This is a genomic window from Bradyrhizobium sp. WSM4874 (assembly GCF_055811835.1).
Map to the genome: position 1 here is coordinate 1 of NZ_JBVVPR010000025.1, position 55733 is coordinate 55733.

Below are 55733 nucleotides of genomic sequence, written 5' to 3' on the forward strand. Positions count from 1 at the left end.
ATCATCGCGACGGCCAGCAACTAAAGGCGGAATGCCGCTGGATAATCGGTGTCGTCCTGGCGAAAGCCAGGACCCATAACCACCGAACGTCGTTTGGCGCGAGGACGTAACCCCGAGTCGTCGTAGCGACTACTCCCTGGGGTAATGGGTCCTGGCTTTCGCCAGGACGACAATTGGGCCTTGCAGCGTCGCGCGCAGGCCTCGTTCGTTAGTAAAGTATTTACGAACACCCCCCTCGGCCCGCCTGGACGCACCGTCCCGCCGGTCGAGACGGCTGCGTTCGAGCCATTTTCAACGAGAATTGTATTGAAGCCTTAGGCTTAGCGGATTTTTAAGCCGGCGGGCGTAGGGTTCCTGAGTGAGTTCAGTGGTTGAGAGTTTGTGAGTACGCCATGACAGAACCCCATCGCCCGAGGGTAAAATACGTCATCGGGCCGGACGGTAGTCCGTTGACGATTGCGGATCTGCCTGCACCCGGCACCAAACGCTGGGTCATCCGCCGCAAGGCCGAGGTCGTCGCCGCAGTCCGTGGCGGTCTTCTCTCCCTCGAGGAGGCCTGCAGCCGTTACACCCTGACGGTTGACGAATTCCTCTCCTGGCAGTTTTCGATCGACCAGCATGGTCTGGCGGGACTTCGCACCACCCGTATCCAGCAATATCGCCAGTAGGCAATCCGGAAATCTGCGGCTTTTGACGAAAATCGGCCTCGCCTCGCGAGGCCGATTTTTTTCATGTTTCGTTTTGGCGCGACTTTCGTCGCAGCTCTTAACCTTCGTTAACCATATCGAAACCATCACCTAGGCAATAATTGCCCAGTCGGCCTTTCCTGTGAAAGCAGCCGAATCTGTCGGGGCGGTTGCTTGCAAGGTCTTGCGGACTTTCTGAAGGGTATCGGAGCCGCCCGGTTCGGGGCAATGATCGCGGTCACCGCCGCGCTCGTCGGCTTCTTTGCGTTCGTCATCATGCGCGTCACCACGCCGCAGATGACGACGCTGTTCACCGACCTCAGCGTCGAGGATTCCTCGGGCATCATCAAGGACCTGGAGCGCCAGGGCATCCAGTTCGAGCTACGTAACGAGGGCACCATCATCATGGTGCCCAAGGACAAGGTCACCCGCCTGCGGATGAAGCTCGCCGAGGGCGGCCTGCCCAAGGGCGGCGGCGTCGGCTACGAGGTGTTCGACAAGTCGGATGCGCTCGGCACCACCTCTTTCGTCCAGAACATCAACCATCTCCGCGCGCTGGAAGGCGAGCTCGCCCGCACCATCCGCGCCATCGACCGCATCCAGGCCGCCCGCGTCCATCTGGTGCTGCCCGAGCGTCCGCTGTTCTCGCGCGAGGCGCCGGAGCCGTCGGCCTCGATCGTGGTTCGGGTCCGCGGCGCGCTGGAGGCCCAGCAGATCCGCGCCATCCGCCACCTCGTCGCCTCGGCCGTGAACGGGCTGAAGCCGCAGCGGGTCTCGATCGTCGACGAGACCGGCCAGCTGCTCGCCGACGGCGCCCAGACCGATCCGGAGCAGGCGATGGGCGACGAGCGCCGCACCGCCTTCGAGAAGCGGATGCGCAAGCAGGTCGAGGACATCGTCTCCTCCGTGGTGGGGACGGGACGCGCCCGGGTCCAGCTCTCCGCCGATTTCGACTTCAACAAGATCACCCAGACCTCGGACAAGTACGACCCCGAAGGCCGCGTGCTGCGCTCGAGCCAGACCCGCGAAGAGCAGAGCATGACCGCCGACAACAACGGCCAGGTCACCGTCAACAACGAGTTGCCGGGCAACCAGCAGAACGGCGGCGTCGCGGCCAAGGACCAGAGCAAGAAGAGCGAAGAGACCAACAATTACGAGATCTCCCGCACCACCAAGACCGAGGTGACCGAGGCCGGCCGGGTCAACCGCATCTCGGTCGCAGTGCTGGTCGACGGCATCTACTCCAAGAACGAGAAGGGCGATCTGGCCTACCAGGACCGCACCAAGGAGCAGCTCGACCGCATCGCTACGCTGGTGCGCTCGGCGATCGGCTTCGACCAGAAGCGCGGCGACCAGGTCGAGGTCGTCAATCTGCGCTTTGCCGATGCTCCCTCCACCACCCCGATCGCGGAGCCGAGCGGCTTGCTCGGCATGCTCCAGTTCACCAAGGACGACGTCATGTACTTCGTCGAGCTCGGCGTGATGATGCTGCTCGGCCTGGTCGTGCTGTTCCTGGTGATCCGGCCGCTGGTCAAGCGCATCCTGGCATCCGACGAAGTCGCGGCCGCCATCTCCGGCGTCCTCACCGGTCCGGCCGCGAGCGACGAGGCCGCCCCGTCCGGCCAGTCGCTGCTGCCGAGCGGCGCCGCGAGCGCGATCGACGTCGCCACCGTCCAGGGCCAGGTCCATGCCCAATCCGTCCATCGTGTCGGCGAACTCGCCGAGCGCAATCCCAACGAGACCGTCGCCATCATCCGCCAATGGCTGACCGAACCCACGAAATAATCGAGAAGTGATCTGACATGGCCGCTGCCCTGCAAAACGCCAACTCCAACGACATCACCAGCGTGATCTCCACGCTCGGTCAGCGTGCCGGCAGCCGTGCAGGCGCGAAGACCGAAGCTGTGGCGGGGCCGAAGCGCGCCGCGATCCTGATGCTGGCGCTCGGCGAGCAATATGGCGGCAAGATCTGGTCGCTGCTCGACGACGACGAGGTGCGCCAGCTCTCGCTGGAAATGTCGACGCTCGGCACCGTCGAGGTCGACACCGTGGAGGACATGCTGCTCGAATTCGTCTCGCGGATGTCGGCCTCCGGCGCGCTGATGGGCAATTTCGACGCCACCGAGCGGCTGCTCCAGCAATATCTGGCCCCCGAACGCGTCAACGGCATCATGGACGAAATCCGCGGCCCCGCCGGCCGTAACATGTGGGAGAAGCTCTCCAACGTGCAGGAAGAGGTGCTCGCCAATTATCTCAAGAACGAATATCCGCAGACCATCGCGGTGGTGCTGTCGAAGCTGAAGCCGGAACACGCCGCGCGCGTGCTCGGCATCTTCCCGGAGGATCTGGCGCTCGACGTCGTCAACCGCATGCTGAAGATGGAGGCGGTGCAGAAGGAGGTGATCGAGAGCGTGGAGAAGACGCTGCGCACCGAATTCATGTCCAATTTGTCGCAGACCCGCCGACGCGACGCCCACGAGGTGATGGCGGAAATCTTCAACAATTTCGACCGCCAGACCGAAACCCGCTTCATCACCTCGCTGGAAGAGGACAACCGCGAATCGGCCGAGCGCATCAAGGCGCTGATGTTCACCTTCGACGACCTCGTGAAGCTCGATTCCGGCTCCGCTCAGACCCTGATGCGCAACGTCGACAAGGACAAGCTCGGCGTCGCGCTCAAGAGCGCCAACGAGGACGTCCGCAACTTCTTCTTCGGCAACATGTCCTCGCGTGCGGCAAAAATGCTCCAGGACGACATGGCGGCGATGGGTCCGGTCCGCCTGCGCGACGTCGACGAGGCCCAGGCGCTGCTGGTCAACCTCGCCAAGGATCTCGCGGCCAAGGGCGAGATCATGCTGACCAAGAACCGCGCCGACGACGAGCTGGTGTATTGATGGCCGCTCCGGCAAAATTCCTGTTCGACAACGACTTCGCCGCGCCCGACCGGACGCGGGAGAAGGCCGCAACCGCGGCCGAGATCGCCCAGAAGGTCGCGGAAGCCGAGGCGCGCGCCTATCAGGACGGCTTCGCCGCCGGCCAACGCGAGGCCAAGGCCGAGAGCGACCGCCGTGTCGCGCTCGCCATGGAAGAGATCAACATCGCCATCCGGGGCATCGCCTCAGGCATCGGCAACATCGAATCCAAGATGGAGACCGAAGCGGTCGACGTCGCGGTCGCAGTGGCGCGCAAGCTGTGCGCCGATCTGGTCGCCGCCGAGCCGCTCGGCGAGATCGTCGCGCTGGTCAAGGACTGCTTCTCACATCTGGTCGCGACGCCGCATCTCGTCGTCCGCATCAACGACGCGCTCTACGATTCCGCGCGCGAGAACATCGAGCGGCTGGCCAGGCAGAACGGCTTCGAAGGCCGGCTGGTGATCCTGGCCGAGCCCGAGATTGCCACCGGCGACTGCCGGATCGAATGGGCCGATGGCGGCGTCGTCCTGGAGCGCGCCGCCATCGCGGCCAAGATTGACGAAATGGTGGGACGCTATGTTGCGTCCCGCAGGGGGAGCTAAGCCATGAGCGACACCGACGGACAGGTCCCGCTGCCCGATCTCAACGGCCCGATGCCGCCTGCCGGCACCGACGTCGGCTACAACGAGGACGAATACGCGACGCGCGCCGCCGCCGACCTCGAGGCCGTGTTCGACGTGCCGGTGCAGGTTTCGGCCGTGCTCGGCCGCTCCAAGATGGACGTCAGCGAGCTGTTGAAGCTCGGACCCGGGACGGTGCTCGAGCTCGACCGGCGCGTCGGCGAGGCCATCGACATCTACGTCAACAACAAGCTGGTCGCCCGCGGCGAAGTCGTCCTGGTCGAGGACAAGCTCGGCGTGACCATGACCGAAATCATCAAGACTGAACGCGCCTAAAGCGACGACGCGCGGCAGCGCGACCAGACGGACAGGAGACTGACATGCGGCTTCTCATCGTTGGCACATTGAAGGGCCAGCTCACCACCGCCACCAAGATCGCGATGGCGAACGGCGCCACCGTGACCCACGCCGAGGATAACGAACAGGCGATGCGCGTGCTGCGCGGCGGCAAGGGCGCCGACCTGCTGCTGGTCGACGTCGCCCTCGACATCCGCGATCTCGTGATGCGGCTCGAGGCCGAGCACATCCACGCCCCGATCGTCGCCTGCGGCATCACCAACGACGCCCGCGCCGCGGTCGCCGCGATCCATGCCGGCGCCAAGGAATACATCCCGCTGCCGCCGGACCCGGAGCTGATCGCGGCGGTGCTGGCTGCCGTCGCCAACGATTCCCGCGAGCTGGTCTATCGCGACGAGGCGATGGCCAAGGTGATCAAGCTCGCCCAGCAGATCGCGGGCTCGGACGCCTCGGTGATGATCACCGGCGAATCCGGCACCGGCAAGGAAGTGCTGGCCCGCTACGTCCACACCCGCTCGGCGCGCGCCAAGCGCCCGTTCATCTCGATCAACTGCGCCGCGATCCCCGAGCATCTGCTGGAGTCCGAACTGTTCGGCCACGAGAAGGGCGCCTTCACCGGCGCGATCGCCCGCCGTATCGGCAAGTTCGAGGAGGCAACCGGCGGCACGCTGCTGCTCGACGAAATCTCGGAGATGGACGTCCGCCTGCAATCCAAACTGCTCCGCGCCATCCAGGAGCGCGTGATCGACCGTGTCGGCGGCACCAAGCCCGTCCCGGTGGACATCCGCATCATCGCGACCTCGAACCGCAACCTGGTCGAGGCGGTGCGCGAAGGCACGTTCCGCGAGGACCTCCTGTTCCGGCTCAACGTCGTGAATTTGAAGATCCCGCCGCTACGCGAGCGTCCCCTCGACATCCTCGAGCTCGCCCAGCACTTCGTGAAGAAATACGCCGAAGCCAACGGCGTGCCGATGCGCCCGATCTCGGCGGAAGCGCGCCGCGTGCTCTCCACCAACCGCTGGCAGGGCAACGTCCGCGAACTCGAAAACACCATGCACCGTTCGGTGCTGATGGCGCAGGGCGACGAGATCGGCGCCGACGCGATCCTCACGCCCGACGGCGAACGCCTCGACCTTGCCAAGACCGCGCCGGCCGTGGCGCATGCCACCATGGCTGCCGAGCAGGTGACGCGGGCGCTGGTCGGCCGCACTGTCGCGGATGTCGAGCGCGACCTGATCCTGGAGACGCTGAAGCACTGCCTCGGCAACCGGACCCATGCCGCCAACATCCTGGGCATCTCGATCCGCACGCTGCGCAACAAGCTCAACGAATATTCCGACGGAGGCATTCCGATCACCCCCGCCGGCACGCCGGGTGAATATCCGCGCATGCCGATGGTGGGGGCGTAGGCGCTCTACGCCGACCGAGAGAAACGAATGCCCGGGCTGGTCCCGGGCATTTTCTTTGAGAAGAACGCCACCGCGCGCCACACCCCTGTGTCGTCCCGGCGAAGGCCGGGACCCATAGCCACAGGGAGCAGTTTGGCGAAGATTCGTCGTTCGGTACTCCTATCGTCCGTACTCGATAGATTCCGCGGTATGGGTCCCGGCCTTCGCCGGGAAGACGGTGGAGAGATATCCCACCTTGAACCGCAACATAGCCGCACCGCATCCGGCGACTAGGTCAGGCCCCCACAAGGCCCTATAACTCCGCGTGAAACCACGCGAGGGTCAACATGTCTGAAGCTCAAATCACGGACTGGCTGGCGACACAGCGGCAGGCGATGATCGACCTGCTGCGCGATGTCGTGAACATCGATTCCGGATCCTATGACAAGGAAGGCGTCGATGCGGTCGGGGCGCGGTTCGAGCAGCATTTCGCCGAGCACGGCATTCCGTTCCGGCGCGAAAGCCACGGTACTTTCGGCGATGCGATCCACGCCGAGGTGGCAAAGCCCGGCAGCAACGAGAAGCCGGTGCTGTTGATGGGACATCGCGACACCGTGTTCGGCAAGGGCGAGGCCGGACGGCGTCCGTTTACGATCGAGGGCACGCGCGCCTATGGTCCCGGCGTTGCCGACATGAAGTCCGGCGTCGTCATGAACATATTCGTGGCAACCGCCTTTCACAAATTCGGCGGCAACCCGCACCCGATCAAGCTGCTGATCACCTCGGACGAAGAGATCGGCTCGCCGTCCTCGCGGCCGGTGATCGAGCGCGAAGGACGCACCGCGCGCGCCGTGTTCAATTCCGAGCCGGGCCGTCCGACCGGCAATATCGTAACGGGACGCAAGGGCGGCATCTTCATGCATTTCGCCATTACCGGCAAAGCCGCGCATTCCGGCGCCAATTTCGCCGCCGGCGTCAGCGCAATCGGCGAGCTCGCGCACAAGATCCTGCATATCCACGCGCTGACCGATCTCGACAAGGGCATCACGCTTAATGTCGGCCTCGTCTCGGGCGGGCAGTCCGTCAACACCACGGCGCCTTACGCGGAAGGGCAGATCGACCTGCGCTACGTCGATCCCGCAGATCGCGCGAGGGTGATGGCCGCGATCGAGACGATCATCGCGACACCTTACGTGCCTGGCACCAGCGCGACGCTGACCGTCAAGGGCGAGTTCGTGCCGGTGGTGCAGAGCGCCGATTCAAAGGCGCTGTTCGAGAACTATCAGGCCGCCGCAAGGCAGGCCGGTCTCACCACGCTTCAGGGCGAGTTCTCCGGCGGTTGCGCCGATTCCGGCTTCACCGCCGCGGTCGGGACGCCGACCATCTGCGGACTCGGCCCCGTCGGCGGACTCGCGCACACGCCGGAGGAATATCTCGAGCTCGACAGCATCGTGCCGCGCGCGCAGGCGCTGGCGCTGGCGATTTTGCGGGGTTAGTCGCACACACTCCGCCGTCATGCCCGGGCTTGTCCCGCCTGCGCGGCCGAAGCCGCTTCGGCGAGGCGAAGCCCGGGCATCCACGTCTCTCCGGGAATCGCGGCTGCGCGTGGATGGCCGGGTCAAGCCCGGCCATGACGAGGAGAGAGCCGTCACGAATAGCTCGGCGCATCCGGCCTGCGGAAGATCTGGATGGGGTCGCCCGGCACGATCGGATGGCCGCTGAACATGGCATAGGCGTGGAGCGCAAGATAGGCGATCGCGAGCGCGCCAACCGCGTAGAAGGCCCAGGTCGCGACGCGTTTCATCATTGCTCCATTGCTGTCCCGGCGGGAGGCTGAGGCAGCGCTTCTAGAGCGATGACGCGGAAAAGGCCAGCCTGCACGGCCTGGGGCCGGCGGCGATCAAATGCCGCGCCGGACGTGGGTGGGAACGCTGACGTCCGCAAGCCTGACCGCGTCTTCGTCCTGATCCACCGCCACGTACTGGCCGTGCCAATAGGCCAGCGCTGAGTTGCGGGTCGAATTCCTGACGTCGCGCACCCGCCCGATGACGATGCCGTGCGAATGGCGCTCGATGATCTCCTCGACTTCGCAATCGACGGCGGACAATGCGCCGACCAGCAGCGGAACACCCGAGACCGCGGTCACCCATCTGGCGCCCGCGAAACGATCGGCACCCTTGAGCCCGCCCTTGCCGGCAAAACGCTCGGCGATGTCGAGCTGATCGGCCGCGAGGATATTCACGCCGAAGGCACCGTAGCGCCGGATCAGCGGAAAGGACGAAGCATCGCGGTTGATGCTGACGATCAGCGTCGGCGGATCGACCGAGAACGAGCTGACGGAGGTGACCGTCATGCCGGTGATGTCCTTGCCCCGCCCGGCGGTGATGACGCTGACACCGCCGGTGAGGTGGCGCATGGCGCCGCGGAAATCGGCGGACGAGACGGGGATTTCAGTCATGAGATCGCGGGGCACTACATTCATGGCATACTCCCCGAAGCGGGGTTCCCTCTATTTAGGTACGATCGTCCGCCGACAAAAGGTGGCTCAGGATCGAGCCTTCGAGACCCGCGAGCTCGGCCGAGCCGCGTTCGCGGGGCCGGGCCGTGTTAACCACGACGTCATGGGCGATCCGCCCTTCCTCGATCACCAGCACCCGGTCGGCCAGCGCGATCGCCTCGGCGACATCGTGGGTCACCAGGATCGCGGTAAAGCCCTGGTCGCGCCAGACGCGCTCCAGCAACCGCTGCATCGAGATGCGAGTCAGTGCATCCAGCGCGCCGAGCGGCTCGTCGAAGGCGAGCACACGGGGGCGCGAGACCAGCGCGCGGGCAAGGGCTACGCGCTGCTTCTGGCCGCCCGACAGCACCGACGGCCACTGGTCGCGCTTGTCGGCGAGCCCGACTTCGGTCAGCGCCTTCTCCGCGCGCGAATGCGCGTCGGACGAGGCACGATCGCGGCCGAGGCCTACCTCGACATTGGAAAGCACCCGCGCCCAGGGCAACAGCCGAGGCTCCTGAAACATCACGCGGATATCCTCCGGCTTCACGTCGCCGAGCGAGATGCTGCCGGCATCGAACTTCTCCAGGCCGGCGATGAGGCGCAGCAGCGTGCTCTTGCCGCAGCCGCTTTTGCCGACGATGGCGACGAACTGGCCGGCGGGGATGTGCAGGTCGATGCCGCGCAGCACCTCGTTGTCGCCGTAGGATTTGCGCAGGCCACGAATACTGAGCGGCAGGCCGCTCGTTTGCACCGGGCGCTCCTCGCGCACCACGCGGGCGTGAGGCGCGAAATTGGCGCGGCTGGCGAGTTCGGTTTCCGGCAGGGAAGTACGAAGGGCTGTCTGCATGTGATTCCCAGTATGTCTGCTCAGCGTTTCTGGAACGCGGGGTGCCAGGAGAGCGTCAGGCGCTCCAGCACGCGGGAGGCGCTGTCGGCGAGCTTGCCGAGCAGCGCGTAGATCAGGATCGAGAGCACCACGACGTCGATCAGCATGAATTCGCGCGCCTGCATCGCCATGTACCCGAGGCCCGAAGACGCCGCGATGGTTTCGGCGACAATCAAGGTCAGCCACATGATGCCGAGGGCAAAACGGATGCCGACGAAGATCGAGGGTAGCGCGCCCGGGAAGATCACGCGGCGGAACAGCTCGCCATCGGTCATGCCGTAGATGCGGCCCATCTCGATCAGCTGCGGGTCGACGGTGCGGATGCCGTGCAGCGTGTTGAGGTAGATCGGGAAGAACACGCCGAGCGCCACCAGGAACAGCTTCGCGCTCTCGTCGATGCCGAACCACAGGATGACCAGCGGGATCAGCGCCAGATGCGGCACGTTGCGCACCATCTGCAGCGTTGTATCCGTGAGCTTGGCCGAGAGCTGCGACAGGCCGTTGGCGAGACCGAAGGCAAACCCGATGCTGCCGCCGATCAGGAAGCCGATGGAGGCGCGCCAGAACGAGACCCAAATGTTGCGCACGAGCTCGCCGGAGAGCAGCAGCTTCCAGCCCGCAAGCAAGACGTCGCTCGGCGCCGGCAACACCCGGGTCGGCACGAAGCCGGTGACGCTGGCGACCTGCCAGATCGCGATGATGGCGAGCGGCACGACCCACTGGATCAGGCCGTCGACGCGCGGCAGGCGCAAACTGCGCGGAAGTGAAACGCTGTCGATCAGGCTCATGATTGCGACACCTGCTGCTGCGGACGATAATCGCTGCCGACGGTCTCGCCGAAGGGGCCACCGTTGAAGTGAAGCCTGGTCACGTTGCTGGGCTGCTCCAGCGAGAGCAGCGGGAACACTAGCTCGGCGAAACGATATGCTTCCTCCAGATGCGGGTAGCCCGACATGATGAAGGTATCGATGCCGATGTCCTGATACTCCCTAATGCGGGCCGCGACCGTCTGGGCGTCGCCGACCAGCGCCGTTCCGGCGCCGCCACGCACGAGGCCAACGCCGGCCCACAGGTTCGGGGCGATCTCGAGCCTGTCGCGCTTGCCGCCATGGAGCTGCGCCATGCGCTGCTGGCCGACCGAATCCATTCGCGCGAAGTTCTTCTGCGCGGTCGCGATGGTCTCGTCGCTGACATGCTTGATCAGCTCATTGGCCGCACGCCAGGCCGCGTCGCTGGTCTCGCGGACAATCACGTGGAGCCGGATGCCGAACGATAGTTTTCGGCCGCGTGCGGCGGCCACTTCCCTCACCTTCGCGACCTTCTCCGCAACCAGCGCCGGCGGCTCGCCCCAGGTGAGATATTTGTCGACGGTGTCGACAGCGACGTCGATGCCGGCATCCGACGAGCCGCCGAAATAGAGCGGCGGACGCGGCGACTGCACCGGCGGAAACAGCAGCTTGCCGCCTTCGACATGGATGTGCTTGCCCTCGACGTTGACGGTCTTGCCGGCGAGCAGCTCGCTATAGACGCTGAGGAACTCTCGGGTGACCTCGTAGCGCTCGTCATGGGCCAGGAAGATGCCGTCGCCCTTGTTCTCGACGGGATCGCCGCCGGTGACGACGTTGACCAGAAGCCGGCCGTTGGTGATGCGGTGGAGCGTCGCGGTCATGCGCGCGGCCACGCTCGGCGATTGCAGGCCCGGCCTGACCGCCACGAGATAGCGCAGTCGCTCGGTGAACGGCGCGACCGAGGAGGCGACGATCCAGGAATCCTCGCAGGATCGCCCGGTCGGCAGCAGCACGCCGAAATAGCCGAGTTGATCGGCGGCCTGCGCGATCTGGCGCAGATAGTTGAAATTGACCTCGCGGCCGCCGATGCCGGTGCCGAGATAGCGGCCGTCGCCATGGGTCGGCAGAAACCAGAGGATGTTGGCGTTGCTCATGGATGTGCTCCGATAACTAGCCGTAAGTCGTTCCGACCGCGGCAGCGACGATGCCGATCGACATAACGATGGCTGCGATTACGCGTTGAACGATACGCCTCATGTTCAAACCCTTTGAGATGGGGAGATTGGTGGGCACGATCAGGCTGCCGGATTGCGCCAGACGATGTCGCGAATGACGATCGGTTTCGGGATCAGGCCGAGCTTGTGGAAGCGGTCGGCGACACCCTGCTGGGTCGTGACGATGTCGTCGGTGACCGGGCCGACCACGAAATTCGCGCGATTGGCAGCGACGGTCTGGATGTCCAGCGGGACGCCGGTGATCGCGGCTAGCGATTTGGCGACCTCGTCGCGGTGCTGTTCGGCCCATTGACCGGCCGCGGTCGTCACGTCGATGATCTGTTGCAGGATCGTGCCGTTGTTCTTCGCGAAATCGCGGTTGGCGATGAAGAAGGAGTTGGTCTTGGTGACTTCGCGCGCATTGATCAGGATGCGGCCGCTCTGCTTGGTCTCGCCGATCGCGAAATACGGATCCCAGATCGCCCAGGCCTCGATGCTGCCATTGGCAAAGGCAGGCCCGGCATCCGGCGGCGTCAGATAGACCGGCGTGATGTCCGCATAGGTGAGGCCCGCTTTCTCCAGCGTCTGCACGACGATGTTGTGGGCGCTGGAGCCCTTGGTGAAGCCGACGCGCTTGCCCTTCAAGTCGACGATGCCGCGGATCGGCGAATCCTTCGGCACCAAAATGCCCTGCCCGTTGGTGATGGGCTGGGCGGCCGCATAGACGATTGCCGCGCCCGCGGCCTGGGCGAACACCGGCGGGGAATCCCCGACCGCGCCGAAATCGACGCTGCCGACATTCATCGCCTCCATCATCGGAGGTCCCGACGAGAACTCGACCCATTTCACGTCGATGCCAAAGGGCGCGAAATGTTTTTCCAGGGCGGCCTGCTGACGCGTGATAACGAGCACGCCGGTCTTCTGGTAGCCAATACGAATTTCCTTCACCGCGCCTTGTGCTTTGGCGCTTGAAGCGAATCCGGCGGCTGCCGCAGTTCCAGCGGATAGTTTGAGAAAGTCCCGACGTTGCATCCGACACTCCCGATCGCGTGCGGCCGTCCTTCATTCGTGCTCGGGAATGATGGTGTGGCTTATCGGAGGTGTCGAGACGCGCGGAAAAATAGCGATGCAGGCACTGCGCGGGTGGCAGAGCGCATGATTAATCTTTCAATCCACGGAGCGAATGCAGGGGATATTTTTCCGCACGCGAATGTGAAAAACGCACGCAACCGGGCCGAGATAAAAAAATCGCGAAAACAACCCCATGCACAGTAGCCGGGCCGTGCGAAAACAATGACTTACGCATTATCCGAAATGCGTTTGACTCGTCGGGCAAAACAGGAGCAGGATGTCATCATGGCGGCGTTGCGGATGGACCGGTCCTTGCCGGACTAATGCAGCCACCTCACCGGCAGATTTTGCAGCCCCCGAAACGCCCAGCCGCCGATCCGCACCGGTTCGTCGTCGGCGATCTCGAGCCGGCTGGCACGGGCGAACAATGTCGGCAGCGCGACGTCGGCGATCATAGCGCGCGAGGCCCAGGCGCCCGCGCAGAAGTGCGGGCCAGCGCCGAACGCGACGCTCTTGGCCGTATCACGCCGCACGTCGAACTGGTCGGCGCGCTCAAAGTGCTTCTCGTCGCGATTGGCGGAGCCGAACATGAGGAATACGCGTTCATCGGTTTCGAATGCGACGTCGCGGATCGTCCACGGCTTCGCGATGCGTCGCGGCGACATGCCGATCGGCGAGATCCAGCGGGCATATTCCTCGAAGGCCTGGAGCCACGTCACCTCGCCCTTGCGCACGAGATCGAGCTGGTCGGGATGGGTCAGCAACGCCCACACCGTGCCGGCGATCGCCTTGCGCGGCTCGTTCTGGCCGCCGGAGATCGCGAGTTTTACATTGGCGCGCACGCTCTCCATCGCCATCCCCGACGCGAGGAGCACGCCGAGGATGCTCTGGTCGGGATGCTTGCGCATCACCGGCAGGATGTCGTCGATCGCGGCATCGATGCCTGACGTCGCCACATGACAGCGCGCCTCGACCGCGGGATCGCCGGCGTAGTTGGCGATGCCCTCGATCATGCCCTGTGACCAGGCGTCCATATCCGCAAAGCCGATATTGGTGAGGCCGGTGATCGACTTCAGGCATTCGCCGGAGAACGGCAACGCGAAGTCGCGCATGAAATCGATGCGCCCGGGCTCGATCGCGTCAATGATGCGGTCGGCATGGGCCTGGAACAGCGCGCTCCAGTGCGCCTTCACCGTCTTCGGCGACACCGTCGGAAACATCGCGCGACGCTCGACCTGGTGCGGCTCGCCGTCCTTGCGCATCATGTTGTGGCCCATCAGCCGGTTCATCAGGCCCGCGGGCTGGTGCGAGGAGAACACGTCGATCTGCTTCTCGGAGATCGAGATATCGTCGCGGCTCGTCAGCAGCGTCGAGCCGAGCTGCGGCACGAAGGCGATCGGCGCATCCTTGCGCATCTTGGCGAGCATCGGATAGGGGTCGGCCCAGAATGCGGCCGGGTCGATGTCGATGCGCGGCGCGGTGCTCAAGCTTCGCTCCATTGCTGTTCGCCACCAAGGTTAGCGGCTTCAGGAGGCGCCGTCTGTCCCCAGCGATTGGGACAGCTTCAGTTCAGGCCGCGCGGGCCGGCGAGCAGGCGCAGCACGATCGCGAACAGCTCGCTTTGTGACGAGATGCCGAGCCGCTCATAGGCGCGCTTGCGATAGGTCAGGGTCGAATGCAGGCTGATTCCGAGCGCCTGCGAGATCGCCTCGGAGCTGAAGCCGGAGAGGATGCGCCGGCAAACGTCCTGCTCGCGCGGGGTGAGGCTGGCCAGCGGCGCGCGCGTCGCGAAGAGCGCTGCGAGAGACTGCTCGGTCGTTGCCGCCGAGCTGTGCTGGAAATGGCGTGCCACGCTCGCACTGATGGCCGGTGCGATGGTCTGAAGCCGCGCACGCTGGGCGTCGCTGAAGCGGCCCTGGACAGCGATGCGATAGAAGTTGACGTAGAAGCAGGTGTCGTCGACCCAGATCGCGGTCGCGCATTTGTCGACGATGCCGGAATCCACAAAGAACATTTTTCTGTAGCGCGCGCCGTACATGCGCGGCGCGAAAGCGGGCAGCACGAGCGTCGCGCGGCCCTCGCCTTCGAACAGCGCATCGCGGTTGGGATCGGATTGGTGGAACTGCCCGGCATAGGCCGCGCCGAGATCGCCGCCGATCGGGATGTTGCCGGCATCGAGCAGGCAGTGTGCGGCGCCCGCGCGGCTCAGCGAAAACACCATGCAATGCCCGACCCCGGCCTCCCGGCGCAGTGTATCGATCAGGATATCAGGGAAATCCGGGCGGCCGATGGCGAGCACCGCGGGCGTGACATCGCCAGCTGCCGGATTTGCGGGCGTCCCGTGAGGGCACATCGTTTTCTCCCCATCGCCTTTTGACGAAATTTATCAGCAATGGCAGGGCAGCGGAAGGCGTGTGTCGCCGGATATCTGCCGCAACGTCGCCGAGCCAGGCCGACGAAGGGAGCGCCTTAAGCGGCACTTTTGCGCAAAATCTTGTCCATAGCTTTTCCCTTGGCCAGCTCATCGATCAGCTTATCCAGGTAGCGGATCTCTCGCATCGTCGGCTCTTTGACATCCTCGACCCGGACGCCGCAAACCACGCCTGTGATCAGGGTTCGCGAAGGATTGATCTTCGGGGCCTTCGCAAAGAACGTTTCAAAGTCCGTCCGCTGTTCCAGTTCGGCTTCCAGTTGCTTCTGATCGTAGCCTGTCAACCAGGAGATGACCTGATCGACCTCTGCTTTGGTGCGTCCTTTCTTCTCCGCCTTCGCAACGTAAAGCGGGTAAACGCTTGCGAAGCTGGTGGTATAGATCCGGTGTTTTGTCATGAGCATTCCGGGATTGCTTGTTGCAGGACGTGACACCCTACCCCGCAGCCGCCTTCGCTGGCGCGACGCTGACGGCGAGCTTGCCGTAGCGGTCGGTGAAGGCCTCCGTGTCGATTTCCTCGAGCTTGATCTCGCCGCTCATGACGCCTTGCTTCCACGCCGCCTGCGCCGGATCGTTCTGGAATTCCGGCATCACCTCGCGGCCGAACAGCTCCAGCGATTCGCAAATGTGCTCGTGACTGTTCTTGCCCGCCTGGTTGAGCAAAATCACCTGGTCGATATGCGAGCCCTGGAAGCGCTTCAGCTTCCTGCGGATCGTCTCTGGCGAGCCGATCAGGCCGCCGCGCAGCGCGGCCTCCTGCGCCTCCGGATTATCGCGTTTCCACTTGTTGTACTCGTCCCACATGTTGACGGTGTAGGGCGCCGGACGCTGGCGATTCTGCGAGGCGCCGTAGAAGCGCAACGCGAACTGGAAGAAGGTGGCACCATCTGCGCGGGCGCGGGCCTCCTCGTCCGTCTTCGCGCACATGAAGAACGACACCAGCGCCATGTTCGGGTTGATCTCGTAGTCGGCGAGCTTGGCGAGACGCTTGGTCATGGCGTTGTAATAGGCGTGCACCCAGGCATGCGCGGCATCCGCGCTGACGAACTGGAAGCCGAGCGCGCCAAAGCCGTGCCGTCCCGCGCGTTCGATGGTCTGTAGTTGCGAGCAGGCCATCCACAATGGCGGATGCGGCTTCTGCACCGGCTTCGGCACGACGTTGCGCAAGGGGATGTCGAAATATTTGCCGTGATGCTCGCTTCCTGCGTCCTTGAACATCGGGAAGATCGCAGCGACGGCCTCCTCGAACACCTCTTTCTTGGTCTCCATGTCGCGGCCGAACGGCGTGAGCTCGGTGATAGAGGCGCTCTCGCCCATGCCGAATTCGCAGCGGCCGTTGGAGAGCAGGTCGAGCACCGCGACGCGCTCGGCGACACGTGCAGGGTGGTTGGTGGTGAGCTGGAGGATGCCGTGGCCGAGCCGGATGTTCCTGGTGCGCTGGCTCGCGGCTGCGAGAAACGATTCCGGCGAAGGCGAGTGCGAGTACTCTTCGAGAAAATGATGCTCGACGACCCAGGCGTGATCGTAGCCGAGCTGGTCTGCCAGTTCCATCTGCGAGAGCGCGTTCTGGTAGAGGCTGAGCTCGTCGCCGGCCACCCAGGGACGTGGCAGTTGCAGCTCATAGAAGATGCCGAACTTCATGACGCCGTCTCTCCCAATTTTTTTGCCCGCTTATTTTGTTGCGCTCATCTTAATGCGCGAGGCAGCGCTGTCTACGAGAACACAATTCCGCCGTGCGGGAGATCGATTTCGCGCATGCGTCGCAACGCGCCGTCCGAGAAGCCGTGCTGCGACAATCCGGCGACCTGACGGATTGATCCAGATCAAGGCGTCGGTGGCCCTGCTGCATCTAAAATGCAGCAAGGCAACGGCCCGGATGCCGTCCCAATCCCCACATTTCAGACGAGACCGAATATGTCGGCCCCCGACGACGCGACTTCGCGCGTGCGCCGCAAGCGCATGGAGATTTTCGCATTCCTGTTCCTGACCGCGATCGTGATGCCCGTCCTCGCGGTCGGAACGGTCGGCTCATACGGGCTCGGCGTCTGGATCTACCAGATGTTTGCCGGCCCTCCCGGCCCGCCGCCCTCGCCGCATTGATCTCCTCGAAGCGAAAGACAGGCATCATGGCCGAATCCAAACTCAACCGCCGCGCATTGATCACCGGCCGGGTGCTCAGCACCGACCGCATCGTCGCGCCGCCCGGTTGCGAAATCGCCAGCATCATCGTGCAGGCCCGCCCCGAGCGTCTGGACCAGCTGGAAGCCGCGATCACCGCCCTTGCCGGCTGCGAGATTCACGGCCGCGACCCGCGCGGCAAGCTCATCGTCGTGACCGAGGCGCCTGATTCCGGCAGCCTCGGCACGCTGCTCAACACCATCCAGTCGCTGCCCGACGTCTATTCGGCGGCGTTGGTCTTTCACGCCATCGAAACGGCTTAAGGCCGGGAGAGTCGTCATGACATCGCCAAAGCTCGACCGCCGCCAGATGCTGAAGCTCGAGGCCGCTGCCATCGCGGCCGCCGCTGCGGGCATGCCGGCACCGGCGCTCGCCGCCAACCTCGTCGCCGAGCGCGACGTCGCCGAACTGAAATGGGACAAGGCCGCCTGCCGCTTCTGCGGCACCGGCTGCTCCGTGATGGTCGCGACCAAGAACAATCGCGTCGTCGCCACCCACGGCGACATCAAGGCCGAGGTCAATCGCGGCCTCAACTGCGTCAAGGGCTACTTCCTCTCCAAGATCATGTACGGCCACGACCGCCTGACGCAGCCGTTGCTGCGCAAGACGGCCGGCAAATACGACAAGAACGGCGAATTCACGCCCATCTCCTGGACCGAAGCCTTCGACGTCATGGAGGTGAAGTGGAAGGAGGCGATCAAGAAGCGCGGGCCGAACGGCGTCGCCATGTTCGGCTCCGGCCAGTGGACGGTCTGGGAGGGCTATGCGGCCGTGAAGCTGTTCAAGGCCGGTTTCCGCACCAACAACATCGATCCCAATGCGCGCCACTGCATGGCCTCCGCCGTCGCCGGCATGATGCGCACCTTCGGCATCGACGAGCCGGCCGGCTGCTATGACGACATCGAGGCCACCGATGCCTTCGTGCTGTGGGGCTCCAACATGGCGGAGATGCATCCGATCCTGTGGACGCGCCTCGCCGACCGCAGACTGTCCGCGCCGCATGTCCGCGTCGCCGTGCTCTCGACCTTCGAGCACCGCTCGTTCGACCTCGCCGACATCGGCATGATCTTCAAGCCGCAGACCGACCTCTACATCCTCAACGCCATCGCCAACCACATCATCAAGACCGGCCGGGTCAACAAGGACTTCGTTGCCGCGCATACCATCTTCAGGCGCGGCCAGACCGACATTGGTTATGGTCTGAGGCCCGAGCATCCGCTGCAGAAGAAAGCGACGGGCGCGGCGAAGGCCAACGATTCCACCGAGATGAGCTACGACGAGTACGTCAAGTTCGTCTCGGAGTACACGCTGGAGAAGGCGGCGGAGATGTCGGGCGTGCCGCTCAATCGCCTGGAGGCGCTGGCCGAGCTCTATGCCGACCCCAAAACCAAGGTGGTCTCGTTCTGGACCATGGGCTTCAACCAGCACACCCGCGGCGTCTGGTGCAACAACCTCGTCTACAACATTCATCTGTTGACCGGGAAGATCTCCTCGCCCGGCAACAGCCCGTTCTCGCTGACCGGCCAGCCCTCGGCCTGCGGCACCGCGCGCGAAGTCGGCACCTTCTCGCACCGTCTGCCGGCCGACATGGTCGTGACCAACAAGGAGCACCGCACCAAGGCCGAGCACATCTGGCAGGTGCCCGAGGGCACCATTCCCGACAAGCCCGGCGCCCACGCCGTGCTGCAAAGCCGCATGCTGAAGGACGGCCTGATCAACGCCTATTGGGTGCAGGTCAACAACAACCTGCAGGCCGGTCCCAACGCCAACGAGGAGAACTATCCGGGCTTCCGCAATCCCGACAATTTCATCGTGGTCTCGGACGCCTATCCCTCGGTCACCGCACTCGCCGCCGACCTCATCCTGCCGACCGCGATGTGGGTGGAGAAGGAAGGTGCCTACGGCAATGCCGAGCGGCGTACGCAGTTCTGGCATCAGCTTGTCGCCGCCCCGGGCGAGTCGAAGTCCGATCTCTGGCAGCTCATGGAATTCTCCAAGCGCTTCAAGATCGAGGAGGTCTGGCCCGAGGAGCTGATCGCCAAGAAGCCGGACGTGCGCGGCAAGACGCTGTTCGACGTGCTCTACAAGAACGGCCAGGTCGACAAGTTTCCGGTCTCCGACATCGAGCAGGGCTACCTCAACGATGAATCCAAGGCGTTCGGCTTCTACGTCCACAAGGGCCTGTTCGAGGAATACGCCACCTTCGGCCGCGGCCACGGCCACGACCTCGCGCCGTTCGACACCTATCACCGCGAACGCGGCCTGCGCTGGCCCGTCGTCAACGGCCAGGAAACAAAATGGCGTTTCCGCGAGGGTAGCGATCCCTACGTCAAGCAAGGCACCGACGTGCAGTTCTACGGCTATCCGGACGGCAAGGCGCGCATCTTCGCCCTTCCTTACGAGCCGCCGGCGGAATCCCCCGACAACGAATATCCCTACTGGCTCTCCACCGGCCGCGTGCTCGAGCACTGGCATTCCGGCACCATGACGCGCCGGGTGCCCGAGCTCTACAAGGCCTTCCCCGAGGCCGTGTGCTTCATGCATCCTGACGACGCGCAGGAGGCGAAGATCCGCCGCGGCGACGAGGTGAAGGTGGTCTCCCGCCGCGGCTTCATCCGTGTTCGCGTCGAGACGCGCGGCCGCGACCGGCCGCCGCGTGGCCTCGTATTCGTGCCGTGGTTCGACGAATCCAAGCTGATCAACAAGGTGACGCTGGACGCCACCGATCCGATCTCGCTGCAAACCGATTACAAGAAGTGCGCCGTGCGCATCGAGCGGGTGAACGTGTCATGATGAAACGATTTGGAGTAGCGCTGCTCGCAATCGCGATCGCGGCTGGCGCGAGCTCGCTGACCGCGCAGACGGTGACGTCAGGCCTGCGCGGCCCGACGCCGCTCAACGACGAAGGGCCGGCGCCGCCGATGCTGCCGAACCGCAACACCTCCGAAAGGGAAGTGCGCAACTATCCGGAGCAGCCGCCTGTCATCCCGCATGCGATCGATGGCTATCAGGTCGATCTCAACGGCAACAAGTGCCTATCCTGCCATGCGCGGGCGCGCATCGCGGAATCGCAGGCGCCGATGGTCTCGATCACCCACTTCATGGATCGCGACGGCCAGTTCCTGGCCTCGATCTCGCCGCGCCGCTTTTTCTGCACCGAATGCCACGTGCCGCAGAACACGGCGACGCCACCCGTCAGCAACGACTTCACCGACATCGACACGCTGCTGTCGCGCGCAAGCCCCGGTGGTCGCCGATGACGACGACCGCTGATGATCCCGACGAGGGAATGAAGGCCAAGGGCGGTTTCGTCGCGCGAAGCTTGGACTTTGCGCGCGAGCTCTGGCAGGTGCTGATCCGTCCGAGCTCGGTGTTCGGGCTCGGCGTGCTGGTGCTGGCGGGCTTCATGGCCGGCGTGATCTTCTGGGGCGGTTTCAACACCGCGCTGGAATTGACCAACACCGAAAAATTCTGCACCGGCTGCCACGAGATGAAGGACAACGTCTATGCCGAGCTGAAGTCGACCATCCACTTCGCCAACCGCTCCGGCGTGCGCGCGACCTGTCCGGATTGCCATGTGCCGCACAACTGGACCGACAAGATCGCCCGCAAGATGCAGGCCTCCAAGGAGGTCTGGGGCAAGATCTTCGGTACGATCGACACCCGCGAGAAATTCCAAGATCACCGGCTCGAGCTGGCGGCGCATGAATGGGCGCGCTTCAAGTCCAACGATTCGCTGGAATGCCGCAACTGCCACAGCGCCGATTCCATGGACATCACCAAGCAGTCGCCGCGGGCCTCGGTCGCCCACCAGCGCTTCCTGTTCACCAAGGAAAAGACCTGCATCGACTGCCACAAGGGCATCGCCCACCATCTGCCCGACATGCGCGGCGTTCCCGGCTGGCAGTAGGGGCGCTGGCAACCGGATTTGCGCCGCTTGAACCGGCGGTGCGAATGGTTAGTTTTGGGGCTGGCGAATCGCTCCGTTTCGCCCCCTCCTCAAGACAGACATGGCCACATTCACCCCGCATCAGGATGCCGCGCTCAAGGCCGTTGGCGACTGGCTCAAGGCCAAACCCGGCCGCAACGGCACGCCGCCGGTGTTCCGCCTGTTCGGCTATGCCGGCACCGGCAAGACCACGCTGGCGCGGCACATCGCCGACGGCGTCGACGGCGAGGTGAAGTTCGCCGCCTTCACCGGCAAGGCGGCGCTGGTCATGCGCAACAAGGGGTGCGACGAAGCCTCCACCATCCATTCGCTGATCTATCGCACCCGCGAATCCGGCGAGGAACAACCCAGCTTCGAGCTGTGGGACGACGCCCCGGCCTCCAAAGCCAAGCTGATCGTGATCGACGAATGTTCGATGGTCGATGCCGAATTGGGCCGCGACCTGATGTCGTTCGACTGCCCGCTGCTGGTGCTGGGCGATCCCGCCCAGCTGCCGCCGATCCAGGGCGGCGGCTTCTTCACCAACACCGAGCCGGACGCGATGCTGACCGAGGTGCACCGCCAGGCCCAGGACGACCCGATCGTGCGGATGTCGATGGACGTCCGCGAGGGCCGAGAGCTCGACATCGGCCGCTATGGCGAGAGCGAGGTGGTATCGCGCAAGGAGCTCGACCCCGATCGCGTCATGGCCGCCGACCAGGTGCTGGTCGGCCGCAACAACACGCGGCGCGCGTATAATATGCGCGTGCGTCAGCGCCAGAACATCGAAGACGTCTTCCCCGTCGCCGGCGACAAGCTGGTCTGCCTGCGCAACAACCGCAAGAAGGGCCTGTTCAACGGCGGGCTGTGGCGCGTGAAGTCGCGCAACACCTCGCGCTCGAAATCCCGCATTCTCAGCATGAGGCTGTCGCCGGACGAGGATCTCGGCCACAAGGTGACCAAGGTCTCGGTGCGCGCCGATTGCTTCGAGGGCGGCGTCGAGGCGATCGCCTGGGAGCAGCGCAAGCCCTATGACGAGTTCGACTACGGCTACGTGCTGACAGTGCACAAGTCGCAAGGCTCGCAATGGGACGACGTCGTGCTGTTCGACGAGAGCTTTGCGTTTCAGGAGAGTCGCGCCAGGTGGCTGTACACGGGAATTACGCGGGCGGCGAAGCGGCTGAGCATCGTGGTGTGAGGCTGCCGTAGCCCGGATGGAGCGCAGCGTAATCCGGGGTTAGCTCCGCGATCATGATTCCCGGATTGCGCTGCGCTCCATCCGGGCTACGGTCCCCTGCGATCCCTACTTCCCCGCGACGAAATAAAAATCCTCGCGGCCCGGCGGCGAGCCGTATGAAAACGGCTGCTGCACGTGCTTGGTCACAAGCCAGACGTCGTCGCGGACGATATCGAACAGTTTTCGGATCTCGACGCGCGGCACCTTGATTTCGCGGGCGAGCGCGGTGGCGAACGGGCTGTCGGCGCCGCCGTCGCCGTCCATCGCGGTCTCGCCGTGCTTGGCGGCGTAGACCACCATGAAGCCGGCGCCAGGCTCGATGTTGGAAAAGCCCTTGTCTACCAGCTTCAGCGACAGCGTGCGCTGCATGGTCGGCGCGAACGGATTGTCGCGGCAGGCATCCAGCATCACCAGACGCACTTTTCGCGCAGCGCCCACCGCCGCGATCACCTGCTCCAGCGCAACCGCCTGGGTCTCGGCGTCCCTGTCGGCGGCGAGCTTGGCATCGACGGGAACGAGATAATTCACGCCGCCGATCTCGAAACCGTGGCCGGCGTAATAGACCACCGCCCAATCCGCCTTCTCCGCCTCGGCCGCAAACGTTTGCAACGCTTCGAAGAACTTGTCGCGGGTCAGGTCGCTGACGGATATCACGGTCTGGAAGCCGACATCGCGCAGCACGGCTGCGATCATTTTCGAGTCACGTGGCGGATTGGGCAAGGCGTGGACGTTCTTGTAGGCACCGTTGCCGATCACAAGCGCCACGCGGCGTCCCGTGGATCCGGCCGACGGCTGCGGGGTCAGCGCGGCTAATCGTTCCTGTGCGATCGCGCGGGCACGCGCGACATCGAACTCGTCGAACTTCGTCAGCGAATAGGCCGCCGCGCGATAGTCGGCACGGGCCTGGGCAAGATCCTTCTTGCGCTCGTAGATCTGGCCGCGACCCGAATGTGCCCGGACATTGTTCGGGTTGATCTGGATCGCAATGTTGTAGTCCTTCAGCGCGGCGTCGAAATCGCCCTTCAACATGTTGACGTCGGCGCGATTGTTGATCGCGTACACGTTTTTCGGCTGCTTTTCGATCAAGCCGTTGCAATCGGCGAAGGCCTGGTCGAACTTGCCCATCATGCCGTAGGTGATGCAACGATTGCTGGTGATCTGCGGCGCGGCCGGTTCGATCTTCTCGGCCTCCGCGAAATCGGCGAGCGCGCCGTCAAAATCCTTCATCAGCGTGCGCACGCGGGCGCGGTTGGTGTAGCCGAGCAGAAACTTGGGCGCGTATTTGATCGACAGGTTGAAATCGTCGAGCGCGCTTTGCAGCGCCCCCCGGCGCACCTGGATGATGCCGCGGTTGTTGTAGGGGACACCGTAGGTCGGGCGCTTCTGGAGCGCGAGGTTGTAGTCCGCCATCGCACGGTCGTCCTGGCCCGTCCGCTCATAGGCGAGGCCGCGCAAATTGAGCGTGACAACGTTGTCGGGATCGAGGTCGACGGCCATGGACAAGGTCTCGATCGCGTGGACGTAGTCGCGCTTGTTGATCAGCGTATTGCCGCGCACGGAGAGCGCGATGGCCTTGTCCTTGCCGGTGAGCCGGTCGGCGTTGAGCAAATTGTCGCAGGCCTGCGCCCTCGCCTGCGCATCCGCCTGGCGGTCGCGGCAAAGGGCGAGGTCGTCGCCGGGTTTCGGATCGGCTGCCGCGATCGAACTCCAGCCGGCCAGGACGGCGAGAACAGCGACGAGAGTCAGGGATGCGACGCGCAGCATGTTGTCAGGTCAGCTCCAGCCACGATTCTTTTAAGTCGATCACCGATCGCGCCGGTTCATCTAGCGCGGAGTTCCGGTCCTCGCCAAGCCGGGCTGCTCCAGGCGGCGCGTTTCACACACTCGTGTCCGTCCGGCCGTAACAATCGCCCGGTCCGCCCGTATCTCGAATGTCCGAAAATGCCGGGCAGGCTGTTCGCCCGGCCCCAACCGCCCTAGACTGTCAGACCTTCGGAAAGAGGATCGCCATGCGCCGACCTGCCCTCCTGTCCCTGCTCGCCGCAACCACCGCCCTGACGCTGGCTTTTGCCGCGCCAACCCGGGCCGCAGAGGATGCGGTCGTGATCCCCGCTCCCGCCGTTGACGCGGCGCCCGCAAGCGGGATCCAGACCGCCGTGATCGCCGGCGGTTGCTTCTGGGGCGTCCAGGGCGTGTTCCAGCACACCGCAGGCGTCGTCAACGCCGTCTCCGGCTACGCCGGCGGCACCAAGGCGACGGCCGACTACCAGACCGTATCGAGCGGCCGGACCGGCCACGCGGAATCGGTCGAGATCAAATACGACCCGAAGAAGATCTCCTACGGCAAGATCCTGCAGATCTACTTCTCGGTGGCGCACGACCCGACCCAGCTCAACCGGCAGGGCCCCGACACCGGTACGCAATATCGCTCGGCGATCTTCACCACCTCCGACGAGCAGAAGAAGGTGGCCGAGGCCTATATCGCCCAGCTCAACGGCGCCAAGGTCTTCAGCAAGCCGATCGCGACCAAGGTCGGCGCGCTTGAGGCGTTCTATCCGGCGGAGGCCTATCACCAGGATTATCTGACGCTGCACCCGAACCAGCCCTATATCGCCTACAACGACCTCCCGAAGGTCGAGAACCTCAAAAAGCTGTTCGCGGATAACTATATCGAGAAGCCGACGCTGGTGAGCGCCAGCAAGGCCACCAACTGATCGCAAGATCACTGAACAAGATTGCCGAAAACAAGATCATCAAAAAAACGGGAGACCCATGCCCGACACCAAGACGAAAACCACGGACGACAAGGTCATCAAGAGCGAACAGCAATGGCGCAGCGAGTTGTCGCCGATGCAATACGCGGTGCTGCGCGAGAAGGCGACCGAGCGTCCCTTCTCCGGCGAATATGAGCACGACCACCGCGCCGGCATCTATACCTGCGCCGGCTGCGGCAATGTGCTGTTCGAGTCCGACGCCAAGTTCGATTCCGGCTGCGGCTGGCCGAGCTTCACCCAGCCGGCCGTCGAGGGCCATATCGACGAGGAGCGGGACGTCAGCCACGGCATGATCCGTACCGAGGTGCTGTGCGCCAAGTGCAGCGGCCATCTCGGCCATGTCTTCCCCGACGGCCCGGGGCCGACCGGCTTGCGCTACTGCATCAATTCCGCGGCGCTGAAGCTCGAACCCAAATAAACCTTGCGCGCCGCCGGGTTCCGTCATGGAACCCAGCGGCGCGATGTGCTTTTCTTCCCCCGGTGGTGCGGCGGCCATGGCGTTCCGGCGGCCGCCAGGGAGGATGCCATGACGCTTGGGACCATCCTGATCATCCTGGTGATCATTTATCTCGTCGGCGGCCTGTCGGGCCGCGTCGGTGGCTACGGCTACGGAATGGGTCATTCCGGCATGGGGATCGGCGGCCTTGTCTTGGTAGTGCTGCTCGTGCTCCTGCTCCTTGGCAAGCTATAAACCACTCAAGCCACTGATATTATTATAACTTTCTAGGTTGCGGAGCAGCCATGCGCGGATTCATCATCTCGCATCGCGGGGGTCGCAATTTTGTCAAAACGGGCTATATTAGAGGACGAAAATGACATGTGCGGCGCCCACTCAATCGTGGCCTCTGCCCGTCTAAACCCCACGCGCTTAAAGCCCCAGAGAGATCACGAGGTCTTTGACCATGCGTCCACTGCGTCCGTTCAACTTCAATACTTCCGCCGAACTCTTCCCCGCTGCGATCCGCAAGAAGAAGCGTGCAGGCTTCACCTATCGCCGGTTCGGCACCGCGGCCGAAGCCGTCCAGTTCGCGATGGAGCAGTTGCCGACGGACTCGCTGAACGGCGCCTATCTCCAGGTCGAGGAAGCGCGCTTCGACCAGAACGGCATCCGCTCGCTCTATGAGAGCGAAGCCTTCCCGCTGCCCCGCCACCGCAAGCCGGTGGAAGCCAGCACCGACGCCGCCGACGCGGCGTAAGTTTTCGTAGCGACTGCTATGTGCGCTGAAAGCGCGGTGGCCGAAAGGCCGTCGCGCTTTTTGCGTATTGGGGCGTGTCAGATGCGCGGCTGCTTGTCGAGCCAGCGGCGCAGCAGGCGCACGTTGCGCATGTTGGCACGGAACATGACATCGAAGGCGTCGCCCACGAACGGGACGATGCCGACGACGCCGTCGAGGGCGACATTGCCGAGCATGCGCGCGGTGATGTACCAGGGCGCCCCGAGCGCCCTCGCCTCTCGCACCAGCCAGAGCGAGATCGCGGTGGTGATGATGTCGCCGATGACGGGGATCAGTCCGATCAACCCATCGATGCCATAGCGGATATTGGTCCCGGGCAGCACGAAGGCGACATCGAGCAGCTTTGCGATCGCCTCGATCCGCGCGATCCGCTGCTCGCGCGTCAGATTGCCAAACGGGTTGCCAGCAAAGGGACTGTCCTTCCCGAACTCGTAGCGAAACTCGCGAAAGCCCTGCTCGAGCGTTTCGGGCCGGATCTCGTGACCGTCCTGATCGATGATCGGCCCACGTCCCTTGGTGCCCGAAGAGGCCGCACCCGAGCGGTTTCCCGAACGGGATCGACGCGGAGCAAGAATATCGTCATCGGGCATGGTCATGGCCTGTAGGGAACGCGCCAGCGCGGCGGAGGTTGCTGCGGCGTGATCGAAGGTCGCGCCCTCAAGTCTGTGCCGCCGCCGGCTGCGGCTCCTCGACATATCTATGCACGAGCCAGGATGAAATCACCGCCGGCACGAACCCGACGAGGCCGTACAGGATGAACTGCACCGCGCCCGAGTCCGGCCCGCGCGAGCTGTAGGTCAGCGAGGCCAGGATGAAGGCGAACACGCCGACCAGCAGCATCCGCAGCACCGGGCCGATCCGGCGGATGTGGATCAGGATGTCGTCGACCGCACCGATCATCAGCGAGGGCAGAAAGCCGAACAGATAGCTGTATTGCAGGGTTTTGAAGAACACCGCGAACAGCTTGCCGACCTCGCCGAGACTGGTCTGGGTCCAATAGCCGGACTGGTAGGTCGTCGTCAGCAGCAGCAGGAACCCGCCCACGAACGGGCCAACCAGCGCAAACACGAGATAGCGTTTCATCAGGCACCCTCATCCTTGGCCCCGTTTATAGCAGGGCCGCGGGAACCTTGAATAGCGGGGGGTGCGGCACTGCGTCGGGAACAAGCGGCACAGCGACGAGTTCAGACAGGACCTGAAACTCACCTGTCAGATTTGGAGCCGCCGATGTCCCGCAAACTGTTCTTCCTGGCGACGATCGCGCTGACGGCCGTGAGCGGCCTGTCGAACGCGCCCGCTCTCGCACAAGGCCATATGGGTTCGCCGCAGGAGCAGCAGGCCTGTTCGCGGGACGCCTCGCGCTTCTGCCGCAAGGACCTCGGCAATGACATGGCGGTGCAAGGCTGCTTGCAAGCCAACAGAGCCAAGCTGTCGCGCTCTTGCAGCAAGGTGTTTCAGAGCCACGGCATGTAAGGACCGGAACAATTCCCGGATAATGGAGAGTGAAGCCATGTTGCGCGACGAACAGCTCTCGATTCTCAGGGACATCAGCCAATCCATCGCCTTTGCCGACGACCGGCACGGCAAGATAGGCGAGCTGATCGCCGACGGTTACGTGATGAAGGACGGCGATCTGTTCGAGCTCACGGCAAAGGGCGTTACTGCTGTCGAGGAGCACGCAGCGCTTGGCGCAAGCGATGCGGAACAAGCGAGCGTGTCCTCCGATCGGTTGATCTGACCGCACGCGAGTCGCATTGTGCGTGACGTGCGCGCAACAATTGCGAATTCCTTTTTGCCCGCCATTGCAGCTGCGCGACAATGGCGCATACTTGATTCGGGCGGCGCAGCACTTTTCGATTCGAACATCACGAGAGATCGAGCGACCACATGCGGGATTGAGGTCCCGGCGTGAAGGCTGTGACATGCGGCAGATCAAGCCGCGTGCGGCGCCCCAAAACCAAGTGGCTCAACCCACGGAACTCGGGGACGCATTCCGCATGACACGCTACCAGACCATCGCAACTCTCTTCGCTGTCACAACCGCAGCCATCGCATTCCAGACATCGCCCGGCCTTTCCTTCTCGTCCGAAGCGCAGCAGATGTGCTCCGGCGATGCCATGCGGCTGTGCTCGAGTGAGATCCCTGACATCCCCAGGATCAGGGCCTGCATGGTGCAGAAAAAGGCTCAGGTCAGCCCGGGCTGTCGCGCCGTGATGGACCGCGAGCACGCGGCCGCGACAGGATCGCGCAAGCGGGAAGCTGCCGCGCAATAGGGCGCGTCCATGACGTCATTCCCGGCGCGCCAAGCGCGAGCCCGGAACCCATCGCGCAACGCGTGACTTGGAAAACGCGTGACTTGGGAAAATGCGTGACTTGGGAAAATGGATTCCGGGCTCGACGCTACGCGTCGCCCCGGAATGACGGAATGCCTAGTCGCCCCACTGCGCGAAGGCGTCGTTGAAGGCGCGCTCGCCGGGAGCGCCCTTCTCGATGGCGATGATGGCGCGGCGCTGGTTGGCGTAGACCAGGGGCACATCGAACCAGGAACGCTCCTTCAGGAGCTGGACGTTGCGGCTGCGGTCGGCGTCGACGTTGGAGAGGCCGACCAGGAAGAAGCCGTCGGTGACTTTGACCGCGAGGCCTGCGAGCGGCGTGCCGCGGGCCTGCTCGTTCGACTTCATCAGGATGCCCGGCACGTTGGCGACGCCGCCGCCCGGAAAGTCCGACGGCAGGACGAAGGTCAGCTCCGCGGTGTGGCTCGCCGGCAGCGAGGAGTCGGTGTTGCGGCGGAACGACATCGTCATCTTGAACTTGCGGTCGGGAATCTCGATGTCGGCGCGCACGGCGACGTCGGCCTTCTGGTTGCCCGACGCCTTGATCGGCTCGAGCCGCCACACCACCGAGCCGACATATTGCTTGCCCTTCGGATCGGATGGATCCTCGTCATAGAGCACGACCTTCTGCGCCACCGGCGCGACCGGCTGGTCGCTGGCCGAGGGCTGGCCGACGCGATCCGGGATCTTGGGCTTGCTCTGCGGCTGAGACGAATCCCTGGGCGCCTCCACCACCTGCGTCGGCGAAGACTTCAACAGGTTGGTCGCGGTCTGGACCAGCTGCTTGCCCCAGAGGATGCCGGCACCGACCAGGATCAGCACGATGCCGACGGCGATCGCGCTCTTGAACGGAAAGGCGCGGCCGGTGCGGGCGCGCTTCTTCTTCGTGTCGCGGTCGAGAACGGGGATGTGCGGACGTTGCGACGGCGGCTGCGACTGCGGCGCGTAGCGCTCGGCCTCCTCGATCGATTCGTCGTAGGAGTAGGGCGCGTCCGCCCCGGCGGCGCGATTCTCCAGGCTCGGCTCGAGCCGGTCGAATTCCGGCGAGGGCGAGGGCACGTTGGCGTACGTGCGGCGCGCGGCACGGTTGGCCTGCGCGGCGGCGCCGCCGAGATCGTTGGCATCGGCCGTGATGTCGCGGAAGCCGCGCACGCCCGGTGCCGGCGGCGGCGGCGGAGGTCCCATGTCGGGGGGACGGCGCCCACCGGCGCGATCACGTCCGGGCGGCGGAGGCTCCGGCATCGACGGCGGTGCCGACGGACCCGGCTGCCGCGGCGCGTCGAAACGCGGAGCCCGCGGCGCGCGTGGGGCGTCGCCCTGGTCATCGACGTTGAAGGAGGGCCGGTCGGCACGCGGCGGCGGCGGAGCCGGACGGGTGCGCGGCGGAGCAGTGGTTTGGGGCGCGGGCGCGTTGCCCTCGGTGGCGCGGGTGCTGGCGCGGCGGAAGGCATCGCCGCTGCCGCTGCTGCGCGCGCCGCCACCGGGGCGCGAGGCCTCGCGGGCACGCTGGGCAGCCTCTGATTCCACCTTGCGGACGGCCTCTTCCAGCGAGAGGCGCTCGCGGGTGATCTCGGATTCGGAGAGCGGCGGCTGCACGCTGCGGAGCTGCGCGATCAGCGCCGTACGCGCCCGCTCGTAGAGCGCGCGACGGCTCTCGCCGGGAGCGTTGGGGTCCAGGGCGGCAATAGCGCGGGCGATCAGCGGATAGTAATCAGCCATTTCTACTCAATTATACGCGCGTCCCGGTAAGAGATCGTTAAGCCTCAAACGGATTTTGTACCAGGATAGTATCCTCGCGTTCAGGGCTGGTGGAAAGCAGCGCGACCGGGCACCCCACCAATTCCTCGATGCGGCGGACATATTTGATCGCCTGGGCCGGCAGCTGGGCCCAGGACCGCGCATTGGCGGTCGGCTCCTTCCAGCCCTCGATCGTCTCGTAAATCGGCTCGACCCGGGCCTGTGCGCCCTCGCCCGCCGGGAAATGATCGATCTCCTTGCCGTCCAGCTTGTAGCCGGTGCAGACCTCGATCGTGTCGAAGCCGTCGAGAATGTCGAGCTTGGTCAGCGCCAGACCGTTGATGCCGCAGGTCCGGACCGCCTGGCGAACCAGAACCGCATCGAACCAGCCGCAGCGGCGCGGACGCCCGGTATTGGTGCCGAACTCGCGGCCGCGTTCGCCGATCTTGCGGCCGGTCTCGTTGTCCTGCTCGGTCGGGAACGGGCCCTGGCCGACGCGGGTCGTGTAGGCCTTGCAGAGGCCGAGCACATAGCCGACCGCGGCGGGGCCGAGGCCCGAGCCGGTCGCGGCCTGCGCCGCCACCGTGTTGGACGAGGTGACGTAAGGGTAGGTGCCGTGATCGACGTCGAGCAGCGCGCCCTGCGCGCCCTCGAACAGCATACGCTTGCCCTCGCGCCGCTTGATGTCGAGCAGCCGCCACACAGTCTCGGCATAGGGCAGGAGCTGCGGCGCGAGCGCAGTCAATTCCTTCAGGATCTCCTTGCCGTCGAACTCCGGCAGGCCGAGGCCGCGGCGCAATGCGTTGTGATGCGCCAGCAGCCGGTCGATCTTGTGCGGCAGCGTGTCGAGATCGGCGAGGTCCATCAAGCGGATGGCGCGGCGGCCGACCTTGTCCTCGTAGGCCGGGCCGATGCCGCGGCGGGTGGTGCCGATCGCGGTCGCCGCATTGGCGGATTCGCGATGCGCGTCGAGTTCGCGATGCAGCGGCAGGATCAGGGTGACGTTCTCGGCGACCCGCAGATTGTCCGGGCTGACCGCGACGCCCTGCGACCGCAGCTTGGTAACCTCGTCGAGGAAGGCGGTGGGATCGAACACGACGCCGTTGCCGATCACCGACAGCTTCTGCTCGCGCAGCACGCCCGAGGGCAGCAGCGCCAGCTTGTAGGTCTTGCCGTTGATCACCAGCGTGTGGCCGGCGTTATGGCCGCCCTGGAAACGGACGACGATGTCCGCCTGCTCCGACAACCAGTCGACGATCTTGCCCTTTCCTTCGTCGCCCCACTGGGCGCCGACGACGACAACATTGGCCATTCGCGGGTAATCCCTATGCAATCTGTTAGATGCGCCCAGCCCAATCACGGCCGGGGCCGCTCGAACGCGAGGCAGCCAACCGGATAAAGGATGCAGCCTCTGTAAGCAAGCAAGAACGGGGCCTTTTTGGGGCCGCGAGCGCGCTCCAAGCCTTTGATATCCCCGGAAAATTCAGAACCCTTCGCGACAAGCGCAATGGCTTCGACCAAAGCGTGAGAGGCTGCTTCCACCGCTGCATGGTCGCGATGCATCCGGCCCCCGTTGATGCAACCTCGATTTCCGTGTCTTTGAGGGAGCCGGGTTACGAGCCGGCCCGGGTGCCGCCGGGCCGGAGGCTTGGCGCATGACGCGGGGCCACAACAATCACAATGTCCGCCACCGGCCAGACCACGAACACGGAAACATCCGGCCACAACTGGATCGCCAACCAGCCTTATCTGCTGCTCAGCATCACCGCGCTGTGCTGGGCCGGCAATGCCATCGTCGGACGGCTCGCCGCCGGCCACATCCCGCCGGTGACGCTGTCGTTCCTGCGCTGGTTCTTTGCCTTCCTGCTGGTGCTGCCGTTCGCCTGGAAACACCTTGCGCAGGACTGGCCCGCGATCCGCGGCAAGCTCGGCCTGATGGTCACGCTCTCGATCACCGGCATCGGTGCCTTCAACACGCTGCAATATTGGGCGCTCGAGCATACGCAGGCGCTCAACACTCTCCTCTTGCAATCCGCCGCGCCGCTGGTCGTGGCGCTGTGGTCGCTCGCCATCCTCGGTGTCAGGCTCACCGCGGCGCAGGCCTTCGGCGTGCTGCTGTCGATGTGCGGCGTGCTGATCATTCTGCTGCATGGCGATTTCACCACGCTGTCGAACATCGATTTCAACAAGGGCGACCTCATCTTCGTCGTCGCGCTGATCATCTTCGCGCTCTATTCGGTGCTGACCTTGAAGCGGCCGCCGATGCACGGCCTGTCGTTCCTCGCCTTCACCTTCGGCTGCGGTGCTGCCTGTCTCATTCCACTGGAGATCTGGGAGTTGTCCGCGCGCCCCGTGATGAAGCTCGACGGGCCGAACCTCCTGACCCTGTTCTATGTCGCGGTGCTCCCCTCGACGCTCGCCTATCTCTGCTTCAATCGCGGTGTCCGCCTGATCGGCGCCAACCGCGCCGCGCCGTTCTTCCATGTCGTGCCGGTGTTCGGCTCCATCATGGCAATGGCGTTTCTCGGCGAGCACCCGCAGGCGTTCCACTTCATCGGCTTCGCGCTGGTGCTGGCCGGCGTGTTCGTGGCGTCACGGAAGCAGGCGGCATAGGTCCTCCTTCTCCGCCGTAGGAGAGGGAAAAGCGCGGCGCGGCAGCGAGGGCTATTTCGTCTTGAACTTGCTGTACGCTTCGTTCGTCGCAATGATGACGTGCTCGGCGCAGGCGTTGACGCGATGCGGATCGGCCTCGGTCTCATAGGCCTCCGACGTCATCATGTCGACGAAAGCCGCAACCGTGGGATAATAGACCAGCGCCGCGAAATCCCAGTTGTTGCCCTGCTGCGGGCCGAGCGCGACCGCCTTGGCCTCGCCAGTCCAGAGCAGCGTGCCGCCGCGCGCCTTGATCATCGGCACTGTGACCGCACTGTAGCGCAAATAGGCGTCCCAGCCGGAACCGTCGCCGTCGCCCGAGCGCGCGTGGAAGCGCATCAGGTTCAGCATCACCACCGGTGCATGCCGATCGAGCCGCTCCAGGCCATCGATGTTCAACATATTAACCGCCAATGCCGCCTCCTCTGGCCATGCCTGCATTGTAGCATTGCGGCCGCGTGACTTGTGTCACGACGTACATCCGGCGCAAGCTTGTAACCAACGCCAATGACGATCGCTTCGCCCGCGCCACCGGCCTCCAATCCGGCCAGTTGGCTCAACAACCAGCCTTATCTGCTGCTTAGCCTGAGCTCACTGTTCTGGGCCGGCAACATCGTGCTCGCGCGTCACGTCGGTGCGCATGTGCCGCCGCTGACGGTGACCACGATCCGATGGTTCGGCGTGTTCCTGATCCTCCTGCCCTTCGCCTGGCCGCACCTGAAGCGCGATTGGCCGAATCTGCGCAAGAGCCTGCCCCTGATGCTGTTCCTGTCGCTGGTGGGCTTTGCCTTCAACAACGCGATCTCGTACTGGGCGATGCAGTACACGGAGGCGCTGAACGCGCTGCTGATCCAGTCGGCGGGACCGCTGTTCGTGGCGCTGTGGTCACTGGTGCTGTTCGGCGTGCGGCTGACCGGTGCGCAGCTCGCCGGCATCGCGATCTCGCTTCTCGGCGTGCTGATCATCATCCTGCGCGGCGATCTCGCCGCGCTCGCGAGCATCAGCTTCAACAGGGGTGACATCATGTTCGCCTCCTCGCTGGTGGCGTTCGGGATCTACTCCGCCTTCATCCCGCGGCGTCCGAAGATCCACCAACTCTCCTTTCTCTCCTTCACCACCTGCTGCGGCGCGACGATGCTGCTGCCGACGGCGATCTGGGAGGCCTGGAGCGGCCGCGTCCTGCAACTCGACGGGATGACGCTGGCGACGCTGGGCTACATCCTGATCTTTCCCTCGACGCTGGCCTATCTGTTCTTCAACCGGGGCGTGGCGCTGATCGGCCCGAACCGCGCCGCGCCGTTCTTCCATCTGGTGCCGGTGTTCGGCTCGGCGATGGCGATCCTGCTGCTCGGCGAAAAGATCCAGCCATTCCACCTGATCGGCTACCTGCTGGTGCTCGCCGGCGTCGTGATCGCCTCGCGCCAGGGGTCCGCGGTGAAGTAATTCCGCGCCGCGAGACGAGGCGACAAACTCGCGCCTTCCGATTTCGACGAGGAGACGCTAGGTTCCCCGCCAACGAAAAAAGAGGGAACGACCAGACATGCTTTCAGCGTTGATCCGAAACCTGCGTGCCATCGGCACGGCCGCCGTTTGTCTCGCCGCCGCATCCGCTGCGCAGGCCGACAACTATCCGAGCCGCAACATCACGCTGGTGCTGCCGTTCGCGGCCGGCAGCGGCACCGACACCACGACGCGGCTGATCTCGCAGCATTTGTCGCAGGCCCTCGGCGTCGGCATCGTCATCGAGAACAAGGCGGGCGCCAACGGCATGATCGCCGCCACCTATGTCGCGCGCGCCGCGCCCGACGGCTACACGCTGCTGGTGACCACCAACACCACGCATTCGGCCAATCCCTATCTGCTCAAAAGCCTGACCTACGATCCAGTCAAGGACTTCACCCCGATCGCGCGCACTGGCGACCTGCCCTTCATGCTGGTGATCCACCCGGAGGTGCCGGCCAAGACCGTCGGCGAACTCATCGCCTATGGCAAGGCCAATCCGGGCAAGCTGAGCTACGCCTCGGGCTCATCCTCGGCGATCGTGTCGGGGGCGACCTTTGCGCACAATGCCGGGCTCGACCTTCTGCACGTGCCCTACAAGAGCTCACCGCCGGCGCTCAACGACGTCATGGGCGGCCGCGTCTCGATGATGTTCGTGGACATCCTGACCGGCCTGCCGCATGTCCAGGGCAACGCGCTACGCGCGCTCGCCGTCACGACAAAGGACCGCTCGCCGCTGGTGCCGAACCTGCCCTCGATGCAGGAGGCCGGCGTGCGGGACTTCGACATCTCGTCGTGGCAGGGCTATTTCGGACCCGCCGGCATGCCCAAGGAGATCGTGACGCGGCTCAATGCCGAGATCCGGAAGATCATCGAGCAGCCGGAGATCAAGGCCAAGCTCGCCACCCTCGGCATGGACGCGTTTTCGGGCACGCCCGAGCAGCTCGGCACGTTCGTGAACGAACAGCTGGTGTTGTGGGAGAAGCTGATCCGGGAGGCGGGGATCGAGAAGCAGTAGGCGCTCGCGAAGCTGCGCGCTCCGCATTTTCCGTCATGGCCGGGCTTGTCCCGGCCATCCACGCCTATCGACGCGTACGGTGTCCCAGAACGTGGATGCCCGGGACAAGCCCGGGCATGACGATGGAGTAGATGGATCGCTCTGGTGTGGCGGCTTACGCCGCGCGCATCTTGGCGAGGAAGCCGTCGACTGCGCTGCGCAGCGCGCCGGACTGGCTGTCGAGCTCGCGGGCATTGGTGAGCACGTCGCTTGCCGCCGTGCCGGTGGCTTCCGCAGCCGAGGTGACGCTGCCGATATTGGCATTGATCTCGCTCGAGCCGGCGGCGACCGACTGGATGTTGCGGGCGATCTCGCGGGTGGCCTCGCCCTGCTGCTCGATCGACGCGGAAATACCCGCGGTGATCTCGCTCATCTCGGCGATGGTCTGGGTGATGCCGCCGATGGCGGCGACCGCATCGCTGGTCGAGGTCTGCATCGCCGCGACCTGGGCGGAGATTTCCTCGGTCGCCTTGGCGGTCTGGTTGGCAAGCGCCTTGACTTCGGAAGCGACGACGGCGAAGCCGCGGCCGGATTCACCGGCACGCGCCGCCTCGATGGTGGCGTTGAGGGCGAGCAGATTGGTCTGTGCCGCGATGGAGTGGATCAGCTTGACCACTTCGCCGATCTTCTCGGCGCCGGTGGAGAGTTCCTGCACCGTGGCATTGGTGCGCTCGGCGTCGTTGACGGCACGGCTCGCCACTTCGGTCGAGCGGGTGACCTGGCGCGAGATTTCCGCAACCGAGCTCGACAGCTCTTCGGCCGCCGCGGCAACCGTGCCGACATTGCCCGACGCTCTCTGCGAGGCCGCGCCGACGGTCGCCGCACGGGAAGAGGCGTCGCTAGCGGTCGCGGTCATGGATTGCGCAGTGGCTTGCATGCCCGTTGCGGCCGAGGAGACCGATCGGACGATGCCGTTGACGCTGCGTTCGAATTCGCTGGCGATGCCCTCCATCGCGCTGCGACGCTCCTCCGCGACACGATCCTTCGCATCGGCTTCGGTCCTCTCGAGGTCGCGAATGCGCAGTGCGTTGTCCTTGAATATCTGGACGGTCGACGCCATTGCGCCGACTTCGTCGCCACGGCCCACGCCGGGAATGTCGCCCTCGAGCTTGCCCTCGGCGAGATCCTTCATGCGGGCGCCGAGCAGCGCCAAGGGACGGCTGATGCTGCGGCCGAGCAGCCAGGCGACGCTTCCGGCGACGATGACGATACCGAACATGGCGAGACCGAGCAGCCAGTAGACCGGGCCCATCTTTGCGTCGATGTCGTCGAGATAGGCGCCGGTGCCGAGATACATCTCGAGTTCGGGGACGGCCACAGCGTAGCCCATCTTCCGGATCAAGCCTTCCTGGCCCGGTTTCGCGTATTCATAGGTCAAAAGGATTGAACCGTTAGCCTTCGCGCCGTTCATCAGCTCCAAGGACAGTTTGCGGCCATTGGTCAGAACCTCCATGCGGTTGGTGCCGATCTGCTTTGGATCTGGCGCCAGCTGCGTGATACCGTCATAGGACGTCCCGAATAGATAGCCGGCGCCTTTGTCATAGGTCATCGCGTTGCCGTAGCGGCGAAGATCAGCCATCGCGGCATCCTTCGTCATCTCGCCCGCATCCACCCGCTTCTTCAGCGCCACCGCATAGTTGCGGCCCATGTCGACGATGGCCTTGGCCTGCTCGATACGCGCGTTCACCATCTCCTGCTTCATCAAATAGCCGGCCAGAAATCCGGAGATGCACAGGCCGAACAAGGTGACGCCGACGAGAATGCCGAGCTTGGGGGCGATCTTCAGATTGCTCAATTTCACGGGATGCTCCGGCAACAAAGGGATAAGGACGCGCGAGGGAATCGATCGCAATTGAATCAACTTTTAGTGGCGAGCCCTTAGCAACCTGTTACGGAGCGCCCCGTAAAAGCCCGGAGGAAACGTCGGCGCCGTCGCACAAATCGCCGCCACGGCAACCGCCGATTGTACGCAACCGCCCCGATTTCGCGTAAAAGACGCAAAGGCCCGCGCAAAGTCCGGGTCACAACAAGAAACCAAATCGGGAGCAGGATATGCCGAAATACAGGGTGGTGACGCCGAAGGGCGCGAGCTTCACGGTCGCGAGCAGCGATTATTCCTACGAGCGCGAAGCGCTCGATCCGATCGACGCCGAGATCGTCGAGGCGCCGGCCGACGAGGCCGGGTTCATCGCCGCCGCGAAGACAGCGGACGCCATCTACGCCAAGGGCATCCCGATCACCAGGACCATCATCGACGCGCTTGAGAGCTGCAAGGTCATTACGCTCGGCTCGGTCGGCGTCGACAGCGTCGACATCAAGGCCGCAACCGCGCGCGGCATTCCCGTCACCAACATCCCCGACACCTTCATCGAGGAGGTCGCCGACCATGCCATGATGCTGCTGCTCGCGGGCTTCCGCCGGCTGGTCGAGCAGGACCGGATGGTACGCAGCGGCCGCTGGGCCGAAGGCCGGCCGGCGCTGTCGAAGATTCCGCGGCTGATGGGCCAGACGCTCGGCTTCATCTCGTTCGGCCGCGTCGCGCGTGCAGTTGCGAAACGCGCAGCTCCCTTCGGCCTGCGGATGATGGCCTACGATCCCTTCATCCAGGAAACGCTGATGTCCGACCACGGCGTGATTCCGGCGACGCTGAACGAGGTGTTGTCGCAATCCGACTTCCTCTCGATGCACGCCCCCGCCCGGCCCGAGGTGCATCACATGCTCACCGAGAAGCACTTCCGGCAGATGAAGAAGGGCTCGGTCTTCATCAACACCGGCCGCGGCGCCACCGTGGACGAGGAAAGCCTGATCAAGGCGCTTCAGGAGGGCTGGATCGCCCATGCCGCCCTCGACGTGCTGGAGAAAGAGCCGCCCTCGCACAACAATCCGCTGCTCGGCATGGAAAACGTCACCCTGACCGCCCATGTCGCCTCCGCCTCGGCACGGTTTGACGAGGCGCGCAAGCGCCGGGTGGGCTACGAATTGTCACTGGTGCTTCAGGGCATGTGGCCGGTAAGCTGCGTCAATCCGTCGGTGCTGCAAGACACCGCGCTCCGCCGCTGGCAGCCTGTCAGCATGGACCGCGGCCCGAACAGCTAGGCGGGCGGCCGCGAAGGCGCGCCGGCAACCGGAAAGACCCTTCACCGGCGACCAACGCCGGGAAGGGAAACATATAGGGAGGAACCGATGAGGAACGACATCACACGTCGTGATGCCTTGGCGCTGGGCCTGTCCGCTGCGGCAATCGCGGCAACCGGTGCTCCGGCAAATGCGCAATCCGCGATCAAGGCCGCGGACGTCCCCACACCGAAACTGCCGATCGAGAAAGGCGCATCCCTGCGCATGCTGCGACCGGTACGCTTCGTCCAGGCCGACGAGGATGTGTTCCGCGCCAATGCGGCAAAATTCACCAAGGAGACCGGCGTCGAGGTCAAGATTGATTTCGTCGGCTGGGAGGACATCAACCAGCAGACCGCGGTGACCTCGAATTCCGGCGCCGGTCCCGACATCATCATCGGCTTCTCCGATGCGCCGCACATCTATGTCGACAAGCTGGTCGAGCTGACCGACGTCGCCGATTATCTCGGCAAACGGTACGGCGGCTGGCTGCCGCTGGCGCAGCGCTACGGCAAGAAGAACAAGAGCCCCATTTGGATCGGGCTGCCGTTCGGAGCCACCGCGGGCCCCGTGATCTACCGCAAGTCGATCCTGCAATCGGTCGGCTTCGACAAGGTGCCGGAAGACCATGCCGGAATCCTCGACCTGTGCCAGAAGCTCCAGAAGGCCGGCAAGCCGGCGGGCTTCGCGCTCGGCAACGCCAAAGGAGACGGCAACGGGTTCGCAAGTTGGGCGCTATGGTCGCACAACGCGGCCCTGCTCGACGAAGAGGGCAACGTCGTCATCAACAGCAAGGAGACCATCGCCGCGCTGAACTGGGTCAAGCAGCTCTACCCGACGTTCATCGCCGGCACGACGTCCTGGAATGACGTCAGCAACAACCGCGCCTACGCCGCGCAGGAGATCGCGCTGACCGCCAACGGCGTCTCGCTGTATTTCTCGCTGAAGAACGATCCGGCGACCAAGGCGATCGCCGACGACAGCGAGCATCAGTTGCTGCCGAAGGGCTTGGCCAAGGTCTCTCCGATGGCGGGCCTGACGCTGAACGCCATGGTGTTCAAGCACAGCCAGTACCCCAACGCCGCAAAGGCCTTCCTGCAATACATGCTCGAAAAGGACCAGTACGAGCCGTGGCTCAACGCCAATTCCGGCTACTGGTCCCAGCCGCTGGCCGCCTATGCCGAGGCCTCGGTGTGGTCGCAGGATCCCAAGGTGCAGCTGTTCAAGAACACCATGAACAGCACCTATTACGACGGTTACGCGGGCCCGATCTCGACTGCGACCGGTGCCGTGAGCGCCGACTACGTGCTGATCCAGATGTTCGCATCCGTCGCGACCGGCGCTGCCACGCCGGAAGCCGCGGCCGCGGAAGCCGAGCAGCGCTGCAAGCGGTACTTCCGGCGGCAGAAGTAACGCTGCACAGAAGCACGTCATTGCGAGCGAAGCGAAGCAATCCAGCCTGTTCCCGCGGTCACAGCCTGGATTGCTTCGTCGCTTCGCTCCTCGCAATGACGGGCGTGGTGACTTCCAGAGACGGGACAACAAACCGATGTCCGTGACCACACTTCCCACTCTCGCCCTCGCACAGCGGCAGCCGTCCTGGCTGGTGCGCCTGTTCGACTACAAGCCGTTCCTGATCGTGATGTGCCTCGCACCCGCGATCGGGCTGCTCACGGTGTTCCTGACCTATCCGCTCGGCCTCGGCATCTGGCTCGCCTTCACCGACACCACGATCGGCAGGAAAGGCGTCTTCGTCGGCTTCGAGAATTTCCAGTATCTGCTCACCGATTCCCTGTGGTGGAACGCGGTGTTCTACAGCGTGGTCTACACAGGGATCGCGACCTTCGGGAAGTTCGCGCTGGGCTTCTGGCTCGCACTGCTGCTCAACAACCATTTTCCGTTCAAGAGCCTGTTGCGTGCGATCATCCTGATGCCATGGATCGTGCCGACGGTGCTCTCGGCGCTGGCGTTCTGGTGGATCTACGATCCGCAGTTCTCGATCATCTCCTACCTTCTGGTCGACGTGCTGCACTGGCGCACCACCAATATCGACTTCCTCGGCTCGCCCTGGCCGGCGCGCTTCTCGCTGATCGCCGCCAATATCTGGCGCGGCATTCCCTTCGTCGCGATCTCGCTGCTGGCGGGCCTGCAGACCATTTCGCCCTCGCTTTACGAGGCCGCGATGCTCGATGGCGCCAGCGCCTGGCAGCGGTTCCGCTACATCACCTTCCCGATGATGATGCCGATCCTCGCCATCGTCATGACCTTCTCGATCATCTTCACTTTCACCGACTTCCAGCTCGTTTACGCCATCACCCGCGGCGGCCCCGGCAACTCGACCCATTTGCTGGCAACCCTGGCCTTCCAGCGCGGCATTGCCGGTGGCGAGCTCGGCGAGGGCGCGGCGATCGCGGTGTCGATGATCCCGTTCCTCGTGTTCGCGACGCTGTTCTCTTATTTCGGCCTGGCGCGCCGCAAATGGCAGCAGGGAGAGAGCAATGACTGATACCGCCGCCCAACCGGCCGCCGTCGCCACCACACCCCCGGACACCATGGCCTGGGATTCCGGGTTGCGGCGGCTGATGATGATCTATCTGCCGCTCGGCTGCTTCGTGCTGATCCTCCTGTTTCCGTTCTACTGGATGACGATCACGTCATTCAAGCCGAACGCAGAGCTGATGAACTACAAGGAGCACAATCCGTTCTGGATTTCCTCGCCGACGCTGGCGCACATCAAGCACCTCTTGTTCAATACCGCCTATCCGCGCTGGCTATGGACGACGATGCTGGTCGCGATCGGCTCGACCACGCTGTCGCTGATCGCGAGCACGCTTGCCGCCTACGCGATCGAACGCCTGCGCTTCCGCGGCAGCCCCTATGTCGGCCTCGGCATTTATCTTGCCTATCTCGTGCCGCCATCGATCCTGTTCATTCCCCTCGCAACCGTGGTCGTGCAGTTCGGCCTGTTCGACAGCCCGCTCGCCCTGATCCTGGTCTATCCGACCTTCCTGGTGCCGTTCTGCACCTGGCTCCTGATCGGCTATTTCAAGTCGATTCCCTACGAGCTCGAGGAATGCGCGCTGGTGGACGGCGCCACACGGCTCCAGATCCTGCGCCGGATCACGCTGCCGCTGGCGGTGCCCGGCCTGATCTCGGCCGGCATCTTCTCCTTCACGCTGTCCTGGAACGAGTTCATCTACGCGCTCGCCTTCATCCAGAGCGGCGCCAACAAGACGGTGCCGGTCGCGATCCTGACCGAGCTCGTCACCGGCGATGTCTACCAGTGGGGGGCGCTGATGGCGGGATCGCTGCTCGGCTCGCTGCCGGTTGCGATCTTCTACTCGCTGTTCGTCGACTACTACGTGTCGTCGCTGACGGGGGCGGTAAAGGAGTAACTCGCGGCTGCGCGCAAGCGCAGTCGATCGTGCTATCGTGATAGACTGCTTGCTGCATTGGCCCCACCCTCCATCGTGACAGCGGGGTCGATCATTGGCGCCGTCGATTGTCGCTCGAGAAAGCGAGAATTGCATGCGTTCGCCAAAGCTCCCGTCGTTATCTCGACGCGGTTTCTGCCTGTGTTGCGTCGGCGCCGCCGCGTCCGCCGCCGCTTCGGGATGGCTCAGCCCCAGGCAAGCCTACGCAGAAGCGCGAGGCATCGTCAGCCTGATCAAGGACAGTGCTGCGGTATCGCCGATTGTCACGCACAAGCTCCGAAACAACATCACCGTACTGGAAGGCTCCGGCGGCAACATTGCCGTGCTGACCGGGCCCGACGGCAAAGTGCTGATCGATGCGGGCATCCGCGCCTCACGTCCCCAGCTCACCAAAGCGCTGGCTGATCTGGGCGCCGATCCAGTCACCCATCTCGTCAACACCCACTGGCATTTCGATCATGCCGATGGCAACGAATGGCTGCATGCAGCCGGCGCCAAAATCATTGCGCAGGAAAACACCCGCAAACACCTTGCCGAAGTGCAGCGGGTCGAGGACTGGGACTACAATTTCCTTCCGCTCGGCGCGGGCGGAATCCCCAGCGAAGTCTTTGCCCACAGCCGCGAGCTTAAGCTCAACGGAAGCTCGATCGGCCTGAAGTATTACGGGCCCGCGCACACCGACAGCGATATCTCCGTCACCTTCGCGGAAGCCAACATCGTTCACGTCGCCGACATGTTCTGGAACGGCATCTATCCGTTCATCGACTATTCGACCGGCGGCAGCATCGACGGGATGATCGCTGCATGCGACGCCAATCTCGCGGCGATGGACAAGGACACGATCGTCATCGCCGGGCATGGCAAACCCGTCGGCAACAAAGCCGAGTTCCAGGCCTTTCGCGATATGCTCGTCGGGATTCGCGACAACGTCGCTCGCCTCAAGAAGCAGGGACGAACGCGGGATGAAACCGTTGCGGCGAAGCCGACAGCGGCGTTCGACGCGATATGGGGGCAGTTCGTGATCGATCCCGGCTTCTTCACCCGGCTGGTCTATCAGGGCGTTTGAAAAACGCCTCGCGGCCATCGGCGAACTCATCGTTTTGAAAGGACATTGACATGAAAACCGCGGAGACCACACGCAAGCCATCGCTCCTCGATCGTCGCCGTCTCGTTCTTGGGTTGTCCGGAGCGGCTGTCGCATTTTCTTCGACGGCAGCATCCGCGAAGCCGGAGCGCGACGCACACACCGCCAGTGCCTATCCGGTCACCTATCATCGAACCGCGACCGTCGACGGGATCAAGATCTTCTACCGCGAGGCGGGTCCAAAGGACGCCCCGGTTGTGCTGTTGCTGCACGGCTTCCCGACCTCCTCTTACATGTTCCGCAACCTGATCCCGGCACTGGCCGACAGGTACCACTTGATCGCTCCCGACTATCCTGGATATGGCCAGAGCGAGATGCCACCGCGCGCGACATTCAAGTACACGTTCGATCGTTTCGGCGAGCTTGTCGGCGGCCTGCTCGACCAGCTCGGCGTCACCCGTTATGCGATGTATGTCATGGATTACGGAGCTCCCGTGGGCTGGCGCCTCGCGCTCAAGAATCCAGAGCGCATCAGCGGCCTGATCGTGCAGAACGGCAACGCCTATGATGAAGGACTGAAGGAGTTCTGGAATCCGATCAAGCAATACTGGGCCGACGGATCCGATGCCAGTCGGCAGGCATTGATGAAGCTGGTCACGCTGGAAACGACGAAATTCCAGTACACCGACGGCATGTCCGACGTCAGCCGGATTTCACCCGACAACTGGGTGCAGGATCAGGCGCTGCTCGACCGTCCCGGCAACAGCGAAATCCAGATGGACCTGTTCTACGACTATCGGACCAATTTGCCGCTGTATCCCGCGGTACAGGCCTATTTCCGCAAGCACAAGCCGCCGACACTGATCGTCTGGGGCAAGAACGATTTCATCTTCCCGGCCGATGGCGCCCATCCCTACAAACGCGACCTGCCCCAGGTGGAATTTCACCTCATCAACACCGGCCATTTCGCGCTCGAGGACAAGTTCGACGAAATGGTCCCGCTGATCCGCGGCTTCCTCTCCCGCAAGATCGCCTGATCATTCCGGAAGAAAATAACGGTCGGCTGCGGCGTTTGGCCCGGCTTCACAAAACTGCAATGCGCGGTCCGCATAAGACGGTCTCCGTTAACAGGAGACGCACATGCGCGCGACTTTTCTTGGCACCGTCGCAACGATCATTCTCACCGCGAGCTCCGCGCTCGCGCAGAGCGAAGGTGAATTCCCCGCCAAGCTCGCCGGCCACGTGGTGATGCCGGCTGCCACGTTCATCGACGCGCCGGCAGACGCGCCCGCCGATCTCAAGACGTCCGGCAAATACACCACCGGCAAGCGGGTCGACGCGCTCGGCACGGTGATGGGCAAGTCCTATGAGCGGGCGACCGGCGTGTCGCTGCCGTTCAAGGGCCAGCCGTTGCAAGGCCATTCCGGCATCAAGTCGATGGGCGACGGCACCTTCTGGGTCATCATCGACAATGGCATGGGCGCGCGCGCCAATTCACCGGATTCGATGCTGTACCTCAACCGCTACAAGATGGATTGGGCTGGCGGCAAGATCGAGCGGCTGGAGACCGTGTTCCTGCACGATCCCGACAGACGCGTGCCGTTCCGCATCGTCCATGAAGACACCGAGAGGCGCTATCTCACCGGCTCCGATTTCGACACCGAAGGTTTTCAGATTATCGGTGACACCTTCTGGATCGGCGACGAGTTCGGCCCCTACATCCTGAAGGCCGACAAGACCGGCAAGATTCTCGGGCTGTTCGAGACGGTCGCCGACAGCAAGCCGGTGCGCTCGCCGGATCATTGGGCGGTGGCGACCCCGGCCGCGCCGGGCGCAACCTACAGCAACGTCAACGTCCGACGCTCCAAGGGTTATGAGGGCTTCGCCTCCTCGAAGGACGGCAAGTTTCTCTACGGCCTGCTCGAGGGCCCGCTGTGGGATGCCGAGAAGAAGGACTGGGAGAAAGTCGACGGCAAGGAAGCCTCGCGCATCCTCGAATTCGACGTCGTCGCGGAGAAGTTCACCGGCCGCTATTGGCAGTATGTGTTCGAGCAGAACGGCAACGCCATCGGCGACTTCAACATGATCGACCCGAGCGCCGGCCTCATCATCGAGCGCGACAACGGCGAAGGCACGCCCGACAAGGCCTGCCCTCAGGGGACCCGCGGCGAGAACTGCTTCCCTGACGTGGCCAAGTTCAAGCGCGTCTACAAGATCGAGCTCACGGAGGCCAATGTCGGCAAGCCCGTGCGCAAGATCGGCTATATCGACCTCCTGAAGATCAGGGATCCCGACAAGAAGGCGAAGAAGCCGCTCAATGACGGCGTCTACACCTTCCCGTTCTTCACCATCGAGAACGTCGATCGTGTCGATGAAACCCACATCATCGTCGGCAACGACAACAATCTGCCGTTCTCGTCCAGCCGCGATCCCAACAAGGCCGACGACGACGAGTTCATGCTGCTCGAGGTCGCGGATTTTCTGAAGGCGAAATAAGCTGACGCTCTCTCAACGCGTGTCATGCCCCGGTCAAGCCGGGGCATGACAGCGGGGGGCTTATCGCACCGTAAACTCCACCGGAATCGTAAAGTTCATCACGCCGTTCTTGATCTCGTCCGGGATCGGCGGAAATGGCGAGGCCTGGCGGGCCATCGACATGGCCTGGGCGTCGAACGCGGCAACACCGGACGAGCCACTGAGCCGGCTCGACGTGACCTGTCCGCTGCGGCTGACGGTGAAGCTGAGCCTGGCAACGCCGCGCTGACCGCCGCCGCCGGACGGATATTGGTGGAAGCGCATCAGATGCGCGCGAACCCGCTGATTATAGGATGCGATCACGGCGGCCACCGCGCCGGCGCTCATCGCGGATGCCATCGGCGCCTCACGCTCGGCCCGCGGCGGAGCGCTGGTGCGCGGTGCGGGCATCGCCTCCGACGGCTTCCTGGCCTCGCGGCGGACCAGCTTCGGCTTCGCCGGCGCAGGCTTTTCCACCGGCACGATCTTCGCCGGCTCGGGCTTCGCCGGTGTCGGCTCGAGCTTCTGCTCCGGCGGCGCGACGACGTCCGGCTTCTCCTGCGGCGGTGTCGGCGCGATGGTGTCCTCGGCGGCCTGCTGCTGCACCGGCTCCGGCGGCGAGGCGTCGGCCTCCTGCATCACCGGTCCCGGCGCGACGTCGTCCTGCACCGAATGCGGTGCCGACGTCACCGGCGCCATATCGATCATGATCGCCGGCAGGCTGACGCCCCGCTCGGGCTGCGATTTGAGCCAGTTCGTCGCAAGAAGCGCGGCCGCGACGTGCAACGCCACGATCACCGCGGCCGCTATGCTCCATCGTGCCCCCTCGCGCTCGCCGAGCGGCTCGTGCAGAGCAAAGGCGTTCGCGGCCATCAGTTGCGTCCATCGAGGCCGACCAGCGCAACCTTCAAATAGCCGGCGTTGCGCAAGGCGTTCATCACCTCCATCAGGTCGCCATAGGAGACGGCCTTGTCGGCGCGCAGATAGATGCGCTCGTCCTTGCGGCCGTTGGTGGCGGCATAGAGCGAGGTGCCGAGCGCATCGCTGGCGACCACGTTCTCGCCGACCGCGATCGAGAGATCCGGCTTCACGGTGAGGAAGACCGGCTTGTCCGGCCGCGGTGCCGGCTCGGCCGCGGTCGCCGGCAGTTCGACCCCGATGTCGACAGTGGCAAGTGGGGCAGCCACCATGAAGATGATCAGCAGCACCAGCATCACGTCGATGAACGGCGTGACGTTGATCTCATGGGTGACGTCGAGATCATCCGGATCGCCGCACTTGAGCGGCGATCCGGACCGTGCGCCGAGCTTCGCGGCCATGGCCTACTCCGCCGCCCGCGCCATGCGGAACTCTCTGTGGTCGCGCTGCCGGCTCACCAGCAGCATGAGCTGCGCCGAGGCATCGCCCAGCAGCGCCCGGTAGTTGGCGATGCCGCGGACGAGGTGATTGTAGATCACGACCGCCGGAATCGCGGCGACGAGGCCGAGCGCGGTCGCGAGCAGCGCTTCCGCGATACCGGGCGCGACTACTGCGAGGCTCGTGGTGTGGCTCTCGGAGATACCGATGAAGGAATTCATGATGCCCCAAACCGTGCCGAACAGGCCGACGAACGGCGCCGTGGCGCCGATGGTCGCGAGCACGCCGGTGCCGCGCGCGATCTGCCGCGACATCGCGGCTTCGACCCGCTCCAACCGCAGCGCGACGCGCTCCTGAAGGCCGTCGTCCAGGATGCCGCCGGAGAGCTCTGCTTCCTTCGCGCAGGACTGGATGAGCTGGGCGACGGCGTCATGTGCGTCGCCGGTCTGTTCTGCCGCCTCGATCAGCTTGATGTTGCCTTCGAGCGCGCGCGTCCGCTGCAAGGCGAGCGCGCCTTTGCGGCGTAGTTCGATGGACTTGGCGAGCCAGACCGTCCACGTCACCAGCGAGGCGATGGCGAGCCCCACCATCACCGTCTTCACGATGATATCGGCGCCGAGGAACATGCCCCAGGGCGACAAATTGCGCGGCAACAGCGCTTCGTCGATCGCGAAGGCTGGAGTCGGTGCGAGCGCCGCCAGCAGGATGGATCCAATCATGTGCCGAAGGCTGGAAATGCTTCGCATGCCTGATCTCCCAACAGACAGTGAAAGCTACGCGGCCGGCGCGGCCGTGCGGTCCGCAAGCTGCCGGAACCGCACAAGCTGGTCCGCACGCAGCGCCCGGGTCTCGTCGCGGCCGACGAAGACCTTGAACATGATGCCGCCGTCCGCGTTGACGAAAGCGACGAATGCCGAAGTCTTGCTCATGAAGGGACGCTCGACGAAGGCCACGGCCGCACAGCGCTCGTGGCGGAGATGGCCGTGCAAGCCCTTCGGCTGCATCAGGTTGAAATAGCCGCGGCCGATCTCGCCTGCCGGGATCGCGCCGGTGAACTCGAAGATCGCATCGTCCGTATGAACGATCAGCGTCACCTCGCCCCACGCGGCGATGTCTTGCATGGCAGCGACGAAATGCTCGCCGCCACCCACCCGAACCATCGACGACGGCAGCGCCTCGATCACCGCGCGCGGCGTGACCTTGCGCTCGCGCGCGACGTCCTCGATCACCGCGCCGGGATTGTCGGCCATATACGCCTTGAGATCGGCGAGATCGGTGCTCAGCATGTCCAGCTCCTCTCGTGCTTCGCGCTGCCTCAGGCAGCCGCGGCCTTGCGCTCGCTCTGGATCACCTCGAAACCTTCGAACTTGGGATGGCCGAGATAGAGGCTCTCGCCGGTCGGATTGTCGGCGCGGGCATGGGCACGACGAAACTGGTCCGAGCGCGTCCACGCCTCGAACGCCGCCTTGTCGACCCAGGTGGTGTGCGAGGAGTAGAGCGTGTGGTCCTCGGCCTCGGGACCTTTCAAGAGATGAAACTCGACGAAGCCCGGCATGCTGCCGAGATAGGATTCGCGGGTAGCCCAGACGGTTTCGAACGCGGTCTCCGCGCCGTTCTTCACTTGAAAACGGTTCATGGCGATAAACATTTAACTCTTCTCCTGTCAGTCATGCAGATCGGCGAACGCCGACCGGGTCTTCAGAACGCGCCGAAACCACGCCGGGGACATCGGCGTGGCTTTGGAGGCCGATGCGCCCCCCATCGGGATCGCCGGCAGTCGCTAGGTACCGCCAAAGTGGTACTTGAGGCCTCCCTTGATCACGAGCCCGGCGCCGGCGCTCGCCCATTTCACGTCGTTTTGCGTATCGCCGGTACTGCCGACCGGAATGGCGTAAGGCCGGTAGTACCGGTTGAAGAGATTCTCGACCGAGAAATTGAGCATGAGGTCCGACGTCGGCTGATATTGGGCATAGAGATTCACGAGATCGTACGACGTCGCCGGAGTGTAGCTCCGTGGGATGTCGTAGTTGGCGATGGCCGATGTCCACATCACCGAGAGGATCAGGGTTCGGTCGAGCAGGCGCACGCCAGCCGTCGTGGTGACCTTCTGCGGCGGAACGCTGTACAGGCCAAACCCCGTCTGCAGGTTCTTGCCATTTTGATAAGTGCCGGAGAGACCGAGGAACCAGAGGTTTGCGTCGTACATCGCCTCGGCTTCCAAGCCCTGAATGCGCGCCGACGCCACGTTCTGATATTGCAGGAACGGCAGCACGGTGATGCTCGGTGCCGGCGGCGGACCGGTGGGAACGACCAGGGGATTTCCGTAGGCGACCTGATCTATGAAATCCGTTATGTCGTTGCGGAATACGTTGATCTTGCCGCGCAGCGTATCACCCGGAGTGAACAGGTCATTCTTCTTGATGTTGAAGCCGATCTCCTTGTTCTTGCCGACCTCGGGCCGCAGGTTCGGATTGGGCACGAAGCAGAAAGTCGAATCCGCGCCCGGTCCCGGTGTGCCTGACGGACAGCGGAAGAAGGAGTCGTTGATCGTGGCACCCGAATGCGGCCCGCTGACCAGCGTCTCCGTGATCGATGGAGCGCGATAGCCTTCGGCATAGCTGACATACGGCGTCACGACCGCGGTGGGAACAAGCGCAACCGTGATCTTCGGCGACAGCCGATCGCCGCCGGACGACGAGGAAGCCGAGGAAAGCTGATAGTTATCGTACCGGAGCGCGCCGATCACCTCGAGCATCGAGGTATAGTTCGCCTTCCACTGCACGAAACCGCCAGACACCGTGCGTTGACCGCTGGGCGTCGTGACCTCCGACGTGCCGGTCGTGTCGCGCGACGATACCTTGTCCTGGAACGCGTCCAGTCCGTAGGTCAACGCGTGACGCCAGCTTCCGGTCTCGAAGCGCGACGTGTTGTGCACGTCGACGCCAATCGTGTCGAGCAGATATCCGCGATTACTGCCGATACAGCCCGACACGGCATTTCCAGGCACGCCGCCGCAATAGACCGACGGCGTTACGCTCGTATGCGCGCTCTTGACCTGATCGTTCTCGGTGCGATTCCAGTACACCTTCGCGTCCCAATCGACCCATGGATTGTCCGGCTGTGAATATTTCCAGCCGAGCGTCGTGGTGTAGTTCTTGACATTGGATGCGTAGATCGACGTGCCGCCGAGATTGTTGGTGCCGTTCGCATTGGTCGAGTTGGGATCACCGACGCGCCGTGGCGGCTGGCCCACGCGGTAGATGTCTTCCTGGAAGATCGTGCCGAGCTTGACCTCGTGCCCGTCCGCAGGCCGCACCGTCAGCTTGGCGATGCCGCTCGTGAGGCGGTTGCCCGTATTGGCAACCTCGAAGCCCGTGCCGTCCTTGTAGTTCTCCTGCGTGGAGTAGGTGCCGCCGGCGAACACGTCGACATCCGGATTGACGCGGACGCCGCCGAAGGCTGAGCCGAGCGCACGCCCGTAATTGCTGCCAAGGATGGTCTTGACGTCCACGCCCCATCGCTCTCCCGCGCGCACGACATCCTCGATGTCCTTGGTACGGAACGACGCCACACCTCCGATCGCACCGGATCCGTAGATGTTGGCGGTGGGGCCACGGACGATGTCGATGCCGCCGATCAGCTCGGGATTGAGGAAGAACGAGCCGTTTGCGAAATGACCGGTCCGCTGATAGTTCTGCCGCGCGCCGTCGACGACGACAGCGACACGGCCGAAATCCTGCAAGCCGCGGATGTTGATCGAGGTCGACGGCTCGTCGCCGCGATTCTGAACCCACACGCCCGGCACGTTGTAGATGAGATCGCCGACAGTACTGGCCTGCCGCGCCTCGATCTGCGCCGACGTCACGACGCTGACCGGCGCAAGCGCATCGACGGCACGCTCCTCGGTCTTTGAGGCCGCGGCCGTGATGGTGTCGAGCGCTTGAACGGGCGCGACGCCGCCGGCCTGGGCGCGGGCGTTCATGGCATCGGGCGCCGCCTGCTGCGCGACCCGCGGCTTGGGCTGCTTGCGCTTGGCCTGCTTCGGCCGCTCCGGCGACACACTCTCGGCTTGCGGCTGAGCAGTCTGCGCGAGGCCGCTCTCCGTCACCAATGCCGCAATTGAAACCACCGATGCGCCCAAAATAAGGGCGCGCGAATACCTAGCCCCGTCAGCCATATCAGCCCCAGCCTGCACTTCACTTTTTGGAGTCTTTTGGCTGGCGTGCGTTCGCAAAGCGAACGACTGGCTGGCTGATGTTCTCGAGACGCGGACAAGCTGTCCGCTGCCTTAATTGGTTACGTGGCAACACTTCGACGGTCAATGACATCAGGTTGCAGTTTATATCGATTGTAAATCGTCGCCGTTGGAATGCGCTTCGCGCCGCTTATACAAGCAAGACGCATCTGAAATTTCGAAAGCGCATCACACCTACCATGTCAGCAACGTCCGGAGACAGCGACGGCGATGCGGCAGGGCCGACACAAAGCCCTTCTGCAACAACGAGAACCCTCATTATGCGAGGGAGCCGAATCGACAGCCGCGAGCTGTTTGCGGCCGAGCGCGAGATCATCATCGCGCATGGCGAGGACAATTATCGCCTGCGTTTGACCTCGCAGAACAAGCTGATCCTGACGAAGTAACCTGCAATGGCATTTTGTCGCACCCTCGCGAATATCCTGCTCTCCGGCACGATCGCGCTCGCGTCCATCGCGCACGCCGCCGGTATCACCGTGCATGACGCGCGCAACCGCGATGTCGTTGTCGCCGACATTACACGGACGGTCTCGATCGGCGGCGCCATCACCGAGATTCTCTATGCGCTCGGGCTCGAGAGCCGCCTGGTCGGTGTCGACACCACGAGCCTCTATCCGGCAGCGGCGCTGCGCGACAAACCCAATGTCGGCTACATGCGCCAGATTTCAGCCGAGGGCGTGCTCGGCCTCACCCCCACTCTGATCCTGGCGATCCAGGGGTCGGGCCCGCGCGAAACGATGGACCTGCTGGAGACGGCGAAGGTGCCGCTGGTGCTGGTGCCGGAGACCTTCTCCGAGGACGGCCTGATCGAAAAAATTAGACTGGTGGGCCATGCCATGGGCGTCGACGCGCGCGCCGAATGCCTGACCGCCGCGGTCAGCGCCGATCTCGCGCAGCTCCGCGCACTGCGCGCCAAGGTGACGAAGCCGGTCCGCGTGATGTTCGTGATGTCGCTCCAGAACGGACGCGCCATGGTCGCCGGTCACAAGACCGCTGCCGACGAGATCATCCAGCTCGCGGGCGCCGCCAACGCGGTCGACGATTACGACGGCTACAAGATCATCGGCGACGAGGCGATCGTCGCGGCGAAGCCCGATGTCGTGCTGTCGATCGAGCGCGGCAAGGACTCACTCCAGGCCGACGCGATCTATGTCCATCCGGGCTTTGCGCTGACGCCGGTCGCAGCCAACAAGAGTTTCATCACGATGGACGGGCTATATCTGCTCGGCTTCGGGCCGCGCACCGCGGCGGCGGCGCGCGATCTCTCCGTCAAGCTCTATCCGGCATTGTCCGACCGGGGTGGCACGTTCGCCTCGGCCTTGTCGGCAGCGAACTGCCGGCAATGAGTGTTGCGGTCGGAACAGGAGCGCGTAGCACCGGGCAACGCGCCGGTAGGGGACGCAGGTTCGGGTCGGTTGCGCTTCCTCTGCTCCTCGCAGCGCTTGCAGTCATCGCGACCGTTGCGCTGACCGTCGGCGCGGCCGGCATTCCCCTCTCGCGGCTGCCTGCCGCACTCGGCTTTGCCGGCAACGCAGCCGCCGATGCCATGACCGCCCGTGACCGGCTCGTACTGTGGTCGATCCGCATCCCCCGGATCGCGGCGACCGCGATGGTCGGCGGCCTGCTCGCCGCGGCCGGCGCAATCATGCAGGGCCTGTTCCGCAATCCGCTCGCCGATCCTGCGCTGGTCGGCGTCTCCAGCGGCGGCGCGCTCGCGGCCGCAAGTACCATCGTCTTCACCGATTCACGCTTCGGCGAGACGCTGCATTTCCTCCAGACCGAGCTGTTGCCGCTTGCTGCTTTCGCGGGATCGCTGGTCACGACCGCGACCCTCTATGGCATCTCCAGCCGCTCGGGGCGGACCTCGATCGCGATCTTCCTGCTCGCCGGCGTTGCCATCACCGCGATCACCAATGCCGGCATCGGCCTGCTGGTGTTCGTCGCCGACGACCGCCAGCTCCGCGACATCACGTTCTGGCTGCTGGGTTCGATGAGCGGCGCGACCTGGACCAAGGCCGCCGTGCTCGTGCCCATCCTGGTCGTCGGGCTCTTGGCCTGCACCTACATCGCCCGCGGTCTCGATCTCCTGGTGCTCGGCGAGGCCGACGCCTTTCATGGCGGCGTCGACGTCGAGCGGCTGAAGCGGATCTCGATCGTCATGGTCTCCGCCATGACCGGAGTCGCGGTGTCGATCAGCGGCGTCATCGGCTTCGTCGGTATCGTCGTGCCGCATCTGTTGCGCCTCGTCATCGGCCCGACGCACCGCCTGCTGCTTCCGGCCTCGGTGCTGCTCGGTGCGATCCTGATGGTCGGCGCCGACACGCTGGCGCGCACCATCGTGGCGCCGGCGGAAATGCCGATCGGCATCTTGACCGCCGCAGTCGGCGCCCCGGTCTTCCTGGGGATTCTGCTGCGGCAGCGTGGGCTCGCCTCGCTATGAGCGCCGTGATCGAAGCCCGTGCTTTAACCAAGCGCGCCGGCCGCGCGACGCTACTCGATGGCGTCGACCTGAGCGTGGGGGCCGGCGAGATGATCGCCATCATCGGTCCGAACGGCGCCGGCAAGTCGACGCTGCTGCGGCTGCTCTCGGGCGACCTCCGCCCGAGCGAAGGCGAGGTGCGGCTGCAGCAGCGCGATCTCCGCAGCTATACGCCACGCGAACTCGCCGCGCGCCGCACGATGTTGTCCCAGCACATCAACGTCACCTTCCCCTTCACGGTCGGGGAGATCGTGCTGATGGGCGCGGGCGACCGCAGCTTGCGCGATCCCGGTCCGCTTGTCGATGCCGCACTGGACGAGGTTGGCCTGACGAAATTTCGCGAACGACAATTGCCGACGCTGTCAGGCGGCGAGCAGCAGCGCGCCCATTTCGCCCGCGTGCTGGTGCAGCTCGCCTGCGGCGAGGCCGAGCACGGACCGGGCCTTCTGCTGCTGGACGAGCCGACCTCGAGCCTCGACCTGCGTCACCAGATCGACCTCGTCGAAGCCGCGCGCCGCCGCGCGGCGGATGGCACCGCCGTCATCGCGATCCTGCACGATCTCAATCTTGCGATCCGATTTGCCGACCGGTTGGTCGTGCTGAACCGCGGCCGGCTCGCCTCCGACGGCCCGCGCGCCGATGTCGTCACACGCGAGACCATCCGCGACATCTTCGAGATCGACGCCGTCGTCCATCAGGCTGACGACGGCGTACCTTACGTGTTGCCGCAATCGATGCGCGCGGTGCCGCCTGTGGCGGGAATTTAGCCCGCCGGCACGATCACCATACTCTTGTCCTTCGGCCAACGGATGCGCCAGGCGAAGTTGATGTCCTTGACCTCACCGGGCTTGGCGTCGAACGACCATTCCAGGACGCCGCGCCGGTCACGAATGTTGCTTGCGGTCGGCGGCGTGGTCGCAGGCAGCATCTCGACGAGGATGTCCTCGCTCTCGCTGATCGGCAACTGGTCCTCGATCGCGACCTTGATCGGGAAGTCGTGACCATTGCGGATCGTCGTCTTGAACGATCGCTCGTCGGTCTTCGACGTCGTGACCAGGAGACCGGCCGACCCTTCGTTGCGCTTGAGCACCGCGCGCTCGATCCTGACCTTGTCGTCTGCGCCGAAGCCGAGCCGCACAATATCGTCCTTGGCCGAAGGCGAGAGCTTGCCGCGGCCGACGAAGGTTCCATCGCGATAAATTGCGACCTTGCCCGGCAACAGGCTCGTGTCGTCGGCCTGCTTGAAGCTGGCTTCGAGGAAGGCGGTGGGATCCATCACCGGTGCCGCGCGCACCGTGAGATCGGCGGGCACGGTCACCGAGGCGATGCGCAGGCTCTTGGCGCCCTCGGCGGCGCCGAGGCTGACGCGGCCGGGAATTTTGTAGGTAGCCTGGAAGTCCCCGATCTCGGCGACCGCCTGCTGTTCTTCGGCGCGCTCGCGAATGTCGTCGGCCGCCTTGGCCGCGGACGTTTCCATCTTTCGCTGCTGCATTGGCGCCGCCGCAGGCATTGACGAATCCGAAAGCGAACCCAGCGCCCGCGGCCTCGGTACCTGCGGATATTGTGCGACCAGCGAATTCAGCTCCGGCGCGCTGCCGCCGCGGCCGATGCGGACCGTGGAGACGCCGAGCGTGACGTTGGACCAGTCCTCGCCGGTGGATTGCGTGACCTCGGCGCGGCGGACCAATTCGAGCTGCGGCTTGCGGTCCTTGGCGCCGGTGTCGAGCCGGGCGTCATAGAGCGGCAGCCATCGCGCGTTGCGGACATTGTAGGTGACCCTCAACGTCGCCTTGGTTGCTGCCGGCGCGGCGATGTCCATGCGGACTTCGAGCTTGCTCGGCGGCTTGGCCTTCCGCTCGACTTCGAGCTGGGCGATCTGCCGATCAATCTCGCGCATCTTGCGCGTGGCGTCGCGGACGGCGGTATCGGCGCTCGCAATTTCCTCACCGACGGTGGCAAAGGCCGTGCGCCATTCGGCAATCGGCCGCGCCTCGCCCTTGTCGCCAATGCCCG

General features: G+C 64.4%; 58 protein-coding genes (1 of these 58 running past the window's edge). 34 read left to right on the forward strand and 24 right to left on the reverse strand.

Translation table 11 applies throughout. The annotated features are described in order from the left end of the window. Positions 1-392: 392 nt before the first annotated feature. The 7 genes from sciP to AC0L3P_RS24005 all read left to right on the forward strand — a co-directional run bounded on the left by sciP (position 393) and on the right by AC0L3P_RS24005 (position 7459). Positions 393-668: a CtrA inhibitor SciP gene (gene sciP, locus AC0L3P_RS23975; protein ID WP_002714638.1), complete on the forward strand. Its 276-nt coding sequence runs from the start codon at positions 393-395 to the stop codon at positions 666-668. Between the two features lie 192 nt (positions 669-860). Continuing rightward, a complete protein-coding gene (fliF, locus tag AC0L3P_RS23980; RefSeq protein WP_473305566.1) occupies positions 861-2471 on the forward strand; it encodes a flagellar basal-body MS-ring/collar protein FliF in 1611 nt (536 codons plus the stop codon). Between the two features lie 17 nt (positions 2472-2488). Then, on the forward strand, positions 2489-3580 hold the full coding sequence (gene fliG / locus AC0L3P_RS23985) for a flagellar motor switch protein FliG (RefSeq protein ID WP_473305568.1): 1092 nt from the start codon (positions 2489-2491) through the stop codon (positions 3578-3580). Then, complete coding sequence (locus AC0L3P_RS23990; protein ID WP_219681649.1) at positions 3580-4200, forward strand: FliH/SctL family protein; 621 nt, start codon at positions 3580-3582, stop codon at positions 4198-4200. The genes fliG and AC0L3P_RS23990 overlap by 1 nt, the downstream gene beginning before the upstream one ends. A 3-nt stretch (positions 4201-4203) precedes the next feature. After that, positions 4204-4554: a flagellar motor switch protein FliN gene (gene fliN, locus AC0L3P_RS23995; protein WP_007614079.1), complete on the forward strand. Its 351-nt coding sequence runs from the start codon at positions 4204-4206 to the stop codon at positions 4552-4554. Positions 4555-4598: 44 nt separating this feature from the next. Further along, on the forward strand, positions 4599-5984 hold the full coding sequence (gene flbD, locus AC0L3P_RS24000; RefSeq protein WP_473305571.1) for a sigma-54-dependent transcriptional regulator FlbD: 1386 nt from the start codon (positions 4599-4601) through the stop codon (positions 5982-5984). Positions 5985-6310: 326 nt separating this feature from the next. Continuing rightward, positions 6311-7459 (forward strand): M20 family metallopeptidase, encoded by a 1149-nt coding sequence (locus tag AC0L3P_RS24005; RefSeq protein ID WP_473305573.1) that lies wholly within the window; start codon positions 6311-6313, stop codon positions 7457-7459. Between the two features lie 152 nt (positions 7460-7611). Here the strand turns inward: AC0L3P_RS24005 and AC0L3P_RS24010 are convergent, their stop codons facing one another. The 10 genes from AC0L3P_RS24010 to AC0L3P_RS24055 form a co-directional block, all read right to left on the reverse strand. Then, the gene (locus AC0L3P_RS24010) at positions 7612-7770 is read right to left on the reverse strand and encodes a hypothetical protein (RefSeq protein WP_473305766.1); all 159 of its coding nucleotides are present in this window, start codon (positions 7768-7770) and stop codon (positions 7612-7614) included. 93 nt (positions 7771-7863) lie between these two features. Next, positions 7864-8445, reverse strand: coding sequence for a flavin reductase family protein (locus AC0L3P_RS24015; protein ID WP_473305575.1), 582 nt, complete (start codon positions 8443-8445; stop codon positions 7864-7866). 31 nt (positions 8446-8476) lie between these two features. Further along, positions 8477-9310 (reverse strand): ATP-binding cassette domain-containing protein, encoded by an 834-nt coding sequence (locus AC0L3P_RS24020; RefSeq protein ID WP_473305579.1) that lies wholly within the window; start codon positions 9308-9310, stop codon positions 8477-8479. Positions 9311-9330: 20 nt separating this feature from the next. Beyond that, positions 9331-10137, reverse strand: a complete 807-nt coding sequence (gene ssuC / locus AC0L3P_RS24025) for an aliphatic sulfonate ABC transporter permease SsuC (protein ID WP_473305581.1) — start codon at positions 10135-10137, stop codon at positions 9331-9333. Next, positions 10134-11291, reverse strand: a complete 1158-nt coding sequence (ssuD, locus tag AC0L3P_RS24030) for an FMNH2-dependent alkanesulfonate monooxygenase (RefSeq protein WP_473305585.1) — start codon at positions 11289-11291, stop codon at positions 10134-10136. Before ssuD ends, ssuC begins: the two co-directional genes overlap by 4 nt. A 141-nt stretch (positions 11292-11432) precedes the next feature. Beyond that, positions 11433-12383, reverse strand: a complete 951-nt coding sequence (locus tag AC0L3P_RS24035) for a sulfonate ABC transporter substrate-binding protein (RefSeq protein ID WP_473305588.1) — start codon at positions 12381-12383, stop codon at positions 11433-11435. A gap of 359 nt (positions 12384-12742) precedes the next feature. Continuing rightward, on the reverse strand, positions 12743-13909 hold the full coding sequence (locus AC0L3P_RS24040; protein WP_473305591.1) for a cytochrome P450: 1167 nt from the start codon (positions 13907-13909) through the stop codon (positions 12743-12745). A gap of 77 nt (positions 13910-13986) precedes the next feature. Then, positions 13987-14775 (reverse strand): helix-turn-helix transcriptional regulator, encoded by a 789-nt coding sequence (locus AC0L3P_RS24045; protein WP_473305594.1) that lies wholly within the window; start codon positions 14773-14775, stop codon positions 13987-13989. Between the two features lie 116 nt (positions 14776-14891). Continuing rightward, positions 14892-15251 carry a DUF2200 domain-containing protein gene (locus AC0L3P_RS24050; protein ID WP_473305596.1) on the reverse strand — a complete coding sequence of 120 codons (360 nt, stop codon included), beginning with the start codon at positions 15249-15251 and terminating at the stop codon, positions 14892-14894. Positions 15252-15288: 37 nt separating this feature from the next. Then, positions 15289-16494 carry an LLM class flavin-dependent oxidoreductase gene (locus AC0L3P_RS24055; RefSeq protein ID WP_007596175.1) on the reverse strand — a complete coding sequence of 402 codons (1206 nt, stop codon included), beginning with the start codon at positions 16492-16494 and terminating at the stop codon, positions 15289-15291. Positions 16495-16767: 273 nt separating this feature from the next. On the opposite strand from AC0L3P_RS24055, the gene napE reads away from it, so the two are divergent. The 6 genes from napE (at position 16768) to AC0L3P_RS24085 (ending at position 22157) form a co-directional block, all read left to right on the forward strand. Beyond that, a complete protein-coding gene (napE, locus tag AC0L3P_RS24060) occupies positions 16768-16953 on the forward strand; it encodes a periplasmic nitrate reductase, NapE protein (protein ID WP_007596178.1) in 186 nt (61 codons plus the stop codon). Between the two features lie 26 nt (positions 16954-16979). Then, positions 16980-17294 (forward strand): chaperone NapD, encoded by a 315-nt coding sequence (locus AC0L3P_RS24065; RefSeq protein WP_473305600.1) that lies wholly within the window; start codon positions 16980-16982, stop codon positions 17292-17294. A gap of 16 nt (positions 17295-17310) precedes the next feature. After that, positions 17311-19824, forward strand: a complete 2514-nt coding sequence (gene napA, locus AC0L3P_RS24070) for a nitrate reductase catalytic subunit NapA (RefSeq protein WP_473305604.1) — start codon at positions 17311-17313, stop codon at positions 19822-19824. Further along, the gene (locus tag AC0L3P_RS24075; RefSeq protein WP_354059851.1) at positions 19821-20291 is read left to right on the forward strand and encodes a nitrate reductase cytochrome c-type subunit; all 471 of its coding nucleotides are present in this window, start codon (positions 19821-19823) and stop codon (positions 20289-20291) included. Before napA ends, AC0L3P_RS24075 begins: the two co-directional genes overlap by 4 nt. Then, on the forward strand, positions 20288-20941 hold the full coding sequence (locus AC0L3P_RS24080) for a NapC/NirT family cytochrome c (protein ID WP_275169526.1): 654 nt from the start codon (positions 20288-20290) through the stop codon (positions 20939-20941). Before AC0L3P_RS24075 ends, AC0L3P_RS24080 begins: the two co-directional genes overlap by 4 nt. 100 nt (positions 20942-21041) lie before the next feature. Next, positions 21042-22157 (forward strand): ATP-dependent DNA helicase, encoded by a 1116-nt coding sequence (locus tag AC0L3P_RS24085; RefSeq protein WP_007596183.1) that lies wholly within the window; start codon positions 21042-21044, stop codon positions 22155-22157. Between the two features lie 105 nt (positions 22158-22262). Here the strand turns inward: AC0L3P_RS24085 and AC0L3P_RS24090 are convergent, their stop codons facing one another. Next, entirely contained in the window at positions 22263-23960 is a 1698-nt protein-coding gene (locus tag AC0L3P_RS24090) for a caspase family protein (RefSeq protein WP_473305609.1), read from the reverse strand. Between the two features lie 245 nt (positions 23961-24205). Between AC0L3P_RS24090 and msrA the strand changes: the two genes are divergently transcribed. From msrA to AC0L3P_RS24110, 4 genes are all read left to right on the forward strand, one after another. Beyond that, on the forward strand, positions 24206-24910 hold the full coding sequence (gene msrA, locus AC0L3P_RS24095; RefSeq protein WP_027519935.1) for a peptide-methionine (S)-S-oxide reductase MsrA: 705 nt from the start codon (positions 24206-24208) through the stop codon (positions 24908-24910). Positions 24911-24968: 58 nt separating this feature from the next. Then, complete coding sequence (gene msrB, locus AC0L3P_RS24100; RefSeq protein WP_473305612.1) at positions 24969-25388, forward strand: peptide-methionine (R)-S-oxide reductase MsrB; 420 nt, start codon at positions 24969-24971, stop codon at positions 25386-25388. Between the two features lie 108 nt (positions 25389-25496). Then, entirely contained in the window at positions 25497-25661 is a 165-nt protein-coding gene (locus AC0L3P_RS24105; RefSeq protein ID WP_081747975.1) for a DUF3309 family protein, read from the forward strand. A gap of 211 nt (positions 25662-25872) precedes the next feature. Next, positions 25873-26166, forward strand: coding sequence for a hypothetical protein (locus AC0L3P_RS24110; RefSeq protein WP_007596188.1), 294 nt, complete (start codon positions 25873-25875; stop codon positions 26164-26166). A 77-nt stretch (positions 26167-26243) separates the two neighbouring features. Here AC0L3P_RS24110 and AC0L3P_RS24115 read toward each other — a convergent pair whose 3' ends face one another. Continuing rightward, on the reverse strand, positions 26244-26801 hold the full coding sequence (locus tag AC0L3P_RS24115) for a DUF4112 domain-containing protein (protein ID WP_473305614.1): 558 nt from the start codon (positions 26799-26801) through the stop codon (positions 26244-26246). Between the two features lie 61 nt (positions 26802-26862). Continuing rightward, on the reverse strand, positions 26863-27288 hold the full coding sequence (locus tag AC0L3P_RS24120) for a DUF5413 family protein (RefSeq protein ID WP_275169530.1): 426 nt from the start codon (positions 27286-27288) through the stop codon (positions 26863-26865). Positions 27289-27432: 144 nt separating this feature from the next. Here AC0L3P_RS24120 and AC0L3P_RS24125 point away from each other — a divergent pair, with 144 nt between their 5' ends. The 3 genes from AC0L3P_RS24125 to AC0L3P_RS24135 all read left to right on the forward strand — a co-directional run bounded on the left by AC0L3P_RS24125 (position 27433) and on the right by AC0L3P_RS24135 (position 28478). After that, positions 27433-27678, forward strand: a complete 246-nt coding sequence (locus AC0L3P_RS24125; protein WP_247431606.1) for a hypothetical protein — start codon at positions 27433-27435, stop codon at positions 27676-27678. A 37-nt stretch (positions 27679-27715) separates the two neighbouring features. Then, on the forward strand, positions 27716-27943 hold the full coding sequence (locus AC0L3P_RS24130; protein ID WP_007614124.1) for a hypothetical protein: 228 nt from the start codon (positions 27716-27718) through the stop codon (positions 27941-27943). A gap of 259 nt (positions 27944-28202) precedes the next feature. Further along, positions 28203-28478 (forward strand): hypothetical protein, encoded by a 276-nt coding sequence (locus AC0L3P_RS24135; RefSeq protein WP_473305617.1) that lies wholly within the window; start codon positions 28203-28205, stop codon positions 28476-28478. A gap of 156 nt (positions 28479-28634) precedes the next feature. Here the strand turns inward: AC0L3P_RS24135 and AC0L3P_RS24140 are convergent, their stop codons facing one another. Then, entirely contained in the window at positions 28635-30257 is a 1623-nt protein-coding gene (locus AC0L3P_RS24140; RefSeq protein WP_473305621.1) for a hypothetical protein, read from the reverse strand. Between the two features lie 37 nt (positions 30258-30294). Further along, positions 30295-31587, reverse strand: a complete 1293-nt coding sequence (locus AC0L3P_RS24145) for an adenylosuccinate synthase (protein ID WP_473305624.1) — start codon at positions 31585-31587, stop codon at positions 30295-30297. Positions 31588-31955: 368 nt separating this feature from the next. On the opposite strand from AC0L3P_RS24145, the gene AC0L3P_RS24150 reads away from it, so the two are divergent. Continuing rightward, on the forward strand, positions 31956-32888 hold the full coding sequence (locus AC0L3P_RS24150) for a DMT family transporter (RefSeq protein ID WP_473305627.1): 933 nt from the start codon (positions 31956-31958) through the stop codon (positions 32886-32888). 51 nt (positions 32889-32939) lie between these two features. Here the strand turns inward: AC0L3P_RS24150 and AC0L3P_RS24155 are convergent, their stop codons facing one another. Further along, positions 32940-33329 (reverse strand): DUF1330 domain-containing protein, encoded by a 390-nt coding sequence (locus AC0L3P_RS24155; RefSeq protein WP_473305629.1) that lies wholly within the window; start codon positions 33327-33329, stop codon positions 32940-32942. Positions 33330-33434: 105 nt separating this feature from the next. Between AC0L3P_RS24155 and AC0L3P_RS24160 the strand changes: the two genes are divergently transcribed. Beyond that, positions 33435-34370, forward strand: a complete 936-nt coding sequence (locus tag AC0L3P_RS24160) for a DMT family transporter (RefSeq protein WP_354101500.1) — start codon at positions 33435-33437, stop codon at positions 34368-34370. 97 nt (positions 34371-34467) lie between these two features. Next, entirely contained in the window at positions 34468-35445 is a 978-nt protein-coding gene (locus AC0L3P_RS24165; RefSeq protein WP_473305634.1) for a Bug family tripartite tricarboxylate transporter substrate binding protein, read from the forward strand. Between the two features lie 154 nt (positions 35446-35599). Here the strand turns inward: AC0L3P_RS24165 and AC0L3P_RS24170 are convergent, their stop codons facing one another. Further along, positions 35600-37285 (reverse strand): methyl-accepting chemotaxis protein, encoded by a 1686-nt coding sequence (locus tag AC0L3P_RS24170; RefSeq protein ID WP_275169539.1) that lies wholly within the window; start codon positions 37283-37285, stop codon positions 35600-35602. A gap of 251 nt (positions 37286-37536) precedes the next feature. On the opposite strand from AC0L3P_RS24170, the gene AC0L3P_RS24175 reads away from it, so the two are divergent. The 7 genes from AC0L3P_RS24175 to AC0L3P_RS24205 all read left to right on the forward strand — a co-directional run bounded on the left by AC0L3P_RS24175 (position 37537) and on the right by AC0L3P_RS24205 (position 45612). Beyond that, a complete protein-coding gene (locus AC0L3P_RS24175; RefSeq protein WP_275169540.1) occupies positions 37537-38580 on the forward strand; it encodes a C-terminal binding protein in 1044 nt (347 codons plus the stop codon). Positions 38581-38667: 87 nt separating this feature from the next. Next, positions 38668-40011, forward strand: a complete 1344-nt coding sequence (locus AC0L3P_RS24180) for an ABC transporter substrate-binding protein (RefSeq protein ID WP_473305638.1) — start codon at positions 38668-38670, stop codon at positions 40009-40011. Between the two features lie 136 nt (positions 40012-40147). Continuing rightward, on the forward strand, positions 40148-41104 hold the full coding sequence (locus AC0L3P_RS24185; protein WP_473305640.1) for a carbohydrate ABC transporter permease: 957 nt from the start codon (positions 40148-40150) through the stop codon (positions 41102-41104). Beyond that, on the forward strand, positions 41097-41993 hold the full coding sequence (locus tag AC0L3P_RS24190) for a carbohydrate ABC transporter permease (protein ID WP_106942023.1): 897 nt from the start codon (positions 41097-41099) through the stop codon (positions 41991-41993). Before AC0L3P_RS24185 ends, AC0L3P_RS24190 begins: the two co-directional genes overlap by 8 nt. Positions 41994-42126: 133 nt before the next feature. Continuing rightward, a complete protein-coding gene (locus tag AC0L3P_RS24195) occupies positions 42127-43098 on the forward strand; it encodes an MBL fold metallo-hydrolase (RefSeq protein WP_473305644.1) in 972 nt (323 codons plus the stop codon). A 50-nt stretch (positions 43099-43148) separates the two neighbouring features. Then, entirely contained in the window at positions 43149-44153 is a 1005-nt protein-coding gene (locus AC0L3P_RS24200; RefSeq protein ID WP_473305648.1) for an alpha/beta fold hydrolase, read from the forward strand. Between the two features lie 103 nt (positions 44154-44256). Then, positions 44257-45612, forward strand: coding sequence for an esterase-like activity of phytase family protein (locus tag AC0L3P_RS24205; protein ID WP_473305650.1), 1356 nt, complete (start codon positions 44257-44259; stop codon positions 45610-45612). 60 nt (positions 45613-45672) lie between these two features. Here the strand turns inward: AC0L3P_RS24205 and AC0L3P_RS24210 are convergent, their stop codons facing one another. The 6 genes from AC0L3P_RS24210 to AC0L3P_RS24235 form a co-directional block, all read right to left on the reverse strand. Next, on the reverse strand, positions 45673-46503 hold the full coding sequence (locus AC0L3P_RS24210; protein WP_473305654.1) for an energy transducer TonB family protein: 831 nt from the start codon (positions 46501-46503) through the stop codon (positions 45673-45675). Next, a complete protein-coding gene (gene exbD / locus AC0L3P_RS24215) occupies positions 46503-46949 on the reverse strand; it encodes a TonB system transport protein ExbD (RefSeq protein WP_275169547.1) in 447 nt (148 codons plus the stop codon). The genes AC0L3P_RS24210 and exbD overlap by 1 nt, the downstream gene beginning before the upstream one ends. A 3-nt stretch (positions 46950-46952) precedes the next feature. Next, positions 46953-47732 carry a tonB-system energizer ExbB gene (gene exbB, locus AC0L3P_RS24220; protein ID WP_275169548.1) on the reverse strand — a complete coding sequence of 260 codons (780 nt, stop codon included), beginning with the start codon at positions 47730-47732 and terminating at the stop codon, positions 46953-46955. Between the two features lie 27 nt (positions 47733-47759). Then, complete coding sequence (gene hutX / locus AC0L3P_RS24225) at positions 47760-48272, reverse strand: heme utilization cystosolic carrier protein HutX (RefSeq protein WP_354059812.1); 513 nt, start codon at positions 48270-48272, stop codon at positions 47760-47762. Positions 48273-48301: 29 nt separating this feature from the next. Continuing rightward, the gene (hmuQ, locus tag AC0L3P_RS24230) at positions 48302-48634 is read right to left on the reverse strand and encodes a heme-degrading protein HmuQ (protein ID WP_275169549.1); all 333 of its coding nucleotides are present in this window, start codon (positions 48632-48634) and stop codon (positions 48302-48304) included. 132 nt (positions 48635-48766) lie between these two features. Further along, on the reverse strand, positions 48767-51163 hold the full coding sequence (locus AC0L3P_RS24235) for a TonB-dependent hemoglobin/transferrin/lactoferrin family receptor (RefSeq protein WP_473305658.1): 2397 nt from the start codon (positions 51161-51163) through the stop codon (positions 48767-48769). A gap of 257 nt (positions 51164-51420) precedes the next feature. Here AC0L3P_RS24235 and AC0L3P_RS24240 point away from each other — a divergent pair, with 257 nt between their 5' ends. The 4 genes from AC0L3P_RS24240 to AC0L3P_RS24255 are packed head-to-tail and all read left to right on the forward strand — an operon-like array spanning position 51421 to position 54487. Next, positions 51421-51627, forward strand: a complete 207-nt coding sequence (locus tag AC0L3P_RS24240; protein ID WP_354060862.1) for a hemin uptake protein HemP — start codon at positions 51421-51423, stop codon at positions 51625-51627. 6 nt (positions 51628-51633) lie between these two features. Further along, a complete protein-coding gene (locus tag AC0L3P_RS24245) occupies positions 51634-52587 on the forward strand; it encodes a heme/hemin ABC transporter substrate-binding protein (RefSeq protein WP_473305661.1) in 954 nt (317 codons plus the stop codon). Beyond that, on the forward strand, positions 52584-53681 hold the full coding sequence (locus AC0L3P_RS24250; protein ID WP_275169552.1) for a FecCD family ABC transporter permease: 1098 nt from the start codon (positions 52584-52586) through the stop codon (positions 53679-53681). Before AC0L3P_RS24245 ends, AC0L3P_RS24250 begins: the two co-directional genes overlap by 4 nt. After that, positions 53678-54487: a heme ABC transporter ATP-binding protein gene (locus tag AC0L3P_RS24255; protein WP_473305664.1), complete on the forward strand. Its 810-nt coding sequence runs from the start codon at positions 53678-53680 to the stop codon at positions 54485-54487. Before AC0L3P_RS24250 ends, AC0L3P_RS24255 begins: the two co-directional genes overlap by 4 nt. Here the strand turns inward: AC0L3P_RS24255 and AC0L3P_RS24260 are convergent. Continuing rightward, positions 54484-55733 carry the 3' portion of a mucoidy inhibitor MuiA family protein gene (locus AC0L3P_RS24260; protein WP_354059802.1) on the reverse strand. The gene runs 427 nt beyond the window's last position, so the window shows 1250 of its 1677 coding nt (coding positions 428-1677); its start codon lies beyond the right edge, outside the window; it ends in the stop codon at positions 54484-54486. The genes AC0L3P_RS24255 and AC0L3P_RS24260 overlap by 4 nt on opposite strands.

Bases quoted from the DNA above. Each gene is read 5' to 3' on its own strand.
- sciP (WP_002714638.1), top strand. From the start codon at position 393: ATGACAGAACCCCATCGCCCGAGGGTAAAATACGTCATCGGGCCGGAC.
- fliG (WP_473305568.1), top strand. From the start codon at position 2,489: ATGGCCGCTGCCCTGCAAAACGCCAACTCCAACGACATCACCAGCGTG.
- AC0L3P_RS23990 (WP_219681649.1), top strand. From the start codon at position 3,580: ATGGCCGCTCCGGCAAAATTCCTGTTCGACAACGACTTCGCCGCGCCC.
- fliN (WP_007614079.1), top strand. From the start codon at position 4,204: ATGAGCGACACCGACGGACAGGTCCCGCTGCCCGATCTCAACGGCCCG.
- flbD (WP_473305571.1), top strand. From the start codon at position 4,599: ATGCGGCTTCTCATCGTTGGCACATTGAAGGGCCAGCTCACCACCGCC.
- AC0L3P_RS24005 (WP_473305573.1), top strand. From the start codon at position 6,311: ATGTCTGAAGCTCAAATCACGGACTGGCTGGCGACACAGCGGCAGGCG.
- AC0L3P_RS24010 (WP_473305766.1), bottom strand. From the start codon at position 7,770: ATGATGAAACGCGTCGCGACCTGGGCCTTCTACGCGGTTGGCGCGCTC.
- AC0L3P_RS24015 (WP_473305575.1), bottom strand. From the start codon at position 8,445: ATGAATGTAGTGCCCCGCGATCTCATGACTGAAATCCCCGTCTCGTCC.
- AC0L3P_RS24020 (WP_473305579.1), bottom strand. From the start codon at position 9,310: ATGCAGACAGCCCTTCGTACTTCCCTGCCGGAAACCGAACTCGCCAGC.
- ssuC (WP_473305581.1), bottom strand. From the start codon at position 10,137: ATGAGCCTGATCGACAGCGTTTCACTTCCGCGCAGTTTGCGCCTGCCG.
- ssuD (WP_473305585.1), bottom strand. From the start codon at position 11,291: ATGAGCAACGCCAACATCCTCTGGTTTCTGCCGACCCATGGCGACGGC.
- AC0L3P_RS24035 (WP_473305588.1), bottom strand. From the start codon at position 12,383: ATGCAACGTCGGGACTTTCTCAAACTATCCGCTGGAACTGCGGCAGCC.
- AC0L3P_RS24045 (WP_473305594.1), bottom strand. From the start codon at position 14,775: ATGTGCCCTCACGGGACGCCCGCAAATCCGGCAGCTGGCGATGTCACG.
- AC0L3P_RS24050 (WP_473305596.1), bottom strand. From the start codon at position 15,251: ATGACAAAACACCGGATCTATACCACCAGCTTCGCAAGCGTTTACCCG.
- AC0L3P_RS24055 (WP_007596175.1), bottom strand. From the start codon at position 16,494: ATGAAGTTCGGCATCTTCTATGAGCTGCAACTGCCACGTCCCTGGGTG.
- napE (WP_007596178.1), top strand. From the start codon at position 16,768: ATGTCGGCCCCCGACGACGCGACTTCGCGCGTGCGCCGCAAGCGCATG.
- AC0L3P_RS24065 (WP_473305600.1), top strand. From the start codon at position 16,980: ATGGCCGAATCCAAACTCAACCGCCGCGCATTGATCACCGGCCGGGTG.
- napA (WP_473305604.1), top strand. From the start codon at position 17,311: ATGACATCGCCAAAGCTCGACCGCCGCCAGATGCTGAAGCTCGAGGCC.
- AC0L3P_RS24075 (WP_354059851.1), top strand. From the start codon at position 19,821: ATGATGAAACGATTTGGAGTAGCGCTGCTCGCAATCGCGATCGCGGCT.
- AC0L3P_RS24080 (WP_275169526.1), top strand. From the start codon at position 20,288: ATGACGACGACCGCTGATGATCCCGACGAGGGAATGAAGGCCAAGGGC.
- AC0L3P_RS24085 (WP_007596183.1), top strand. From the start codon at position 21,042: ATGGCCACATTCACCCCGCATCAGGATGCCGCGCTCAAGGCCGTTGGC.
- AC0L3P_RS24090 (WP_473305609.1), bottom strand. From the start codon at position 23,960: ATGCTGCGCGTCGCATCCCTGACTCTCGTCGCTGTTCTCGCCGTCCTG.
- msrA (WP_027519935.1), top strand. From the start codon at position 24,206: ATGCGCCGACCTGCCCTCCTGTCCCTGCTCGCCGCAACCACCGCCCTG.
- msrB (WP_473305612.1), top strand. From the start codon at position 24,969: ATGCCCGACACCAAGACGAAAACCACGGACGACAAGGTCATCAAGAGC.
- AC0L3P_RS24105 (WP_081747975.1), top strand. From the start codon at position 25,497: ATGACGCTTGGGACCATCCTGATCATCCTGGTGATCATTTATCTCGTC.
- AC0L3P_RS24110 (WP_007596188.1), top strand. From the start codon at position 25,873: ATGCGTCCACTGCGTCCGTTCAACTTCAATACTTCCGCCGAACTCTTC.
- AC0L3P_RS24115 (WP_473305614.1), bottom strand. From the start codon at position 26,801: ATGACCATGCCCGATGACGATATTCTTGCTCCGCGTCGATCCCGTTCG.
- AC0L3P_RS24120 (WP_275169530.1), bottom strand. From the start codon at position 27,288: ATGAAACGCTATCTCGTGTTTGCGCTGGTTGGCCCGTTCGTGGGCGGG.
- AC0L3P_RS24125 (WP_247431606.1), top strand. From the start codon at position 27,433: ATGTCCCGCAAACTGTTCTTCCTGGCGACGATCGCGCTGACGGCCGTG.
- AC0L3P_RS24130 (WP_007614124.1), top strand. From the start codon at position 27,716: ATGTTGCGCGACGAACAGCTCTCGATTCTCAGGGACATCAGCCAATCC.
- AC0L3P_RS24135 (WP_473305617.1), top strand. From the start codon at position 28,203: ATGACACGCTACCAGACCATCGCAACTCTCTTCGCTGTCACAACCGCA.
- AC0L3P_RS24140 (WP_473305621.1), bottom strand. From the start codon at position 30,257: ATGGCTGATTACTATCCGCTGATCGCCCGCGCTATTGCCGCCCTGGAC.
- AC0L3P_RS24145 (WP_473305624.1), bottom strand. From the start codon at position 31,587: ATGGCCAATGTTGTCGTCGTCGGCGCCCAGTGGGGCGACGAAGGAAAG.
- AC0L3P_RS24150 (WP_473305627.1), top strand. From the start codon at position 31,956: ATGTCCGCCACCGGCCAGACCACGAACACGGAAACATCCGGCCACAAC.
- AC0L3P_RS24155 (WP_473305629.1), bottom strand. From the start codon at position 33,329: ATGTTGAACATCGATGGCCTGGAGCGGCTCGATCGGCATGCACCGGTG.
- AC0L3P_RS24160 (WP_354101500.1), top strand. From the start codon at position 33,435: ATGACGATCGCTTCGCCCGCGCCACCGGCCTCCAATCCGGCCAGTTGG.
- AC0L3P_RS24165 (WP_473305634.1), top strand. From the start codon at position 34,468: ATGCTTTCAGCGTTGATCCGAAACCTGCGTGCCATCGGCACGGCCGCC.
- AC0L3P_RS24175 (WP_275169540.1), top strand. From the start codon at position 37,537: ATGCCGAAATACAGGGTGGTGACGCCGAAGGGCGCGAGCTTCACGGTC.
- AC0L3P_RS24180 (WP_473305638.1), top strand. From the start codon at position 38,668: ATGAGGAACGACATCACACGTCGTGATGCCTTGGCGCTGGGCCTGTCC.
- AC0L3P_RS24185 (WP_473305640.1), top strand. From the start codon at position 40,148: ATGTCCGTGACCACACTTCCCACTCTCGCCCTCGCACAGCGGCAGCCG.
- AC0L3P_RS24190 (WP_106942023.1), top strand. From the start codon at position 41,097: ATGACTGATACCGCCGCCCAACCGGCCGCCGTCGCCACCACACCCCCG.
- AC0L3P_RS24195 (WP_473305644.1), top strand. From the start codon at position 42,127: ATGCGTTCGCCAAAGCTCCCGTCGTTATCTCGACGCGGTTTCTGCCTG.
- AC0L3P_RS24200 (WP_473305648.1), top strand. From the start codon at position 43,149: ATGAAAACCGCGGAGACCACACGCAAGCCATCGCTCCTCGATCGTCGC.
- AC0L3P_RS24205 (WP_473305650.1), top strand. From the start codon at position 44,257: ATGCGCGCGACTTTTCTTGGCACCGTCGCAACGATCATTCTCACCGCG.
- AC0L3P_RS24210 (WP_473305654.1), bottom strand. From the start codon at position 46,503: ATGGCCGCGAACGCCTTTGCTCTGCACGAGCCGCTCGGCGAGCGCGAG.
- exbD (WP_275169547.1), bottom strand. From the start codon at position 46,949: ATGGCCGCGAAGCTCGGCGCACGGTCCGGATCGCCGCTCAAGTGCGGC.
- exbB (WP_275169548.1), bottom strand. From the start codon at position 47,732: ATGCGAAGCATTTCCAGCCTTCGGCACATGATTGGATCCATCCTGCTG.
- hutX (WP_354059812.1), bottom strand. From the start codon at position 48,272: ATGCTGAGCACCGATCTCGCCGATCTCAAGGCGTATATGGCCGACAAT.
- hmuQ (WP_275169549.1), bottom strand. From the start codon at position 48,634: ATGTTTATCGCCATGAACCGTTTTCAAGTGAAGAACGGCGCGGAGACC.
- AC0L3P_RS24235 (WP_473305658.1), bottom strand. From the start codon at position 51,163: ATGGCTGACGGGGCTAGGTATTCGCGCGCCCTTATTTTGGGCGCATCG.
- AC0L3P_RS24240 (WP_354060862.1), top strand. From the start codon at position 51,421: ATGTCAGCAACGTCCGGAGACAGCGACGGCGATGCGGCAGGGCCGACA.
- AC0L3P_RS24245 (WP_473305661.1), top strand. From the start codon at position 51,634: ATGGCATTTTGTCGCACCCTCGCGAATATCCTGCTCTCCGGCACGATC.
- AC0L3P_RS24250 (WP_275169552.1), top strand. From the start codon at position 52,584: ATGAGTGTTGCGGTCGGAACAGGAGCGCGTAGCACCGGGCAACGCGCC.
- AC0L3P_RS24255 (WP_473305664.1), top strand. From the start codon at position 53,678: ATGAGCGCCGTGATCGAAGCCCGTGCTTTAACCAAGCGCGCCGGCCGC.